Genomic DNA, 55,007 nt, shown 5'->3' with positions numbered 1-55,007 from the left:
TCGCGGTACGTCCACTCGGTCGTCCAGTCGTTGACGCGCACGACCCGCGTCTTGCCCGTCCAGTCGCCCTCGTTGAGGAACTTGACGATGGTGTGCCGCGCCTCGGGCTTGGCGAGCGGGGCGCACGCGTCCTCCAGGTCGAGGAAGACCTGGTCGGCCGGGAGGCCCTGGGCCTTCTCCAGGAAGCGCGGGTTCGAGCCCGGTACCGCCAGGCAGGAACGCCGGGGGCGAAGGCGGTTGACCGTGGTCATGCGGGGACCTCCAGAGGGTCGAGCTTGTTCGCTTTCCGGATCTCGTCGACGATGCGGCCGATGATTCCGGTGATGTCGAAGTCCTTCGGGGTGAAGACCGCGGCCACTCCGGCTGCCCTGAGCTGCTCGGCATCACCGTTCGGGATGATGCCACCGGCGATCACCGGTATATCTGTGGCGCCCGCCACACGGAGCCGTTCGAGGACGTCCGGCACCAGCTGGGCGTGTGATCCGGACAGGATGGACAGGCCCACCGCGTGCACGTCCTCGGCGAGGGCCGCGTCCACGATCTGCTCGGGCGTCAGCCGGATGCCCTGGTAGACCACCTCGAAGCCGGCGTCGCGCGCCCGCACGGCGATCTGCTCGGCGCCGTTGGAGTGCCCGTCCAGGCCCGGCTTGCCGACCAGGAAGCGCAGCTTGCCCACGTTCAGGTCCTTGGCCGTGAGGTCGACCTTGCGGCGGACCAGGGCGAGCGTGCTGCCCTCCTCGACGGGGACCGCCACCGGTGCCGAGGAGACGCCCGTGGGTGCCCGGAACTCGCCGAACACCTCGCGCAGGGCCCCGGCCCACTCGCCGGTCGTCGCCCCGGCGCGCGCGCACTCCAGGGTGGCCTCCATGAGGTTCTCGTCGCCGCGCGCGGCCTCCTTCAGCCGCTCCAGCGCCTTGCAGGGCCGCGGGTGGTTGAAGGGCGGCTGGTAGCGGCTGTCGCGCCACTGCTGGAGCGCGGCGATGACCCGGGCCTCGACCGCCGGGTCCACCGTCTGGATCGCGGTGTCCAGGTCGGCGGTCAGCGGGTTCGGTTCGGTGCCTTCGAAGGCGTTGACACCGATGATCTTCTCCTGGCCCGACTCGATCCGGCCCCGGCGCTCGGCGTGCGAGGCGACCAGCTGCGACTTGAGGTAGCCCGACTCGACGGCCGCCATCGCGCCGCCCATCTCCTGGATGCGGTCGATCTCGGCGAACGACGCCTCGACCAGCTGCTCCACCTTCGCCTCGATCACCTTCGAGCCCTCGAAGATGTCCTCGTACTCCAGCAGGTCGCTCTCGTACGCCAGCACCTGCTGGATGCGCAGCGACCACTGCTGGTCCCAGGGGCGGGGCAGGCCGAGGGCCTCGTTCCAGGCGGGCAGCTGCACGGCGCGCGCGCGTGCGTCCTTGGAGAGGGTGACGGCCAGCATCTCCAGCACGATCCGCTGGACGTTGTTCTCCGGCTGCGCCTCCGTCAGGCCCAGGGAGTTGACCTGGACGCCGTAGCGGAAGCGGCGCTGCTTGGGGTTCTCGATGCCGTACCGCTCACGGGTGATGCGGTCCCAGATGCGGCCGAACGCCCGCATCTTGCACATCTCCTCGACGAAGCGGACGCCCGCGTTGACGAAGAAGGAGATGCGGGCCACGACGTCGCCCATGCGCTCCTGCGGCACCTGGCCGGAGTCGCGCACGGCGTCGAGGACGGCGATCGCGGTGGACATCGCGTACGCGATCTCCTGGACCGGCGTGGCGCCCGCCTCCTGCAGGTGGTAGCTGCAGATGTTGATCGGGTTCCACTTCGGCATGTGGGAGACCGTGTACGCGATCATGTCCGTCGTCAGACGGAGTGAGGGTCCCGGCGGAAAGACGTGCGTGCCGCGGGACAGGTACTCCTTGACGATGTCGTTCTGGGTCGTGCCCTGGAGCTTGGTGATGTCGGCACCCTGCTCCTCGGCGACGACCTGGTAGAGCGCCAGCAGCCACATGGCGGTGGCGTTGATCGTCATCGAGGTGTTCATCTGCTCCAGGGGGATGTCCTGGAACAGCCGGCGCATGTCACCGACGTGCGCGATCGGCACGCCGACCCGGCCGACCTCGCCGCGGGCGAGGATGTGGTCGGAGTCGTAGCCGGTCTGCGTCGGCAGGTCGAACGCCACCGACAGACCCGTCTGGCCCTTGGCGAGGTTGCGCCGGTACAGCTCGTTGGACGCCTCGGCCGTGGAGTGACCGGCGTACGTGCGCATGAGCCACGGCCGGTCCTTCTCCCGCTTGCCTTCAGCGGGCTGACGCTCAGTCATCCAGCGCTCCTCAGATGTTCCGGAAGCGGTTGATGGCGTCGATGTGCTGGGCGCGCTTGGCCTCGTCGCGCACGCCCAGGCCCTCCTCGGGGGCCATGCACAGCACGCCGACCTTGCCCTGGTGCAGGTTGCGGTGCACGTCGAAGGCGGCCTGGCCGGTGTCCTCCAGGGAGTACACCTTGGACAGGGTCGGGTGGATCTTGCCCTTCGCGATGAGCCGGTTGGCCTCCCAGGCCTCGCGGTAGTTGGCGAAGTGCGAGCCGATGATCCGCTTCAGCGACATCCACAGGTAGCGGTTGTCGTACTCGTGCATGTAGCCCGAGGTCGAGGCGCAGGTGGTGATGGTGCCGCCCTTGCGGGTGACGAAGACGGACGCGCCGAAGGTCTCGCGGCCGGGGTGCTCGAAGACGATGTCGATGTCCTCGCCGCCGGTGAGCTCACGGATGCGCTTGCCGAAGCGCTTCCACTCCTTGGGGTCCTGGGTGTTCTCGTCCTTCCAGAACTTGTAGCCCTCGGCGTTGCGGTCGATGATCGCCTCGGCGCCCATCGAGCGGCAGATGTCCGCCTTCTGGTCGCTGGAGACGACACAGATCGGGTTGGCGCCGCCGGCCAGCGCGAACTGGGTGGCGTAGGAGCCGAGTCCGCCGCTCGCGCCCCAGATGAGGACGTTGTCGCCCTGCTTCATGCCGGCACCGTTGCGGGAGACCAGCTGCCGGTAGGCGGTGGAGTTGACCAGGCCGGGGGCGGCGGCCTCCTCCCACGACAGGTGGTCGGGCTTCGGCATCAGCTGGTTGGACTTGACCAGGGCGATCTCGGCGAGGCCGCCGAAGTTGGTCTCGAAGCCCCAGATGCGCTGCTCGGGGTCGAGCATCGTGTCGTTGTGGCCGTCCGAGGACTCCAGCTCGACGGACAGACAGTGCGCGACCACCTCGTCACCGGGGCGCCAGGCGTTGACGCCCGGGCCGGTGCGCAGGACGACGCCCGCGAGGTCGGAGCCGATGATGTGGTACGGCAGGTCGTGGCGCTTGGCCAGCTCGTTGGTGCGGCCGTAGCGCTCCAGGAAGCCGAACGTCGACAGCGGCTCGAAGATCGACGTCCACACCGAGTTGTAGTTGACCGACGAGGCCATGACGGCCACCAGCGCCTCGCCCGGGCCGAGCTCGGGCAGCGGCACCTCGTCGAGGTGGATCGACTTGCGGGGGTCCTTGTCGCGGGTCTCGAGGCCCGCGAACATCTCCGTCTCGTCCTTGTGCACGGTGATCGCGCGGTACGACTCGGGAAGCGGGAGGGCGGCGAAGTCCTCCGACGTGGAGTCGGGCGACTGGATCGCGGCCAGGATGTCCTTAACGGTCACGGTGTTGCCTCCGGCGGTGAGCGCCCTGAGGGAGGGGCGCCGATGGTTACGTCGGTGCTGCTGAGGGTTGAGGGGGTGCCGTCGGTTCGGCGGTGGTGCTGTTCGGCAGCGCTGGGTGGCGCGGGAGGTTGCCTGTGACGCAGGCGCCCGGGCGTGCAGGCGGGTTGGGCCTGCCGGGACGTCGTCCGGACTCCTTCAACGTATGACACCGCGTGTCACCCCGCAAGGCACTGAGTGCCAGAACTTGCTCTCAGATGAAATCTTTACGCAACATATGAGCGATGATCGATCGAACGGGGTCGGCGAGGGTCCGCGAAACGGCCCCTGACATGCCAAAACGGCCACCCCGAAGGGTGGCCGTCATCACAGTGCGGTGAGTCGCTCAGCGCTCCTTGAGCGCCTGCTCGATCGTCCGCATGACCTCGTCCAGCGGGGCGTCGGTGCGGGCGACGGTCACCAGCACCTCGCCCTGCGCCGACGCCGTGGCGGCGGCCGGCTGCGGTCCCGCGGAGCGCCCGGCCCCGATGCCCGACCCGAAGGTCTTGCGCACGATCGCGAAGGCGTGGTCCAGCTGTGCCTCCACGTCCCCCTGGCCGCCGGCCCGGAGCCAGCGCCGCAGGACGTGGTTGTGGGCGGTGACGACCGCGGACGCGGCGACCTCCGCCAGCAGCGGGTCGTCGTTGGCGTCGTCGGCGTGCGCCCGCTCGTCGAAGTGGCCGAGGAGATAGCGGGTGAAGAGGCGCTCGTAGCGGGCCACCGACGCGATCTCCGCCTCGCGCAGGGTGGGCACCTCGCGCGTCAGCTTGTAGCGGGCGACCGAGATCTCCGGCCGGGCCGCGTACATCCTCATGACTTCCTTGATCCCGCGGCACACCGTGTCGAGCGGATGCTCGTGCGCGGGCGCGGCGTTGAGCACCGCCTCGGCGCGGATCAGGGTGTCGTCGTGGTCGGGGAAGATCGCCTCTTCCTTGGAGCGGAAGTGACGGAAGAAGGTGCGGCGGGCGACCCCGGCCTGGGCCGCGATCTCGTCGACGGTGGTCGCCTCGTACCCCTTCGTCGCGAACAGCTCCATCGCGGCGGCCGCAAGTTCCCGGCGCATCTTGAGCCGCTGGGCGGCGGCGCGAGAACCGGCGGCACTCTCCGGCGCGTCGGTCGCGGCGGGTGTACGTGAGGACTTGGCGGGCTGGGGCATGCCCTGAACGTACTGCATGTGCGCAGCTCGGTGCGCATGACCTGGTTCTCCCCCGCCGCCGGAGGGCGGGGGAGGGGCGGCCCGGCCGGCCGGGTGGAACCGGTCCGGGCCGAGCAGGCCGCCCCACTCCGCGCCGGACCGGAACCAGTCACCGGGACGCTCAGCGCTTGGCATATTCGCGGAAGCCACGGCCGGTCTTGCGGCCGAGGCAGCCCGCGGCCACCAGGTGTTCCAGCAGCGGCGCCGGAGCGAGCCCCGGGTCACGGAACTCGCGGTGCAGGACCTTCTCGATGGCGAGCGAGACGTCCAGCCCGACGACGTCCAGCAGCTCGAAGGGGCCCATCGGGTAACCGCCGCCCAGCTTCATGGCCGCGTCGATGTCGTCGAGCGTCGCGTAGTGCTCCTGCACCATCTTGATCGCGTTGTTCAGGTACGGGAACAGCAGCGCGTTCACGATGAAGCCGGCCCGGTCACCGCAGTCGACCGGGTGCTTCCTGATCCGTGCGCAGACCTCGCGGACCGTCGCGTGCACGTCGTCGGCGGTCAGCACCGTCCGGACGACCTCGACCAGCTTCATGGCCGGCGCCGGGTTGAAGAAGTGCATCCCGATCACGTCCTGCGGGCGCGACGTGGCCCGGGCGCAGGCGACGACCGGCAGCGACGAGGTGGTGGTGGCCAGGATCGCGCCCGGCTTGCAGACCTTGTCCAGGGCCGCGAACAGCTGCCGCTTGACCTCCAGGTCCTCGGCGACCGCCTCCACGGCCAGGTCGACGTCGGCGAAGTCGTCGTACGTGCCGGTCGGCGTGACCCGCTCCAGGGTCTGCGCGGCCGCCTCGGCGGTCATCCGGCCCTTGTCGACCGAACGCGCCAGGGACTTGCCGATCCGGGCCTTCGCGGTCTGCGCCTTCTCCTCGCTGCGGGCGGCGATGACCACCTCGTACCCGGCCTTGGCGAAGACCTCGGCGATCCCGGAGGCCATGGTGCCCGAACCCGCGACACCGACCGAGCGGATCTCCCGGCCGGGAACCGGGTCGCCGCCCTCCAGCGGCGTCAGCGCGTCCCGCACGACGACCGGGCTGCCCGGCGCCTCGTACGTGTAGAAGCCCCGCCCCGCCTTGCGGCCGGTCAGGCCCGCCTCGCTCAGCTGCTTCAGGATCGGTGCCGGAGCGTGCAGCCGGTCGCGCGAGGCGGCGTACATGGCCTCCAGGACCGTCCGCGCGGTGTCGACGCCGATCAGGTCGAGCAGCGCCAGCGGGCCCATCGGCAGCCCGCAGCCCAGCCGCATCGCGGCGTCGATGTCCTCGCGGGAGGCGTACTTCGCCTCGTACATCGCGGCCGCCTGGTTGAGGTAGCCGAACAGCAGGCCGTCGGCGACGAATCCGGGCCGGTCGCCGACCGCGACGGGCTCCTTGCCCAGGTCGAGCGCGAGGTCGGTGACCGCCGTGACGGCGGCCGGCGCGGTCAGCACCGAGGAGACGACCTCCACCAGCTTCATGGCCGGGGCCGGGTTGAAGAAGTGCAGGCCCAGCACCCGCTCGGGGCGGGAGGAGTCGGCGGCCAGACGCGTCACGGACAGGGCGTTGGTGCCGGTCGCCAGGATCGTCTCGGGGCGCACGATCGTGTCCAGCTCCCGGAAGATCTGCTGCTTGACCTCGTAGGACTCCGGGGCCACCTCGATGACCAGGTCGGCGTCGGCCGCGGAGCGCAGGTCGGCGGAGGTGCGGACACGGCCGAGGATGTCGGCGCGCTCCTGCTCGGTCAGCCGCCCGCGCTCGACGCCGCGGGCGGTGGAGGCCTCCAGGGCGGCGACGCACTTCGCGGCCTGGGCCTCGCTGATGTCGATGCCGACGACCGTGCGGCCGGCCTTGGCGAGGACCTCGGCGATGCCGGTGCCCATCGTGCCGAGGCCGACGACGGCGACGGTCCGCAGCGAGGACTGGGACGGGTCGGAAAGGGGAGTGGCCATCGCGGGACTCCAGGATGAGGGTGACGACGGGGAGCGCTCCGGGTGCGCCGAAGACGGCCCGGCAGGGCCGGACCACGGGCGCACCGGGTGCGTGGGAAAGTGCGGGTGCTGGCCGGGCTGCGAAGCGCACACGCCCGGTGCCGCCACCGCGGGCGTGCACACGCCCGGGGGGAACGGCGGTTCCGACCGGCCCTGTCCCGGGGCCGAGCCGTACTGCGGTACCTGAGGCACCGAACCGACTGCTCTCACGACGGCCGCGTCACCAGACCGCCGCGAGGAAATGCGAGTGGGTAACCCGCTCGTCTGAGCTTAACCGGCGGGTAACGAGCGCGCCAGCCCCCGGGTTTGTGATGTACGTCCCGCGCGGCGCGCGACGCCCCTAACCTCTGAGTCATGGACGAAGAGTTGCGATCACTCACGGAGCGCTTACGGCAGGAGTCGGGGGCGCCGCCCGCGTTCGAGCGGCTCGTGGCGACCGACGACCTCGACGCCCTGGCGGCCGCGCTGACCGAACCCGGGCAGCACCTGTGGGCGAGGGAGCTGGCCGCGTTCCGGCTGGGGCTCGCGCGGGACCGGCGGGCCTTCGAGTCCTTGGTACTGCTGCTCAATCACCGTGACCCCCCGCGCTGTGCCTCCGCCGCCCACGCCCTCGCCCGGCTCGGCGACCCCCGTACCGCCCGCGCGGCTGCCGCCCTGGCCACCAACGAACTGCGGGTCGCCTACGCCCTGCACCCGGTGCGGCTCCTGGTCGAGCTGCGTGCCCCGGAGGCGGTACCCGCGCTGATCACCACGCTCCAGCGGCGCCTGCGCCCGCACGACCCGTACCGCCGCGTGGCCCTCGCCTGTGTGGACGGGCTCGGCACGCTGGGCGACGCCCGGGCCCGGCCCGTCCTGAACGAGGCCCTCGCGCATCCGGGGCTGGCCGAGGCGGCGGTGCGGGCGCTGGGGCGGATCCCGAAGCAGAGGTGACGTCAGCGGGGGAGCCTCTTGGCGTACCGCACCTCGGGAACGGCGACCCCGTCCACCTCGAAGGGCTCCTCGGCGCCGTCCGCCCGCAAGCCGGCCCGTTCGTAGAAGCGGCGGGCCCGGTCGTTTCCCTTGAGCACCCACAGCAGGAGACGGCCGTGGCCCGCGGCGGTGCAGCGCGCGACGCACTCGGTGAGCAGTGCCTGCCCGGTGCCTCGTCCCACCTGGTCGGGGTGGACGTAGATGGCGTACAACTCGGCGTCCGGGGTGAGGACTTCTCCCTCCCGGTAGGGCCCGTGGCAGGCCCAGCCGACGATCTCGCCGCCGCTGTCCTCGGCGACCAGGTTCACCACACTGCCGTCGCCCTGCGAGAGGTACGTACGACGGCGCTCGGCGTCCTCCTCGACGCTGAGCCCGTCCAGGTACGGCTGCGGGATCAGGCCCCGGTAGGCGCTCTGCCACCCGCGGATGCGGATCTCCGCGACGCGGTCGCAGTCGGCGAGTGTCATCTCCCTGATGTGAAGTCCTGTCACGGAGCCACCACCGCGAACGCCTCGACCTCCATCAGGAACTCCGGCCGGACCAGCGCGGTGACCTGTACCGCCGAAGCGGCCGGCAGGCGGTCGTCGGGTATGTGCTCGGCGCGGGCCGCGCGGAGGGCGGGCATGTGCGCCATGTCCGTGACGAAGTAGGTGAGTTTGACGACGTCGTCGAAGGTCGCGCCGGCGGCCGCCAGGCAGCGCCGGAGGTTCTGGAAGACCTGGCGTGCCTGCGCCGCCGGGTCGCCCTCACCGACCAGCCGACTCCGCTCGTCGAGCGGCAGCTGACCGGCGACCGACACGAAACGGCCCGTGCCGAGGACGACGTGGCTGTACTGGGCCGCGGCGGCGACGCCGTCGGGGGCGGGGATCCGCGTCAGCTCACTCATGGGTCCATGGTGGACCATGGGACTGACAGTGCCCGCCCCCGACGGATCGTCAGCGGCTCAGTGGCGGAACCCGAGCAGGCCGTGCAGCGCCGAACCGTTCGAGGAGGCCGACACCCCCCGTGCCGAAGGCGGAGCCGTGGCCGCCGCGGGCTTCGGGTCGGGCAGCGCCTCGCACACCGCGTCCGCCTCGCCGTAGCCGCGCGGCACGGTGCCGTCCGTCAGGTACGCCGCCAGGTGCTTGTCCAGGCAGGCGTTGCCGCTCAGCGTGATGCCGTGGTTGCCGCCGCCCTCCTCGACCACCAGGCTGGAGCGGGCCAGCAGCCGGTGCACGGTGACACCGCCCTCGTACGGGGTGGCCGCGTCCCCGGTCGCCTGGAACAGCAGCACCGGCGGCAGCGTGCCGTTGGCCACGTTCACCGGGCGCAGCGAGTCCGTCGGCCAGAACGCGCACGGCGCGTTGTACCAGGCGTTGTTCCAGGTCATGAACGGAGCCTTCTCGTACACCGCCCAGTTGTCCTTGCGCCACTGCCGCCAGTCGCGCGGCCAGGCGGCGTCCCGGCACTGCACCGAGGTGTAGACGCTGTAGCCGTTGTCGCCCGGGGCGTCGACCGCGCCGAAGCTCTCGTATGCCTCGACCAGCGGCTCGGGGTCCTTGTCGTTCACGTACGCGGCGAACGCCTCGGCCAGGCTCGGCCAGTAGCCGTTGTAGTAGCCGCCCGGGATGAAGGTGTCCTCCAGTTCGGAGGCGCCCACCGTGCCGCTCGCAGGCTTCTTGGCGAGGGCGGCGCGCATCGCGTACCACTTCGCCTCGATCTTCTCCGGGTCGGTGCCGAGCTTGTAGGTCGCGTCGTGGCGGGCGATCCAGGCGAGGAAGGCGCGGTGGCGGTCGTTGAAGGCCACGTCCTGGTTGAGGTTGGCCTCGTACCAGACGTCGGTCGGGTCGACGACCGAGTCCAGGACCAGCCGCCGGACCCGCTCGGGGAAGAACCGGGCGTAGACCGCGCCCAGGTAGGTGCCGTACGAGTAGCCGAAGTAGTTGATCTTCTTCGCGCCCAGGGCCTGCCGGATCGCGTCCAGGTCGCGCACGGCGCTGGTGGTGTTGATGTACGGCAGGAGATGCGCGTACTTCTTGCCGCAGGCGGCGGCGAAGGACCTGGCGCGGTCGAGGTTGGCCTTCTCGATCGCGGGCGTCGCCGGCAGGGAGTCCGGGCGGACCGGGTCGAAGTGGCCCGGCTTGCAGTCCAGCGCGGGCTTGCTCGCTCCCACGCCGCGCGGGTCGAAGCCGATGACGTCGTACTGGGCCGCGACCTTCGCGGGCAGCGAGGACGCGACGAACCCGGCGAGCGTCAGGCCGCTGCCGCCGGGGCCGCCGGGGTTGACCAGCAGCGGGCCCTGGTAGGTCCGTGCGGTGTGCGGGACGCGGGACAGGGCGAGGGTGATCTTCTCCCCGTGCGGCCTGCGGTGGTCGAGCGGCACTTTCAGGGACGCGCACTGGAGCGTCGGGTAGTCCTCGGTGGCGCAGCTCTTCCAGGTGAGCTTCGCGGTCTGCGGGGTGGTGTTCGCGGTGCCGGGTGCGCTCGCTTCGGCGGGAACGGCCGTGAAGGTCCCGGCCATGACGACGGCGGCGCCGCACAGTGCGGCTGCGCGTTTTCTCATGGAGTCCTCCCAGGACGGCGGGATGAAGGACCGCGAGGGTCACCGTCCTCGCCGCATCGTCCCGGAAACCGGTCCTGGAAGAACTCATTCCGTAAAGCTCATGACCCGATTGGATCTTCAGGTGCGCTCGAATGCCCGCAACGGGGCGCAGGTCTCGAATTCTCCTAGAGGAGCGAGAGTTGGGTCGGCCCCGCCACCGGGGGCTCCCCGGCCGGCTCGGTGGGCCGGATCCGCCGCGGCGTCCGCGCGCGCGTGGGCCCGATGCCGTACTCCTCGGCCAGCTCGTGCACCTGACGGGTGATCCGCCGCTGGTACCACTTGGGGGCGTAGGAGCCCTCCGCGTACAACCGTTCGTAACGGGCCACCAGGTGCGGATGGTGCTGCCCCAGCCAGGCCATGAACCACTCGCGGGCGCCGGGCCGCAGATGCAGCACCAGCGGTGTCACGGACGCGGCGCCGGAGGCCGCGATCGCCCGCACGGTGGCGCGGAGTTGGGCGGGCGTGTCGCTGAGGAACGGGATCACCGGTGCCATCAGCACGCCGCAGCCGATGCCGTGTTCGCCCAGGGTGCGCACCACCTCCAGGCGCCGTTCCGGTGCGGGCGTGCCCGGCTCGACGGTGCGCCACAGCTCCTGGTCGGTGAAGCCGACCGACACACAGATGCCGACGTCGGTCACCTGTGCCGCCTGCTTGATCAGCTCCAGGTCACGCAGGACGAGCGTGCCCTTGGTGAGGATCGAGAAGGGGTTCGCGTGGTCGCGCAGCGCCGCGATGATGCCCGGCATCAGCCGGTAACGGCCCTCGGCGCGCTGATAGCAGTCGACGTTCGTGCCCATGGCGATGTGCTCGCCCTGCCAGCGGCGCGAGCCGAGCTGCCGGCGCAGCAGCTCCGGTGCGTTGATCTTGACCACGATCTGGCTGTCGAAGCCGAGCCCCGTGTCGAGGTCCAGGTAGCTGTGCGTCTTGCGTGCGAAGCAGTACACGCACGCGTGCGAGCAGCCCCGGTAGGGGTTGACCGTCCACTGGAACGACATCCGTGACACCCCCGGCACCCGGTTGATGATCGAGCGTGCCCGGATCTCGTGGAACGTGATTCCGCGGAACTCCGGCGTGTCGAACGTACGGGTCGTGACCGCGTCCGCGCCGAACAGCGCGGCATCGGCCCGGCTGTGTTCGGAGTCCACTGTGAGGTTCTCCCAGCGCATGACGCCTCCTCGGTAGCACTGACCACAGAATAGAACACATGTTCCCTTGATCGTGCGAGGGTCTTTTCCGAACGCGTTCGACCGGGTTCTGCCACCCCGATTTGGGGGGCCGGGCAGCGGGGTGGTTGGCTTGCCCCGACCCCCGAGCAACCAGGTCCTGGAGGAAAGCGATGGCGCAGGTCGAGGCCACTACGGAGCGGATCGTCGCGGCGGACGCGGAGACGGTGTTCGACGCCCTCGCCGACTACAGCGGCACGCGCGCGAAGCTCCTGCCCGAGCAGTTCAGCGAGTACGAGGTCCGGGAGGGCGGCGACGGCGAGGGCACCCTCGTCCACTGGAAGCTCCAGGCCACCAGCAAGCGGGTGCGCGACTGCCTCCTGGAGGTCAGCGAGCCCACCGACGGCGAGCTGGTCGAGAAGGACCGCAACTCCTCCATGGTCACCACCTGGCGGGTCACCCCGGCCGGCGAGGGCAAGTCCCGGGTCGTCGTGACCACCACCTGGACCGGCGCCGGCGGCATCGGCGGCTTCTTCGAGAAGACCTTCGCGCCCAAGGGCCTCGGCCGGATCTACGACGCGATGCTCACCCGGCTCGCCGCCGAGGTCGAGAAGTAGTCCGCCTCAAAACGCAGACTCTCAGGGGGTGTTGCGCCCCCTCACCGGTTCGAGTGATCTCCGTGCGGCTCGCTCCTGTGCCGTAACTCGTCGCGCTTGCTCGTAGTTGTCGCTTTTACGCGGGAATTGTGCGGCAGCGCGACGAGGGGAGCGGTGAGTGGGCGGGATCACTCTGGCGCAGGACGAACCGGCGGTGGCGCCCCCCGACACCCCCGCACCACCGCCGGATCCGGACACCGGACCGAGCCCGCGCCGGGTGCGGCTGGTCTTCTTCGCCCTCATGCCGGCCCTGCTCCTGGCCGCCCTGGAGCAGATGATCGTCGCCACCGCGCTCCCGAAATCGTCGGTGAGCTGCACGGCCTGGACCGGATGTCCTGGGCGATCACCGCCTACCTGCTCACCGCCACCGTCGGGCTGCCGATCTACGGCAAGCTCGGCGATCTGCTGGGCCGCAAGGGCGTCTTCCAGTTCGCGATCGTCGTCTTCGTCGCCGGTTCCGCGCTCGCGGGCCGGGCGCAGTCCATGGATCAGCTGATCGCCTTCCGCGCGTTGCAGGGCGTCGGCGCGGGCGGCCTCATGATCGGCGTCCAGGCGATCATCGCCGACATCGTGCCGCCCCGCCGGCGCGGCCGCTACATGGGGCTGATCGGCGCCACCTTCGGCCTCGCCTCCGTGGCCGGACCACTGCTCGGCGGCTACTTCACGGACCACCTCTCCTGGCGCTGGTGCTTCTACATCAACGTCCCCTTCGGCCTGGTCACCCTCGCCGTCGTCACGATCGCCCTGAAGCTCCCCAAGCCGGCCGCCAGGGCCCGGCTGGACGTCCTCGGCGCGCTGCTGCTGACCGCCGCCTCCACCTGCCTGGTCCTGCTGACCAGTTGGGGCGGCACCGAACACGCCTGGGACTCGCGGATGATCCTCGGCCTCGCGGCCGGCGCGGCGGCGGCCACCGCCCTCTTCCTCGTCACCGAGCACTTCGCCGCCGAACCCCTCATGCCGCTGCGGCTCTTCAGGGACTCCGTCTTCAACGTCACCGGCCTGGTCGGCCTGGTGACCGGGGTGGGCCTCTTCGGCGCCGCCAGCTACCTGCCGACCTACCTGCAGATGGTCGACGGGGCCTCCGCCACCGAGTCGGGCCTGCTCATGCTGCCGATGATGGCCGGCATCGTCGGCGCCTCGATCATCGCCGGACAGCTCATCAGCCACACCGGCCGCTACAAGGCCTACCCGATCCTCGGCGGCGCCCTCTCCGCCGTCGGCATGTGGCTGCTGTCGCGCCTGGAGGTCGGCACGCCCCGGCTGCACTACAGCATCTGGATGGCCGTCCTCGGCGCCGGCATCGGCATGGTGATGCCGGTCCTGATCCTCGCCGTGCAGAACTCCGTGCGCCCCGCCGACCTCGGCACCGCCACCAGCACCAACAACTACTTCCGGCAGATCGGCGGCAGTGTCGGAGCCGCCGTCTTCGGCACCCTCTTCGCCGACCGGCTCGCCGACGCCCTCGCCCACCGCCTCCCCGCGCGCGCGGGCACCGGCCTCCCGGACCCCGAGTCCATCACCCCGCAGCTCGTGCACGCACTGCCCCCGGCGCTGCGCGACGGCTACATCCGGGCGTACGCCGACGCCATGCCGCGGATCTTCCTCTACCTGGTGCCGGTGCTGGTCCTCGGACTGGTCATCGCCCTCTTCCTCAAGGAGAAACCCCTGGTGTCCCACAACGCCTCCGTCACCGACCCGGACACGGCGCCGGGGAACGCCCCGATCCCGCAGACCAGGGCCGCGTACGCCGCCGGCGTCCCCGTGTGCGGCTCGGTGCAGCATCACGACGGGACCGTCGTGCCCCGCGCGGCGATCACGCTCATCGACGTCACCGGGCAACAGACCGGACGCGGCGCGAGCGGTGAGGACGGGCGCTACGCGCTGGCCACCCCGGGCCCCGGCTCGTACGTGCTGATCGCCGCGGCAGGCGGCCACCAGCCGCAGGCGGTGTCCGTGACCGTCGGCGAACGTCCCGTCGAACTCGACATCGTCCTCGGCGGCGCCGGAAACCTGATCGGCACCGTGGTGACCGCCGACGGCACGCCCGTCCGGGACGCCAGCGTCACGCTCACCAACGTGCACGGCGAGGTCGTGGCCACCACCCGCAGCGGCCGGGAGGGCGGCTACGTCATCACCGATCTGGTCGCCGGTGAGTACACCCTCGCCGCCAGTGCGCCCGCCTTCCGCCCGGCCGCGCTCCCGGTCACCGTCCAGGCCGCCCGCGAGACCCGGCGGGACATCGAACTGGCCGGCGGCGCCGTACTGCGCGGCACCGTCCGGGCGGGCGGCGGCCGGCCCGTGGAGGACGCGCGCGTGACGCTGCTCGACGTGGCGGGCAACGTCGTCGACACCCTCACCACCGGCGCCGACGGCATCTTCCGCTTCGTCGACCTGTCGTCCGGCGAGTACACCGTCATCGCCGCCGGATACCCGCCCGTCGCCACCGTGCTCCAGGTCGCCGGAGGAGGCCGTACCGAGCGGGATCTCCAACTGGGCCACGAGGACTGAACGGGCAGCGGCGCGCGGGGTCGCACGCCGGTGCGCACCCCGCGCGGGCAATTCGCGTATTGCCTCACATCGCCATCGGCCCGAGCCGTACGGTGGTGACGCCGGCACAGATCTTGCGTCCGTGGGGAGAGAGGGCCAGGGCCATGGACCGTGGCACCGACAGGGCTGGGCAGGGCACGGTGACGGAACCCGCCGAGCCCGGCCGCGTTCCCCTGGCCGTCGTCGTGGTCGACCGCGACGGTCTCGTGTCCCACTGGAGCCGAGGCGCGCGGCGCCTGTTCGGCGTCCCCAAGGACGAGGCGATCGGCCGCACGGCCCTCGACCTGCTGCCCGTCTCCGGCGCCCTGCCCGAGGAGCGGGACGCCACCCCGTACGCCGCCGACGACGGCCTCGGCCCCGACCTCGAATCCTCCCTCGACGGCGGACTGTCCTACCCGGCGGCCGGCCGCGCCCGGCTCACCGCGCCCGGGGACCACCGGGTCGACGTCCTGTGGTGGGCCTACCCGCTGGTGGGCCCAGGACCCGAGCGGCTGCTCGTGCTGGCCGCCGACGCCGAAGGGCTGCGCACGCAGGACGGGGCGGTCGAGCGGATCGCGCCCGGCTTCGCGCTGCACACCGACTTCCCCGGGGCGGAGGACCTCACCCGCCGGCTCCCCGAGATCCTGCCCAGCATGAGCGTCGGCGAGAGCGCCAGGATCGTCGCCCAGATCCTCGAACTCGGCTACCCGATCCTGGAGTTCAGCCAGAACGACCGGGTGCCCGTCACGCCCGACTGGGGCGTGGCCCGGCGCGCCGAACGCAAGGCGCGCCGCGAGCGGGCCGCGCGGGCCCTGGCCGCCGGCGAACCCGTGCCGGAGGAGTTGCGGGACGAGGGGGAGGACCTCGAGTACGCCGCCGTCCGTGAGCGTCTGGAGTTCCTCAACGAGGTCAGCGGCCGCATCGGCACCTCCCTCGACCTGTCCCGCACGATCGTCGAGGTCAGCAGGGCCGTCGTCCCCCGCTTCACGGACGTCGCCGGGACCTATCTGCGGGAACAGGTCGTCGCCGGTGAGGAGTTCGCCGACGGTGTGCCCGACACGACCACCCTGTGGCACCGGGTCGCCGTCGAGCACACCGACGAACCCGGCCGCTGGGACGACGTCGTCCCCGTCGGCGAGGCCATGCCCTTCCCGGCGCACACGCCGTTCTTCCAGTGCATGACCAGCGGCGAGCCCGTCCTCGTGCCGCGCATCAGCGAGGAGATGGGACACGCCATCGCCGCGCAGTTCGAGAAGCGCGACATCCGGCCGCTCATCACCGGCCGTTCGATGCTCGTCGTACCCCTGAAAGCACGCAACGTCGTCCTCGGATTCATGATCCTGCTGCGCCACCCCGAGCGGCCCGTCTTCAACGACATGGACCGCGTCACCGGAGCCGAACTCGCCGCCCGCGCGGGGCTCGTGCTGGACAACGCGCGCATGTACACCTTCCAGGAGAACGTCGCCGAGACGCTCCAGGACAGCATGCTGCCGCACATCCCGCCCCGTCTGTCCGGCTGCGACATCGCCACCCGCTATCTGCCCGGCACACAGCTCGGCAGGGTCGGCGGCGACTGGTTCGACGCGGTGAAACTGCACGGCGGGCGCACGGCGTTCGTCGTCGGCGACGTCATGGGTCACGGCCTCGACTCCGCGGCGAAGATGGGCCAGTTGCGCACGGCGGTACAGACCATGGCCGGGCTCGACCTGCCGCCCGCCCAGCTGCTGCGCAAGCTCGACGACCTCGCCCAGCGCCTCGGCGACACCTACCTCGCGACCTGCCTCTACGCCGTCTACGACCCGATCGCGAGCGAACTCCGTCTCGCCAACGCCGGTCACATCCCGCCCGTCCTGGTCCGGGCCGACGGCGGCCGCAGCGACCTGCTGGACCTGCCCACCGGCGCGCCCATCGGCGTCGGCGGGGTGCCCTTCGAGGCCGTCACCGTGCGCGTGGAGCCCGGGGACCGGCTGGTGATGTGCACCGACGGGCTGGTCGAGGTGCGCGGCGAGGACATCGGGGTGGGTCTCGCGACGCTCTGCGAGTCGGCCGCGCACCCGGCCGCGTCCATGGACGACGCCTGCGACACCATCATCCGGGCGCTCAACACGCTGGGTGGCCGCAAGGACGACGTGGCGCTGCTGATGGCCCGCCTCAACGGCATCGAGCCGGACGACGTGGCCGCATGGCGCCTCGCCCTCGACCCGGCCGAGGTGGCCCGCGCCCGCGCGGCGGTCCGCGAGCAACTGCACGAGTGGGGCCTGGCGAAACTCGCCGCTTCGGCGGAGCTGTTGGCCGGTGAGCTCGTCACCAACGCCGTACGGCACTCCCACGCCCGGCCGGTCGAACTGCGCCTGGTCCGCGGCGACACCCTGCTGTGCGAGGTGGACGACGACGAGCACGAGCTGCCGACGCTGATCGACGCGGGGCCGCTCGACGACTCCGGACGCGGACTGCGCGTCGTCAGCACCCTGTCCCGCGAGTGGGGGACCAGCCGGACCAGGACCGGCAAGACGGTCTGGTTCGAGCTGACGCTGCCACGCCGCTGAACAGCACCGCCCCGAAGGGGGCGTGAAGGTTACGTGCCGCGTTCTTGTGGCGGCGACCGGGGCGCGATACACCGTACTCGCCCGCCGTGTGGCGGGATTCGTTCGCACCCTGGGGAGTGGGCCATGAGCGTGACGAGTCGGTACCGGGAGGCCTGGGAGGGGTTCTGGCGTGAGGCGCCCGCCGAACCCGGGGCGGTGTTCTGGGACGCGGAACCCGTCCTGACCGTGGGCCCCCATCTCGCCCTGTTCGAACCGTACCTGGCCGATCCCGCCCTGCCGCTGGTGGACCTCGGCTGCGGCAACGGCACCCAGACCCGCTACCTCGCCGACCGTTTCCCGCACGTCCTGGGCGTCGACCTGTCCGCCGCGGCCCTCGACCACGCCCGGCGGGCCGACCCGGCGGGCCAGGCCGCCTACCGGCAGCTGGACGCCGCGGAGAAGGACGAGGCGCAGGCCCTGCACGCGGAACTCGGCGACACCAACATCTACATGCGGGGCGTCCTGCACCAGTGCGAGCCGGACGACCGGCAGTCGCTGATCGACGGCATCGCCACGCTGGTCGGCGACCGCGGTCGCGCCTGCCTGGTGGAGCTCTCGGGCGCCGCCAAGCAGGTGCTGACGGGCCTGGCGGGCGGCCCGGACGGCCCGCCGCCCAAGCTCGCGCCGGTCTTCCGGCACGGTCTCACCCCCGGCGAGGTCTCGGACGAGGCCGTGCCGGAGTATCTGCGCTCGGCCGGTCTCACCGTCCTGGCGAGCGGCCAACTGCCGCTGAAGAGCACCGAGTACCGCCCGGACGGCACACGCATCGAGCTGCCGTCCACCTGGCTGGTGGCGGGGCGTACGGCCTGAGCCGAGCGGTCAGGGCCCCGGACCCGGTGACGCGGTCTGGCGGGCGCCGATTTTGTCGGTGTACGGTCACTCGAACCCCGTCCGTGCACCCGCCTCGCCCCGCGGAGGACCGTCATGCCGATGCCCTGGTTACGGATGCTGGCCGCGTCAGCGGTGTCGACGGTGCTGATCGGCACAAGCGCCGTCACGACCGCCGCCGCGCCGGAGCCTCGAGGAGTACGGGACAGCGTGCACACCGCCGGGCGGGTCAAGGCCGCCGGGGACGTGCTCCAGTACAGCTGGCCCGGTGTCTATTTCGAGGGCCGGGTCCGGGGTACCGGCGTGGGCGTCGTGCTCGACGATCCGGCCGCCGACTACGACGTCCAGGTCGACGGCGCCACCGTCGCGACCCTCGTCACGCCGGGCAGGACGACGCACTGGGTCAGGGGCCTGCGCGACGGCGTGCACACCGTCCGGCTCGTCAAGCGCAACGACACCCCGTGGAGCACCAGCTCCTTCGGCGGCTTCGTCGCCGCGCCCGGCGGTGCGGTCCTGGCCCGGCCGGCCGCGCGCGGCCGCCAGATCGAGTTCATCGGCGACTCCCTCACGGCCGGCTACGGCAACCTCTCCACCTCCCGCGACTGCGACGGCGAGCAGCTCAAGCGCACCACCGACGCCGACGTGAGCTACGGCGCCCTCACCGCCCGGGGGCTGCGCGCCGACTACCAGATCAACGCCTATTCGGGCCAGGGCATGGTGCGCAACTACAACGGAAGCTCGCCGGAGGTGAACTACCGCACCTTCTACGACCGCGCGCTGCTGAACGTGCCGGGCGACGTCTGGCAGAACCCGGGCACCTGGCGGCCGCAGCTCGTCGTGGTCCACCTGGGCACCAACGACTTCTCCACGCCCGTCAACCCGGGCGAGCCGTGGACGGACGAGAGCCTCGCCGCCGCCTACCGCAGCGCCTACAGCGGCTTCCTCGAAAAGCTGCGGAAGCGCTACGGGGCCGCGACCACCATCCTGGCCGTGGGCACGGGTCCGTTCGCCGGTCACGTCGAGCACGTCGTCCGGGAACGCACCGGCGCGGGCGATCGCCGGGTCCGCTTCTGGTCCCTCGACACCACCGGCCTCGACTACGCCGGCTGCCACTGGCACTACTCGGCCCGCGACCACCGCCTCCTCGCCGACCGGCTCACCGCCCTCCTCGCCGACCTGCCGATCCGTTGGTGACCACCTCGTAGCCGGTTCCGCCCGCAGCGCGTAACGTGACGAACCATGAAGATCTCCGCCCTGGACGGCTCGTCATGAGAATCCTCATCAGCGCCGACATGGAGGGCGCCACCGGCGTCACCTGGCCCGACGACGTGATGCCGGGCGCGTCGCAGTGGGAGCGCTGCCGCTCGCTGTTCACCTCCGACGTCGACGCCGCCGTACGGGGCTTCCACGACGGCGGCGCGGACGAGGTGATCATCAACGAGGCGCACTCCACGATGCGCAACCTGCTGCTGGAGCGGCTCGACGACCGCGCCCAGCTGCTCACCGGCCGGCACAAGGCGCTGTCCATGGTCGAGGGCGTGCAGCACGGCGACGTCGACGGCATCGCGTTCGTCGGCTACCACGCGGGCGCCGGCATGGAGGGCGTCCTCGCGCACACCTACCTCGCCAACTCCATCACGGGCGTCTGGCTGAACGACGTCCGGGCGAGCGAGGGGCTGCTCAACGCCCACGTCGTCGCCGAGTACGGGGTTCCGGTCGTGCTGGTCACCGGGGACGACGTCGCCTGCGAGGACGCGCTGGGGTACGCGCCCGAGGCGCTGAAGGTCGCGGTGAAGGACCACGTGTCGCGCTACGCGGCGGTGTGCCGCACACCCGCCCGCACGGCGGCCGACATCCGGGCGGCGGCCAAGGAGGCGGCCGCGCTGGCGGTGCGTCACGAGCCCGTGCGCGGCGGCCCGTTCACCGTGGCCGTGGAGTTCGACGCGGAGCACCTGGCGATGGCCGCCACCGTCGTCCCCGGGGTGGACCGGATCGCGGAGCGGAAGGTGGCGTACACGAGCGAGACCATGTACGAGGGCATCCGCGCCTTCAAGGCGGTCACCACGATCGTCTCGGCCGCGGTGGAGGAGCAGTATGGCTGAGCAGGTCGACGGACCCGCGCTGGACGAGGTCGTGACGTTCACGTCCGACCTCATCCGGATCGACACCACCAACCGGGGCGGGGGCGACTGCCGGGAGCGGCCCGCCGCCGAGTACGCCGCCGCACGGCTCGCCGAGGCCGGCATCGAGCCGACCCTGCTGGAGCGCACCAAGGGGCGGACCAACGTCGTCGCCCGGATCGAGGGCACCGACCCCTCGGCCGGCGCCCTGCTGCTCCACGGCCATCTCGACGTCGTGCCCGCCGCGGCCGCCGACTGGAGCGTGCACCCGTTCTCCGGGGAGATCCGCGACGGGGTCGTCTGGGGACGCGGTGCCGTCGACATGAAGAACATGGACGCGATGATCCTGGCCGTCGTGCGCGGCTGGGCCCGGCAGGGCGTCCGGCCCCGCCGGGACATCGTCATCGCGTTCACCGCGGACGAGGAGGCCAGCGCGGCGGACGGCTCCGGCTTCCTCGCCGACGAGCACCCCGCGCTGTTCGAGGGCTGCACCGAAGGCGTCAGCGAGTCCGGCGCCTTCACCTTCCACGACGGCGACGGGCGGCAGATCTACCCGATCGCGGCCGGGGAACGCGGCACCGCCTGGCTGAAGCTCACCGCCCGCGGGCGCGCCGGGCACGGTTCCAAGGTGAACCGGGACAACGCCGTGACCCGCCTCGCGGGCGCGATCGCGCGGATCGGCGCGCACGAGTGGCCGCTCAGGCTCACCCCGACCGTGCGCGCCGCGCTCACCGAACTCGCCGCGCTCTACGGCATCGAGACCGATCTCACCGATGTGGACGCGCTGCTGGAGAAGCTCGGCCCGGCCGCGAAACTCGTCGAGCCGACCCTCCGCAACAGCGCCAACCCGACCATGCTGGACGCCGGTTACAAGATCAACGTCATTCCCGGCGTGGCCGTGGCCCACGTGGACGGCCGGTACATGCCCGGCGGCGAGGAGGAGTTCCGCAGCACCCTCGACCGGCTCACGGGGCCGGACGTGGACTGGGAGTTCCACCACCGGGAGGTCGCCCTGGAGTCGCCGGTGGACTCCGCGACCTTCGCGGGCATGCGGGCCGCCGTCGAGGAGTTCGCGCCCGAGGGTCACGTGGTGCCGTTCTGCATGTCCGGCGGCACCGACGCCAAGCAGTTCTCCCGCCTCGGCATCACCGGCTATGGCTTCACCCCGCTGAAACTGCCGGACGGCTACGACTACGCGGCCATGTTCCACGGGGTCGACGAGCGGGTACCGGTCGAGGCGCTGCACTTCGGTGTCCGCGTACTCGACCGGTTCCTGCGGACGGCCTAGGAGAGTGGGGGAGACGGTGCGGACGCTGGCCTACGGGGCGTGGCCCTCACCCATCGACGCGGCCCTGACCGCCGCCCACGACGGGCACCCGGAGTACGTGGGCTTCGTCGGCGACGAGGTGTGGTGGACCGAGCCGCGCCCCGCCGAGGGCGGCCGGCGCACCCTGGTGCGGCGGCACACCGACGGCCGGGAGGAGTCCCTGCTGCCCGCGCCGTGGAACGTGCGCAGCCGGGTCATCGAGTACGGCGGGCACCCCTGGGCCGCCCTCGCGGGTGACGCCGGGCCCCTGGTGCTGTTCGTGAACTTCGCCGACCAGCGGCTGTACCGCTGGGAGCCGGGAGACGAGCCGCGCCCGCTGACACCCGTCTCCCCGGTGGGCGGCGGCCTGCGCTGGGCCGAGCCGCTGCCGCTGCCCGAACGGGGCGAAGTGTGGTGCGTGCTGGAGGAGTTCATCGGCGAGGGGCCCACCGACGTGCGCCGCGTCCTGGCCGCCGTCCCGCTGGACGGCTCCGCGGCCCGGGACCGGCACGCCGTACGCGAACTCACCGACGCCCGGCACCGGTTCGTCACCGGGCCGAAGCTCTCGCCCGACGGGCGGCGGGCCGTCTGGCTCGCCTGGGACCATCCCCGCATGCCCTGGGACGGCACCGAACTGCTCCTCGCCGACGTCACCCCCGACAGCACCCTGCGCGACGCCCGGGCCGTGGCCGGCGGCCCCGGTGAATCGATCGCCCAGGCCGACTGGACCCATGACGGCCGCCTGCTGCACGCGAGCGACCGCACCGGCTGGTGGAACCTCTACCTGGACGGCGAGCCGCTGTGCCCGCGCGAGGAGGAGTTCGGCGGGGCGCTGTGGAAGCTGGGGTCGAGATGGTTCACGCCGCTGGAGAGCGGCCTGATCGCCGTCGTGCACGGCCGCGGCGCCACCGCCCTCGGCATCCTGGACCCCGAGACGAGCGAGGTCGTCGACGCGGCCGGGCCCTGGACCGAGTTCGCCCCCACCCTCGCCGCACACGGTGAACGGGTCGTCGCCGTCGGCGCCAGCCCGCGCAGCGCCTACGAGGTCGTCGAGCTGGACGCCCGCACGGGCCGGGCCCGGGTCGTCGGCGCCGAGCACGACGACGCCGTGGATCCCGCGTACTACCCCGAACCGCAGATCCGCACCTTCACCGGCCCCGACGGACGCGACATCCACGCCCACATCTACCCGCCGCACCATCCCGGTTGCGTCGCGCCCGGCGACGAACTGCCGCCCTACGTCGTCTGGGCGCACGGCGGGCCCACCGGCCGCGCGCCGCTCGTGCTCGACCTGGAGATCGCCTACTTCACCTCGCGAGGCATCGGCGTCGCCGAGGTCGACTACGGCGGCTCCACGGGATACGGGCGCCCGTACCGCGAGCGGCTGCGCGAGCAGTGGGGCGTGGTCGACGTCGAGGACTGCGCCGCCGTCGCCCTCGCCCTCGCCGACGAGGGCACCGCCGACCGCGCCCGGCTCGCCGTCCGGGGCGGCAGCGCGGGCGGCTGGACCGCGGCCGCCTCGCTCACCACCACCGACGTCTACGCCTGCGGCACGATCAAATACCCGATCCTGGACCTCGCCGGCTGGGGCACGGGGGAGACCCACGACTTCGAGTCGCGGTACCTGGAGAGCCTGATCGGGCCGCTCGCCGAGGTGCCCACCCGGTACGCGGAGCGCTCGCCCGCCACCCACGCCGACCACCTCACCGTGCCGTTCCTGCTGCTCCAGGGCCTGGACGACGTGATCTGCCCACCCGTCCAGTGCGAGCGGTTCCTGGCCCGGCTGGCGGGCCGGCAGGTGCCGCACGCGTATCTCGCCTTCGAGGGAGAGGGGCACGGGTTCCGGAAGGCGGAGACCATGGTGCGCGCCCTGGAGGCCGAACTCTCCCTGTACGCCCAGGTGTTCCGCCTGGCTCCGCCCGGCATCCCGACCCTGGAGCTCGCCAGGTGAACCCGTTGGTACGACCGCCCCGGCTCGCCCCCGGCGCCCGGGTCGCCGTCGTCGCGCCGAGCGGGCCCGTGCCCGAGGAGCGGCTGCAGGCCGGGCTCGACATCCTGCGCGGCTGGGACCTCGATCCGGTGGTGACACCCCATGTGCCGGCCCGTCACAGGGAGTTGGGCTATCTCGCCGGTACGGACGCGCAGCGGGCCGCCGACCTGCAGAACGCCTGGTGCGATCCGAGCGTCGCGGCCGTGCTGTGCGCCCGGGGCGGATACGGGGCGCAGCGCATGGTCGACCTGCTCGACTGGGAGGCGATGCGGGCGGCCGGTCCGAAGGTGCTCGCCGGGTTCAGCGACATCACCGTCCTGCACCAGGCCTTCGCCACCCGCCTGGGCCTGGTCACCCTGTACGGACCCGCGGCCGCCGGCGTGGACTTCCTCAAGAACGCCCGGGCCCAGGAGCATCTGCGGGCCACCCTCTTCGCGCCGGAGTCGGTGCGGACCGTCACGGCCACACCCCCGGGTGGTGCCGCTCTGGTCCCTGGCCGGGCGGGGGGCGTCACCCTGGGTGGCTGCCTGAGCCTGCTCGCGAGCGACCTCGGCACCCCGCACGCCTCTCCCGGGGCGCGGGGCGGGCTGCTGCTGATGGAGGACGTCGGCGAGAGCCCCTATCGCCTGGACCGGTATCTGACCCAACTCCTGCGCAGCGGCTGGCTCGACGGCGTCGCCGGGATCGCCCTCGGGTCCTGGGAGGGGTGCGGCCCGTACGAGGAGCTGCGCGCGGTCCTGGCCGACCGGCTCGGGGGGCTGGGCGTACCGGTCGTGGAGGAGTTCGGGTTCGGGCACGGACCGGGCGCGCTGACGATGCCCTTCGGGGTACGGGCCGAACTGGACGCCGGGGCCGCCACGTTGACGTTCGACGAGCCGGCCCTGAGCTGAGCGGTCCGCTCCTGAAGTCCTGTCAATCAACCCCGACCATCGCGGCGAGGTGGCCCGCGGCAGCCGCGGCTACACCAACTGGGCGATCCCCACGAGCCATTCGGAGAGCTCACTGGCCGGCCTCCTCGGACTGCGGGACTCGCCGCCGCGCGACGCCAAGGGCACCTACCTCGACTGGACGACCGCACCGCTGAAACGGCCCCTGGACGTCGTCGGGGCACCCCGGGCCACGCTGAAGGTCGTCTCACCGAAGGCCGAGCGCACCCAGAACTCCGCCGACGCGGCCGACAAACTGGTCCTGTTCGCCAAGCTCTACGACGTCGCCCCCGACGGCACCCGCACGCTGGTGCGCCGCCTGGTCGCACCGGTGCGCGTCCCGGACGTCACCGAGAGCTTCACCGGCACCCTGCCCGGCATCGTGCACCGGTACGAGAAGGGTCACCGGCTGCGCTTCGTGCTCGCGGCGAGCGACGACGCGTACTTCGGCAACCGGGGGATCGAACCGGTCACCGTGGTCAGCGGGCCGCGCGACACCGGGACGCTCCGGCTGCCGGTCGCCGGGTCGTGAAGGACCGCGGTGGCGCGGTTACTGTGGCAGGGTGCCGCACCACGCATCCCGCCACGTCGCCGAAGGCCCCCGGGTGGGCGTACGCCCCTTCACCTACGAGGACGGTGCCGAGTTCACCGCCCGCGCCCGGGAGAGCAAGGACCTGCACCACCCGTGGCTCTTCCCGCCCACCACCACACAGGCCTACACCGCCTACGCCGGCCGGCTGATCGAGGACCCGTCCAAAGCCGGGTTCCTGGTGTGCGAGAAGAGCGACGGCGCCATCGGCGGGTTCATCAACATCAACAACATCGTCGAGGGCGGTTTCCAGTCCGGGGCGCTGGGCTACGGCGCCTTCGCGCACGCCGCCGGGCGGGGGCTGATGCGCGAAGGGCTCGACCTCGTCGTGCGGTACGCGTTCGGCCCGATGCGGCTGCACCGGCTGGAGATCAACGTCCAGCCGGGCAACGCCGCGTCGATCGCCCTGGCCCGCCGCTGCGGGTTCCGCCTGGAGGGCTTCTCACCGAAGATGCTCTTCGTCGACGGGGCCTGGCGCGATCACCAACGCTGGGCGATCACCACCGAGATGATCACCCGGAAGGGGTCGCGTTGAGCCCCGGCGGCTTCTACGCCTGGCGGTCCACGTACTCGTAGACCGACCCGTCCGGATGCAGGGCGATCAGGTTGCGGCCCGCGGGCGAGGCGATCGGGCCCGCGACGATGTGGGCCCCCAGGCCGGTCAGCACCTTGTGGGTCTCCTCGACATCCGTGACGGCGATCGTCGCGGCGACCTTGCGCAGCACCTCCAGTTCGGCCGGGGGACCGCTCATCAGCAGGAAGCAGCCGATGGCCGCCACCTGGACACCGCCCCGCTCGAAGCGCTGGGCTCTGCCGCCCGCCAGCCGCTCGTAGAAGGGGATCGCGGTCTCGAGGTCGTCGACGCAGACGCGCAGTGTGGCACCCAGAATCTCCATGCCACTGAGCCTAGTTACGCGCAGGGGGGCGAGGGTACCCGGCCGGGCATGAAGCCGTTGGATCACCTGGAGCATCTGGACAAGCACCTGGTCGACGAGCTGGCACAGGTGGCGCGCGAGACCGTACGGGACGAACTGCGCGAGCAGACGCGCAAGCAGCGCCGCAAGGCAGCGCTGTACGCCGCGTCCGGCGCGCTCGCCCTGTACGCGGGCGCGGCCCTCGCACTCGCCGTGGGGCTGGCCCTCGCCCTCGGTCTGCCCGACTGGGCCGCCGCGCTGATCACCGCCGTGATCCTGGGTGCCCTGGCCTCTGTGCTGCGCGGCATGGCCCGGCCGTCCCGGCCGGGCCAGGAGCACGCAGCCGGCGTGGCGCCGGGCGGGGGCGACGCCCGCCGGACCGCCGCCGGGGCCGTCGGCGGCATGCCGTACCCGCCCGTGCCGCCGGCCCCGCCCGGTGGGACGGCCGCCCCGGGCACCGTGCCCCCGCGGCCCGCGGACGCCCCGGACGTACCCCACCGCGGGGTGTGATGCCGGGTGCGCGAGACGGGACCGTCGCACCAGCGTGGCCGGGTGGTCGTGGTGACCGGAGCCAGCGGCGGAGTCGGACGGGCCACGGTCCGGGCCTTCGCCGCCCGCGGCGACAAGGTCGCCCTGCTCGCCCGCGGGCGTGAGGGACTCGCCGCCGCGGCGGACGAGGTCGAGCGCGCCGGGGGCGAGGCGCTCGTCGTCGGCGTGGACGTCTGTGACGCCGAGGCCGTCGACGACGCCGCCCAGCGGGTCGTCGACGCGTACGGCCACATCGACGTCTGGGTCAACAACGCCTTCACCGGAGTGTTCGCGCCGGTCACGGAGGTCGCCCCGGACGAGTTCCGCCGCGTGACCGAAGTGACCTACCTGGGCTATGTGTTCGGCACCCGGGCCGCGCTGCGCCACATGCTGCCGCGCGACCGCGGCACGATCGTGCAGGTCGGCTCGGCGCTCGCCTACCGGGGCATCCCGCTGCAGTCCGCGTACTGCGGGGCCAAGCACGCGATCCAGGGATTCAACGAGTCCCTGCGCTGCGAACTGCTGCACGCGCGCAGCGCCGTGCGGACGACGATGGTGCAACTGCCGGGCCTGAACACCCCGCAGTTCGACTGGGTGCTGAACCGGATGCCGGGGCGGGCCCGGCCCGTCGCGCCCGTGTACCAGCCGGAGGTCGCCGCCCGCGCGATCGTGCACGCGTCGTCGCACGCGCGGCGCCGGGAGTACTGGGTGGGCGGCTCCACGGCCGCCACACTCCTCGCCAACGCCGTCGCCCCCGGGCTGCTGGACCGTTACCTGGCCCGCACCAACGTCGACGCTCAGCAGGAGAAGGGCCGCCCCGAAGGGCCGGCGAACCTCCGGTCACCGGCGGACGGGCCGCACGGGCGGGACTTCGGCGCGCACGGCCGCTTCGACGACGAATCCGCCGACGACAGCCCACAGCAGTGGCTGTCGCGCAACCGCGGCTGGATGGGCGCGGCCCTCACCGCGGGAGCCGGCGCCCTGGCGGCCCGCAAACTGACCGGGCTCGTCCGCCGCTGAGGGGTGTCCGCAAAGACCCGTCCGCCTCCGGGTGGACGGGTCTTTGCGGACACCCCTTAGGGCGTGCGCGCGGGCGTGCGGGCGCCGCGCGCAGCCGGGACGCCCGCCGCATGGACGTCACAGGACACCGGGGGCACCCCCATGTCCCGCTACGCGCTTTGCGTGCCGCCTGCCGCACCGGCCTCCGTGCCGTCGAGGAACCGCAGCAGTACGGCCGCCTCCGCCCGGAGCCGTTCAGCCCGGGCGGCATGCGCAGGCGCGGTCAACTGCGCGGCCGCTTCCAGCCGTTCGGCGGCCTCGGCACGTACGACGTCCACCGTCTCCCGCTCGCTGAGCTCCCGCCGGGCCGCCTCCGTGGCGCCCGCGCCGACCGGCGAGGCCTCCAGAGCGCCGGCGCGGGACGCGGTCTCGTCGATCGGCACCGCCTCGGCGTTGTCCAGTGCGGACAGCGTGCCGCGCAGGGCGCTCACGGCGGCCTTGTCCCGGGCCCGCATCGCTTCCGGCAGGGCCTCACGCATACGTAGGCGAACAGACATGCGGCGACTCTAGGCGACCCGGTACTCCTCCACCTCCTGATTTCGGAGGGTGCACGCATGGCCGACAACCCGGGCCGGGCGGACGTGTCCGGTGCGGACGCGCCCTCGTCAGACGGTCTGCTGGAGCTGCGGAAGCACCTTCGTGCGGTAGAAGTCGAAGAAGCCGCGCAGGTCGGGGCCGATCTGGTTCACGTAGACCCGGTCGAAGCCCGCGTCCGCGAACTGCTTCAGCTCCGCCACGTGCTCGTCCACGACGTCGCCGCACACCCGGTTCTCGCGCACCATGTCCTCGGTGACGAGCTGCTGCGCCTGCTCGAAGTGCTTGGGGGAGGGCAGCACCTGGCCGAGCTCGCCCGGCAGCTGCTCGTTCGCCCAGAGCCGGTGGACGGTCCGTACGGCCTCGTCCTTGTCGGTGCCGTAACAGACCTTGGTGCCGCCGCTGACCAGCTTTCCGCCGCCACCGCCCTTGCGGTACTGCTCCACCATCGTCTCGTCGGGCATCACCGTGATGTACCCGTCGCCGACGCGCGACGCGAGCTGGGTCGCCGCCGGGCCGAAGCCGGAGACGTCGATCGGGATCGGCTCGTCCGGGACCGTGTACAGGCGTGCGTTCTCCACCGTGTAGTGCGGGCCGTGGTGGTTGACCTCCTCGCCGGTGAACAGCCGGCGCATCACCTGGATGGCCTCCTCCAGCATCTCCAGACGGACGTGGGCCGGCGGCCAGTGGTCACCCAGGATGTGCTCGTTGAGCGCCTCGCCGGAGCCGACACCGAGCCGGAAGCGGTTGTTCGTCATCACCGCGCTGGTCGCCGCGGCCTGCGCCACCACCGCCGGGTGCATGCGCACGGTCGGGCAGGTCACGGCCGTCTCGATCGGCAGGGACACCGCTTCCGACAGCGCGCCGATCACCGACCACACGAACGGGCTCTGGCCCTGCTCGTCGTTCCACGGGTGGTAGTGGTCCGAGATCCACAGCGCCTGGAATCCGGCTTGTTCGGCCATCCGCGCCTGCTCGATCAGCTCGGCCGGTCCGTACTGCTCGCACGAGAGGAAATATCCGTACTCGGGCATGGGGAAGTGCCTCCGCGACATCGGCGGTCCGTATCCCGCACCGGGTACCCGGGCGCGGGGCCGGAAACCGGCGGCCTCGGGGCGAGCGGCTCCCGGCCGACGTTTGGGCGCCCAGGCCAGGGGGACGCGGAAAGTTCCCGAGCCACGCGACAGCGCCGGAGGCGAGCGACCGTGAGTCGACCCCGCATCCTGATCATCGGTGCCGGCTTCGCCGGATACCGCACGGCCCGCACCCTGTCCCGGCTCACCCGGGGCCGGGCCCACATCACCCTGCTGAACCCGACCGACTACTTCCTGTACCTGCCCCTGCTGCCCCAGGTCGCCGCCGGCATCCTGGAGCCGCGCCGGGTCACCGTCTCCCTCTCGGACTCGCTGCCGAACGTACGGCTCGTACTCGGCGAGGCCGATCGGATCGACCTCGACGACCGCACGCTGCACTACACGGGCCCCGAGGGCGACAGCGGCACCCTCTCCTACGACCGGCTGGTGCTCGCCGCGGGCAGCGTCAACAAACTGCTGCCCATCCCCGGTGTCGCCGAGCACGCGCACGGGTTCCGCGGGCTGCCCGAGGCGCTGTACCTGCGCGATCACGTGACCCGGCAGGTGGAGCTCGCGGCTTCCGCCGACGACCCCGGGACGTGCGCCGCGCGGTGCACCTTCGTCGTGGTGGGCGCGGGATACACCGGAACCGAGGTCGCGGCGCACGGGCAGATGTTCACCGACGCGCAGGTGCGCAAGCACCCGCTGCGGCAGGGCATGCGGCCGCGCTGGATGCTGCTGGACGTGGCGCCGCGGGTGCTGCCCGAGATGGACGAGAAGCTCTCGGCCACCGCCGACCGGGTCCTGCGGCAGCGAGGTGTGGACGTGCGGATGGGGACCTCCGTCAAGGAGGCCACGCACGAGGGGGTCGTGCTGACCGACGGCGAGTTCGTCGCGACCCGGACGCTGGTGTGGTGCGTGGGCGTGCGCCCCGACCCGCTGGTGGAGTCCCTCGGGCTGCCCATGGAGAAGGGACGGCTGCTCGTCGATCCGCACCTGCGGGTGCCGGGCCGGCCGGAGCTGTTCGCGTGCGGTGACGTCGCCGCGGTACCCGATCTGGAGAACCCGGGGAGCTATACGCCGATGACCGCGCAGCACGCCTGGCGGCACGGCAAGGTCGCGGCGGAGAACGTCGCCGCGTCGCTCGGACTGGGCGGGGCGCACAAGCCGTACCGCCACCGCGACCTGGGGTTCGTCGTCGACCTGGGCGGGGCGAAGGCCGCCGCCAACCCACTGGGTGTGGCCCTCTCCGGTGTGCCGGCGGGTGCGGTGACGCGGGGCTACCACCTCGCCGCGATGCCCGGGAACCGGGTCCGGGTCGCGGCGGACTGGCTGCTGGACGCCGTACTGCCGCGCCAGGCCGTGCAGTTGGGGCTCGTACGTTCCTGGTCGGTGCCGCTGGACACGTCGTCCCCGGAGGTGGCCCGGGTGCCGGGTGGCCCAGGCCGGCGGCAGGAGGCGAACGCCCGGTCGGGGCCGGGAGCGGCGCTCGCGGCCGACACGGACGACGGGGGCACCGGCGGGGGAGGGCCCGGCCGGGCCCGGCCCCAAAATGAGCCCGCGAAGGGGCAGCCCGGATCCGGGGCGACGCAGGTACGGCCCGGATCCGGGGCCGCGGAACCGCGCTCGGAGTCCGATACGCCCAAGGGCCGCCCGGCAGCGGACCGACCGCGCGGTGAGCCCGCCGAGAACCGGCCCGATGGTGAGCCCGCCGAGAGCCGGCCCGCCCCGGCACCCGCGCCCGGCCGGCCGCCCCCGGGCCACCCCGCCCCCGGCCCCGTCAAACGAACCGACCCCCCGGACGACTCCGCGAAAGGAGACTCATGAACACCGGTGAACTCACCGACCTCGGACAGCAGCTGCGGGTGGACAGCGTCCGCGCCGCCGCCGCGGCGGGATCCGGGCACCCGACGTCCTCGATGTCCGCCGCCGACCTGATGGCCGTCCTGTTCGCACACCACCTCCGCTACGACTTCGACCGCCCCGCCCACCCCGGCAACGACCGCTTCGTCCTGTCCAAGGGCCACGCCTCCCCGCTGCTCTACTCCGCCTACAAGGCGGCCGGCGCCATCGACGACGAGGAACTGCTCACCTTCCGCAAGCTGGGCAGCCGCCTCGAGGGGCACCCCACCCCGCAACGCCTGCCGTGGGTCGAGACGGCCACCGGGTCACTCGGGCAGGGCCTGCCCGTCGGAGTCGGCATCGCGCTGGCCGGCAAGCGGCTCGACCGCACCGGCTACCGCACCTGGGTGCTGTGCGGCGACAGCGAGCTGGCCGAGGGGTCCGTGTGGGAAGCCGCCGAGCACGCCGGGTACGAGCACCTGGACAACCTCACCGTGATCGTCGACGTCAACCGCCTCGGCCAGCGCGGCCCCACCCGGCACGGCCACGACCTGGACGCCTACGCCCGCCGGTTCCAGGCCTTCGACTGGCACACCATCGAGGTCGACGGCCACGACGTGGACGCCGTCGACCGCGCCTACGGCGAGGCCGCGTCCACCAAGGGCCAGCCCACCGCGATCCTCGCCCGCACGCTCAAGGGCAAGGGCGTCGAAGCCGTCCAGGACCGTGAGGGCCTGCACGGCAAGCCGCTGCCGGAGGCCGAGGAGGCGATCACCGAACTCGGCGGCCCGCGCGACCTCCGCGTCCGGGTGCAGGAGCCGCCCGCCGCCCGCATGCTGCACTCCGTCCACACCGGCGACTTCGAGCTCCCGAGGTGGGACAAGGGCGAGGAGGTCGCCACCCGCAACGCCTTCGGCGAGGCACTCGCCGCCCTCGGCACCGGCCGCGGCGACATCGTCGCCCTGGACGGCGAGGTCGGCGACTCCACCCGCGCGGAGTTCTTCGCCAAGGAGCACCCCGACCGCTACTTCGAGTGCTACATCGCCGAGCAGCAGCTGGTCGCCTCGGCGGTCGGCCTCGCGTCCCGCGGCTGGGTGCCGTACGCCACCACGTTCGCGGCGTTCCTGACCCGCGCCTACGACTTCATCCGGATGGCGTCCGTCAGCGGCTCCGGCATCAATCTCGTCGGCTCGCACGCGGGCGTCGCCATCGGCCAGGACGGGCCCAGCCAGATGGGCCTGGAGGACCTGGCGATGATGCGGGCGGTGCACGGCTCGACCGTGCTGTACCCGTGCGACGCCAACCAGACCGCACGGCTCGTCGGCGCGATGGCCGGCCTGGAGGGCGTCCGCTACCTGCGCACCTCGCGCGGCGAGAGCCCCGTGATCTACGGCCCCGACGAGGACTTCCCGGTCGGCGGCAGCAAGGTGCTGCGCTCCTCCGGCCAGGACCGGCTGACCCTCGTCGCGGCGGGCGTCACCGTGCACGAGTCCCTGGCCGCCGCCGAGGCGCTTCAGCAGGAGGGCATCGCGGTGCGGGTGATCGACCTGTACTCCGTGAAGCCCGTCGACCGGGCCACCCTGCGGCGGGCCGCCGAGGAGACCGGCTGCCTGGTGACCGTGGAGGACCACCACCCCGAGGGCGGCATCGGGGACGCGGTCCTCGACGCCTTCACCGACGGGCGCCCCGTACCGCGCCTGGTGCGGCTCGGCGTACGCACGATGCCGGGCTCGGCGTCCCCGGAGGAGCAGCTGCGCGCGTCGGGCATCGACGCGGAGTCCATCGCGGCGGCCGGACGGCTGCTGGTGGAGGAGGCGGTCGTGCGGTGAGCGGCGGCGACGGTACGCGCAGGGTGCGGGCGGGCCGCCGCACGGTGGAGGTGCACCGGCCGGACAAGGTGCTCTTCCCCGGCGGCGGGGACGCCAAGGAGTACACCAAGGGCGACCTGGTGGACTACCACCGGGCCGTCGCGCCCTTCATGCTGCCGCATCTGCGCGGCCGTCCGCTGATGCTGGAACGGCATCCGGACGGTATCGACGGACCGACGTTCATGCAGAAGAACACCCCGGAGCACTACCCGGAGTGGATCCCCCGCGCGGAGGTGACCAAGGAGGGCGGCACCGTCCGCCACACCGTCTGTGACGACACGGCCACCCTCGTCTACCTGGCCGACCAGGCGAGCATCAGCCTGCACCGCTGGCTGTCCCGCGCCGGCAGCGTCGACCACCCCGACCGGCTGGTCTTCGACCTCGACCCTCCCCCGCTGCCTGAAGGGCCTGGGGGGACCCCCAGGGACGACTTCGAGGCCGTGCGCGAGGCCGCCCGGCTGCTCGGGGAGCTGCTCGACGAGCTGGAGCTGCCCTCGGCGCTGATGACCACCGGCTCGCGCGGGCTGCACGTGATCGTTCCCCTGAACGGCCGGCACGACTTCGACGACGTGCGCGGCTTCGCCCGGGACGTCGCCGACCTGCTCGCCGCCGCCCACCCCGACCGGCTCACCACCGCCGCACGCAAGAAGGAACGCGGCGAGCGGCTCTACCTCGACATCCAGCGCAACGCCTACGCCCAGACCGCCGTCGCGCCCTACACGGTCCGGCCCCGCCCGGGCGCGCCGGTGGCCACCCCCATCACCTGGGACCGGCTCGACGACCCGGAGCTGCACGCCCGCCGCTGGACCATCGCCGACGCCGTCGAGCAGGCCCGCACCCATCCCTGGTCAGGCCTGCTGGACCGCGGCCGGGCGCTGGGGCCGGCCCGACGGCGGCTGGACGCCCTGCGCGGCTGAACCGCCGCCTCCGTCAGCCCGACAAGTGGCAGATGCATGCGTCCTCAGAGGTTTGGCGAACACGCTTGCGGCCACACGGAGGGGGAGGTGGCCATGTCGAACACAAACAACACGCAAGAGTCACAGAGTTCACAGAAGTCACAGGACTCTCAGAATTCGAGCAAAACGAACGACAACCGGACGGCCCGGAAGCGGCCGAGCCCGATGGAGGTGCTGCGCCAGGCGCGCGGCCAGCTCGCGGAACTCACCGGCATGGAAGCCGAGTCCGTGTCGTCCTTCGAGCAGACGGAGGAGGGCTGGGCGCTGGAGGTCGAGGTCCTCGAACTCGAGCGCGTGCCCGACACGATGAGTCTCATGGCGAGCTACCAGGTCGAGCTCGACCCCGACGGGCAGCTCACGGGATACCGGCGCGTCCGCCGCTATGAACGCGGTCGGTCCGACGCGCGCAGGGGCGGCCGCTAGGCCCCCTGACCGGACCTGCACCCACACACGAGGAGGAACACCCGGCATGACAGTCGTACCGGCACAGCAGTCCGGCGGCGGAGGCGGCAGCAGCGGTCTTTACGACGTGCTTGAGCTCGTCCTGGACAGGGGGCTCGTCATCGACGCATTCGTGCGTGTCTCCCTGGTCGGCATCGAGATCCTCAAGATCGACGTGCGCGTCGTCGTCGCCAGCGTCGACACCTATCTGCGCTTCGCCGAGGCGTGCAACCGGCTCGACCTGGAGGCCGGGCCGCGCAAGGACCCGGGCCTGCCCGACCTCGTCGGCGAGATGACCGAGTCCGGCGCCCGCGGCAAGTCGAAGGGGGCGCTGTCCGGCGCCGCCGAGACCATCTCCGACGCCTTCAAGCAGGGGCGGAGCCAGGACTCCGAGCGTGAGACCGAGTCGCGTCCGCGCGCCCGCAAGAGCACGTCGTCGCGCCGTAAGGAGGAGCAGGAGTGAGCACGTACGTCTACGGCATCGCCGCCGGTTCGCACCCCGGGCTGCCCGAGGGCATGAGTGGCGTCGGCGACCCGCCCCGCCCGGTGCGCATCCTGCGCGAAGGTGACCTCGCGGCGATCGTCAGTGAGGCGCCCGACGGGTTGCGGCCCAAGAGGAAGGAACTGCTCGCCCACCAGAACGTGCTCAGCGAGGCCGGTGCGGCCGGCTGTGTGCTGCCCATGCGGTTCGGCAGTGTCGCCCCGGACGACAACTCGATCACCGGGGTGCTCGCCGAGCGGGCCGAGCACTACAGGGAGCGGCTGCGGGCGCTGGACAACCGGGTCGAGTACAACGTCAAGGCCAACCACGTCGAAGAGGCCGTCCTGCATCAGGTGATGGCCGAGAGCCCGGACATCCGCGCGCTCGCGGAGGCCAATCGGCAGGCCGGCGGCGGCAGTTACGACGACAAGATCCGGCTCGGCGAGATGGTCGCCGCCGCGGTCAAGGCCAAGGAGGCCGGCGACGGCGCCGCGGTGCAGCGCGCCCTGGAAGGGGCCGCCGACGACACGAGCGTGGGCCCCGAGTCCACGGGCTGGCTGGCCAACGTGTCGTTCCTGGTGGACCGGGAGTCGGCCGAGTCCTTCCTGGCCGCGGTCGAGCAGGTCCGCAAGGACATGCCGCACCTGGAGGTGCGGGTCAACGGTCCGCTCCCGCCGTACAGCTTCGTCGAGCCCGGCCCGGCCGAGCCCGCGGGCACCGTGGCGAGCGGCACGGACACCGGAGCGGGGTGACGACGTGGGCTTGATCTCCGAGGTGCTGCTGCTGCCGTTCGCACCGGTACGCGGCAGCGCCTGGGCCATCAAACAAGTAGTCCAGGAGGCCGAGCGGATCTACTACGACCCCGCCACCATACGGGCCGAACTGGCTCGCCTCGAGGAACAGATGGAGGCCGGAGAGATCACCGAGGAGGAGTTCGACCGTCTTGAGGACGACCTCCTCGACCGGTTGGAGACCGCTTCGCGCGGGAGCGCGGGAACAGGCAACGGGACAACACCATGAACCGAGTGGGACTGGGTCTCGCCGTGGGGGCCGGATACCTCCTGGGACGGACCAAGAAACTGAAGATGGCGGTGGCCGTCGGTGGTCTGGTCGCCGGAAAGAAGCTGAATCTGAGCCCCCGCATGGTCGGGGACCTGCTTCAGCAGCAACTGCGGAACAACCCGCAGTTCAAGGAGATCGGGGACCAGCTGCGCGAGGACCTGCGCGGTGTCGGCAAAGCGGCCTCCGGTGCCATGGTGGAGCGGCAGATCGACGCCCTCGCCGACCGGCTGCACGGCCGTACCGCCCAGGTGCGCGACCAGCTGACGGGCGTGGTGCCCGGCAGCGGCCGGGACGACGAGGAGGACGACGCCGAGGGCGAGGACGAGGAGCCCGAGGGCGAGGCGACCGAGGACGAGGAGCCCGAGGACGAGGAGCCCGAGGCGGCCGAGGACGAGGAAGCCGAGGACGAGGAACCCGAGGCGGCCGAGGACGAGGAAGCCGAGGACGAGGAACCCGAGGAGGACGACGAGCCCGAGGAAGACGACTCCGCGTCCCAGGAGGACGAGGAGTCCGAGCCGGCGGCGAAGAAGGCCCCGGCCAAGAGGGCCCCCGCCAAGAAGGCGGCCAAGCAGGCCCCCGCCAAGAAGGCCGCCAAGAAGGCCCCCGCGAAGAAGTCCGCGGCCGGACGCAAGACGGCGGCGAAGAAGACCACGGCCGCCAAGAAGGCGACCTCCGGGAGCAGAGGCGGCAGCGCACGCTCCCGGCTGCCGAAGGGAGGCGGTGAGGGATGACCGACACTCTGGGTTCGGCGAAGTCCGCCGCCAACGGAGCGGCGAAGAACCCGCTCACCGACCTGGCCCACAGTGAGGCCGCAGACCGGCTCAAGGCCGAGGTGCAGGAGTACCTCGCCGCTCAGGCCACGCGCATGCTGACCGGCGTCGGCCGCAAGCTCGGCGAGACCACCGGCAAGCTGAACGACATCGCCGAGGGCAACAGCCCCGGTTTCGCCAAGCTCGCCCTCGACGGCGGCCGCAAGATCGCAGAGGGCAAGGGCCCGTTGCGTTCCGCGATGGAGCTCGGCGGCTCCCGCCTCAAGGACAAGGTCACAGGTGCCTTCAAGGGCCTGGGCGGCAAGGGCAAGGGGAAGGGCAAGGGCCGTTCCGGCAACAAGCCCACCGTCATCATGGAGCACATCGACGTCGGTGTGCCGCTGCGCACCGCGTACGACCAGTGGACCAAGTACCAGGACTTCAGCACCTTCGCGAAGGGTGTCAAGAGCGCGAGCCGCGACGACGACACCCACTCCGACTGGCAGGCGAAGATCTGGTGGTCCAACCGCAGCTGGAAGGCGAAGACGACCGAGCAGGTCCCCGACGACCGCATCGCCTGGACCTCCGAGGGTGCCAAGGGCACCACGAAGGGCGTCGTCTCCTTCCACCGGCTCACCGACAACCTCACCCGGGTGCTCCTCGTCATCGAGTACTACCCCTCCGGACTCTTCGAGAAGACCGGCAACATCTGGCGCGCCCAGGGCCGCCGCGCCCGGCTCGACCTCAAGAACTTCGTCCGCTTCATCACGATCAAGGGCGAGGCGGAGGACGGCTGGCGCGGTGAGATCCGCGACGGCGAGGTGGTCCAGAGCCACGAGGACGCGCTGGCCGAGGAGGAGTCCGAGGAGTCCGAAGAGTCCGAGGAGGAGCCCGAGGAGGAACGCCCCGAGGGCGAGGAGGCCGAGGACGAGTACGACGACGAGGAGGAGCCGGAAGAGGAGGGCGAAGGGGAGCCCGAGGGCGAGTACGAGGACGACTCCGAGGCCGAGTACGACGAGGAGGCCGAGGACGAGGAGCAGCCCGAGGACGAGGCGCCCTCGGACGAGGAGCAGCCCGAGGAGGAGGAAGAACCCGAGGGCGAGTACGAGGAGGACGAGGACGAGGATGAGGAAGTCGAGGCAGGGAGCCGGCGATGACGACGCCCAGCAGGATGCCCGAGCCCTACGGTCAGGGAAGCGGTGCCAACCTCGCCGACATCCTTGAACGCGTGCTGGACAAGGGCATCGTCATCGCGGGCGACATCCGGATCAACCTGCTCGACATCGAACTCCTCACGATCAAACTGCGGTTGATCGTCGCCTCGGTGGACAAGGCGAAGGAGATGGGCATCGACTGGTGGGAGACCGACCCGGCCTTGAGCTCACGGGCCCGCCGTGACGAACTGACCCGTGAGAACGCCGAGTTGCGCGAGAGGCTGGCCCGCCTGGAGGAACTGGAGCCCGGCCGCGCGGAGAAGAAGGAGGCACCGTGACCGGACTGCGGTACGTCTACGCCGTCTGCCGCCCCTTCGGCACCCCGCTCCAGGCCCAGTTGACAGGGGTGGCGGGCGATCCGCCCAGAGCACTGACTCACCACGGCCTCGTGGCCGTGGTGAGCCACGTGCCGGAGCGGGACTTCGCCGAGGAACCGCTCCGCGCCCATCTGGAGGACCTGGACTGGCTCACCGAGACCGCCCGTGCGCACCAGGGCGTCATCGACGCCCTCACCACGGTCACGACCCCGCTGCCGCTGCGGCTCGGCACCGTGTTCCGCGACGACAGCGGCGTCCGCATGATGATGGAGGCGCGCGAGGAGGACTTCCTGCGCACCCTCGACCGGCTGGAGGGCCGGGTCGAGTGGGGCGTGAAGGTGTACGCCGAGTCCGAAACACAGGAGAGCGCCCGGCCCCCGCAGAAGGCCACCTCGGGCCGGGACTATCTGCGACAGCGGCGTATGCAGACCAGGTCCCACGAGGAGATGTGGCAAAAAGCCGAAGCCTACTCGACACGGCTGCACGAAGAACTCTCCGCATTCGCGGAGGATTCCCGGCTGCACCCCCCGCAGAACCCCGCGCTTTCCAAGGCGACCGGGCGGAACGTGCTGAATGCCGCCTATCTCGTTCCGCGTGCGCATTCCGAGGAGTTCGTGGAACTGGTGGACCGCACGAAGGGTGAGGCGCCCGGAATGCGCATCGAACTCACCGGTCCCTGGGCTGCCTATTCGTTCGCCGGGGAGACCACATGAACGACGGAGTGAAGACGTGACCGTAGTGGAACGCCGTGAGGTCGCCCTCGTGGACCTGCTCGACCGGCTGCTGGCCGGCGGCGTCGTGATCACGGGGGACATCACACTGCGCATCGCCGACGTCGACCTCGTCCGTATCGACCTCAACGCGCTCATCAGCTCGGTGAACGCCCAGGTGCCCTCACCGTTCGAGGAGTTGCTGTGACCACGCCCGACCACCCCCGGCCGCGCTCCAACCACATGGACCTGGAGCCCGACACCGTCGAGCGTGACCTGGTCAAACTCGTGCTGACGGTGGTGGAGCTGCTGCGTCAGCTCATGGAGCGCCAGGCGTTGCGGCGGTTCGACGTGGGGGATCTGAGCGAGGAGCAGGAGGAGCGGATCGGGCTCACGCTCATGCTGCTCGACGAGCGGATGACGGAGCTGCGCGACCGCTACGGACTGCGGCCCGAGGACCTCAATCTGGACCTCGGGCCGCTCGGACCGCTGCTTCCGCGGGAGTGACGCACACGCGCTTCCCCGGCCCTGAGCGAGTCAGGACCGGGGAAGCGCGTGTGCATTCACCACCGGTACCAACGACCCCTGCCGCCGGATGCCGACGTGCCGCGGACGAAGAATCCCAGCAGCCACAGGACGAGAACCGCGAGTGCGATCCACCAGAGAATCTTTACTGCAAATCCGGCGCCGAAAAGAATCAAAGCCAGAAGCAGCACCAGCAGGATGGGAACCATAATTCGAACCTCCTGCTTGCAGAGTGTCCCTGAAACGGCGTTTCAGGCTTGCTTGCGGCAGACAATTTCTCCGTGCAGGACGCTGAACCAGCCGTCCTCCCGGGCGCCCCACTCCCGCCAGGCCGCGGCCACGGCCCTCAGTCCCGCCGCGTCGGTGTGTCCGCCCTCGACGGCCCGGTCGGCGTAGGCCGACGCCAGGGTGCGGTCGGCCCACAGTCCGCTCCACCACGCCCGCTCCTGCGGCGTGGCGTAGGTCCAGGTGCCGGAGCTCGCCGTGATGTCCGTGAGCCCGGCCCGCAGGGCCCAGGCCTTCAGCCGGCGTCCGGCGTCCGGTTCGCCGCCGTTGGCCCGGGCGACCCGCCGGTAGAGGTCCAGCCACATGTCGAGTCCCTCGGACGCCGGATACCAGGTCATGGCCTCGTAGTCCGCGTCCCGCACGGCGATGAGGCCGCCCGGCTTGACGACCCGCCGCATCTCGCGCAGCGCGCGCACCGGATCACCCACGTGCTGGAGCACCTGATGTGCGTGGACCACGCAGAACGTGTCGTCCGGGTAGTCCAGGGCGTGCACGTCGGCGACCGCGAAGTCGATGTTGGCCAGCCCCCGCCCGGCCGCCGTGGCACGCGCCTGCTCCAGGATCTCCGGCGCCCGGTCGACCCCCGTGACCTGTCCGTCGGGCACGAGCTCGGCCAGGTCGGCGGTGATCGTGCCCGGGCCGCAGCCGATGTCCAGGATCTTCATGTGGGGCTTGAGCGAAGGCAGCAGGTACGCGGCCGAGTTGGCGGCGGTCCGCCAGGTGTGCGAGCGCAGCACGGACTCGTGGTGCCCGTGGGTGTAGACGGCGGTCTCCCTGGGTTCCGGCATGGCGGATCCCACCCCTTCCGGTCGGGTCGGTCTGAGATCACCGTACGCAGGAATGCCGCATAGTGAGACCCGCATCCTGATATATGGACTGACGATGCGTCAGTGAGGTGTCAGTACCCTGCGATCGGCCGGTACACGGTCAGCGCCTCGGGGAGCTTCTCCAGCGTCACGCGGCCTTCCACCTCGGTCACCTCGCCGTCGTAGGCGAGGAGCGTGCCGGGCGCCACGTGGTCCAGGCGCAGCCGTCCCACCTGGACGGCCGCGTGGGCGGGGGAGCGGGTCAGGGGGCCCGCGAGGGCGGCGGCGAGCAGCCGCGCGGCGGGCCGGCGGCCGCCGTGCACCACGCGCACGTCGAGCTGCCCGTCCGCGAGGTCCCGCCGACGCCCGGACGCGAGCCCCACGCGGTGGTAGGTGCCGTTCCCGGCGAACAGCAGCCACAGCGGGCGCGTCCGGCCCTGGAACTCCGCCTCCAGCGGGTGCCGGCCGGTCCGCAGGACACGCAGCGCCGCGAGCACACCGGCCGGCCACCCTCCGATCCGGTGCGACCAGCGTTCCCGCTCACGCACCAGCTCCGGATAGACACCGACGCTGCAGGTGTTGAGGAACACGCCCTGCCGGTCGCCGCAGGAGTACCGGCCCACGTCCACGCGCACGGCGTCGCCCTGGCGCAGCGCCCGGGCCAGGTCGCGCACGTCCTCCACGCCCAGGTCGTGGGCGAAGTGGTTGAGGGTGCCCCCCGGCAGCACCGCCAGGGGCAGACCGGCGCGCATCGCGACGCGGGCGGCGCTGTTCACGGTGCCGTCGCCGCCGCACACGCCGAGCACCCGGGCGCGGCCGGCCGCCCTCTCCAAGGCGTCGGGCACGTCCTCGGGCGCGCACTCGACGACCTCGGCCCCCGGGAGGGCGTCGCGCAGGGCCCGGGCCCGGTCGGCGGTTCCGGAGGCGGTGTTGGCGACGAGGACGAGTCCCTCGCCCCGCAGCAGGGCCGGTACGTCGGCCTGCGGGCGGGCCGGGGGGACGACCTGGCCCCGGGTCGGCACCAGGGCCCGGACGGTGAACGCCGCCCCCGCGCCCAGGGCCGCGCCCGCCACGACGTCGCTCGGGAAGTGGACGCCGGTGTACACGCGGGACAGGGCGACCGAGGCGGCCACCGGGGCGACGGCCGCACCCCACGCCGGGGACTCCAGGGCGACACCGGTGGCGAACGCGGCGGCCGACGCGGCGTGCCCGGAGGGGAACGACGTGGTGATCGGCTGCCGCTTCAGCCGCCGGACCAGCGGGACCGCGTCCAGGACCGGGCGGGGGCGGCGGACCGAGCGCTTGCCGAGGGTGTTGATGCTGAGGGAGGCGAGGCCCAGGGAGGCCAGGCCGCGCGCCGCCGCCCGCCGGGCACGGGGCGTGCGGCTCGCGGCGACGGCGGCCGCGGCCGCGAACCAGAGCGCGCCGTGGTTCGCGCCGCGGCTCAGCCGGGGAAGGACGGGATCCGCCCCCGGCCAGTGCCGGGCCGCCGCGACTTCGAAGAGCCGGCGGTCCAGCGTGAGGGCTCGGTCGCGCAGGGGGCGGTGCCCGGGCTTCGCAACGGTGAGGTCCAGGTCGGGGAGCGTCATGCGGTGCGGGTACCCGGCGGGGGGTGGACACACCGGCGGTCCCGGGGCAGGCTCGTGGCTGATCAACATCAGCGAAGCAGGGGGAACCTACGGATGAGCGCGCACGTGACGGCGGTCAGCAGCAACGGGGAGTACTCGTTCACCAAGCCGAACCGGGACAGCATCACGCTGCTGGCCGGGCTCGGGGTGGAGGGGGACGTGCACGCCGGGGTGACGGTCAAACACCGTTCGCGCGTCGCGCAGGACCCCACCCAGCCGAATCTGCGCCAGGTCCACCTCATGCACGAGGAACTCTTCGCCGAGGTGGGGGAGGACGGGTTCGAGGTGGCTCCCGGCCAGCTCGGGGAGAACATCACCACGCGGGGCATCGACCTGCTGGCACTGCCCACCGGCACCCTGCTGCGCATCAGCGACGGCGCGGTCCTGGAGGTCACCGGGCTGCGCAACCCCTGCGTGCAGATCGACCACTTCCAGGACGGGCTGCTCAAGCGGGTCGTCGGACGGGACGAGGCGGGGAACGTCGTGCGCAAGGCCGGGATCATGACCGTCGTGCGGGAGGGAGGCGTGGTGCGGCCCGGCGACAGGATCGAGGCGGAGCTTCCCAGCGGACCGCACCGGCCGCTGGAAAAGGTCTGACCGGCACCCCACCGGCCCGAAACCCGTTTGCCCCGGGCCCCCGCGCCCCCACAGAATCGGCCCCATGGGTCACCTCGAAGCCGCGCATCTGGAGTACTACCTGCCTGACGGAAGGGCGCTGCTCGGTGACGTCTCGTTCCGGGTGGGCGACGGGGCCGTCGTAGCCCTCGTGGGGCCCAACGGCGCCGGGAAGACCACCCTGCTGCGGATGCTCGCCGGCGAGCTCAAGCCGCACGGCGGGTCCGTGGTCGTCGGTGGCGGGCTCGGGGTCATGCGGCAGTTCGTGGGATCCGTACGCGACGAGACGACCGTGCGGGACCTGCTGGTGTCCGTGGCGACGCCCCGCATCCGCGAGGCGGCCCGCGCCGTGGACGCCGCCGAGCACGCCATCATGACCGTCGACGACGAGGCCGCCCAGCTGAAGTACGCGCAGGCCCTCGCCGACTGGGCGGAGGCCCGCGGCTACGAGGCCGAGACGCTGTGGGACATGTGCACGACGGCCGCGCTGGGGGTGCCGTACGACAAGGCGCAGTTCCGGGAGGTCCGCACCCTGTCCGGCGGCGAGCAGAAGCGGCTCGTCCTGGAGGCGCTGCTGCGCGGCACCGACGAGGTGCTCCTCCTCGACGAGCCCGACAACTACCTCGACGTCCCCGGCAAACGGTGGCTGGAGGAACGGCTGAAGGAGACCCGCAAGACGGTCCTGTTCGTCTCCCACGACCGCGAACTCCTCGCCCGCGCCGCCGAGAAGATCATCTCCTTGGAGCCCGGGCCCGCGGGTGCCGACGCCTGGGTGCACGGCGGCGGCTTCGCCACCTTCCACGACGCTCGGCGGGAACGCTTCGCCCGCTTCGAGGAGTTGCGCAGGCGCTGGGACGAGAAGCACGCCCAGCTGAAGAAGCTGGTGCTGACGCTGCGTCAGGCCGCCGCGGTCAGCCATGAGATGGCCTCCCGCTACGCGGCCGCGCAGACGCGCCTGCGCAAGTTCGAGGAGGCCGGACCGCCCCCGGAGCCGCCGCGCGAGCAGGACATCAGGATGCGGATCAAGGGCGGCCGCACCGGCGTCCGGGCGGTCACCTGCGCGAACCTGGAACTCACCGGCCTGATGAAGCCCTTCGACCTGGAGGTCTTCTACGGCGAGCGCGTCGCCGTGCTCGGCTCCAACGGCTCCGGCAAGTCGCACTTCCTGCGCCTGCTCGCCGGCGACGACGTGGCGCACACGGGGGAGTGGAAACTGGGCGCGCGGGTCGTGCCCGGGCACTTCGCGCAGACGCACGCGCATCCGGAGCTGGAGGGCCGCACGCTCCTCGACATCCTGTGGAAGGAGCACGCACAGGACCGCGGCGCCGCCATGTCCCGGCTGCGCCGCTACGAGCTCACCCAACAGGCGGAGCAGACGTTCGAACGCCTCTCCGGAGGCCAGCAGGCCCGCTTCCAGATCCTCCTGCTGGAGCTCCAGGGCGTGACGGCGCTGCTGCTGGACGAGCCGACCGACAACCTGGACCTGGAGTCCGCCGAGGCGCTCCAGGAGGGCCTGGAGGCCTTCGACGGGACGGTCCTCGCGGTCACCCACGACCGCTGGTTCGCCCGCTCCTTCGACCGCTTCCTGGTCTTCGGCAGCGACGGCCGGGTCCGGGAGACCCCGGACCCGGTGTGGGACGAACGCAGGGTGGAACGGGCCCGTTAGCCGGGTCCGCTCCGGTTCACTTCCAGCGCAGCAGCGCCCCCAGGCCGCCCACGGGGACCTCCCGCTCCGACACCGACAGGGCGGGCGCGTCCGTGGCCACCGCGGAACGGATCAGCGCATCGTCGGCCCGGGCCGGCCACGAGTGCTGCTCGCCGAGGATCTTCAGGTCCGTCCGGCGCACCGCGAGCTGGTCGGGATCCTCCCCGATCCACACCTCGCGGTGCGCGTCCGGGCCGTCGACCCTGACCAGCAGCTCGTCGATACGGTGCTCGCGGGCCGCCTCGACCAACGCGGGCACACCCTCGACGGCCCCGGCCCGGCCCTCGTCGTCCGGGGTGCGGGCGGCGCGGAAGCGCTCCAGCTCCGCCTCCGCCTGCCGCCCCACGTGCTCGGCCCGGGCCCGCTCCACGTCCTCGTCGAGCAGCCGGCTGCCGCTGCCGTGCGGCGCCTCGACCACCAGGTCGTGCAGCCGCTTGGGCAGCCGCTCGTGCACGGACCGCCGCTCCCGGTCGTCACCGACGAGAATCAGCAGGTCGGCCTTGGTCTCCTCCTGGCACACGGCCAGTGCGTCGGCGATCTCCGCCGCGTTGTGCTCCCAGGTGTTCTCCACCCGCAGCTGGAAATGCCGCTCGGACCAGTCCAGGGAGCTCGTCGTCCGGTGCACCGGCCACTGCCGCCCGGTGACGCTCCCGGCGTCCTCCCGGCCCAGCGCGCTGCGCAGCTCGAAGTCCGCGCCCTTGCGGTCGACGTACGCCACCACGCACACCGGGTCCTCGCCGGCCAGCTCCAGCAGGGGCGCGACCCGGGGCAGCGGCGCCCATTCGGCCCAATCGCCGCCCCGCGGGGGATGCACCAGCGGCGGGTCGAGAACGACCTCACCGGCACGGGCGAACAGGGCCCTGCCGTGCGGTTCGGAGGAATGCCGCAGATCCTCGATCGCGCTCCGCACGGCCCGGCAGGTCGCCTCGTCCGCCCCCTGCGCGGCCAGCTCCCGGGACATCGCCTGGGCCGTCAGCTCCCGCTCGTGGGGAGTGCCCTCCGTGTGACGTGAGGTGTCGACGTACACGGAGGCCCAAGGCCCGGGGTGTTCGTACAGTGGGTGCAGAAAGGCGAGATCCATGGTTCCTCCCGGATGCCGCTCGGGGGCAGTGCTCACTTGCTCCGGGGGCGGGTACCCGGACCGCATGAACGAACACGACGAGCGGGGCGACACGATGACCGGAGTGGACCCTGACCGGCTGGACGACCAGCAGCTCATGAAAGAGCTGGAGACCATCCACCGCACGCGCCACGACACACTGCTGTACGGCTCGAACGACGCGCTGCGCGCCCACAACGAGCGCATGGCGCAGCTCGAGGGCGAGTACCTGCGTCGCAACCCGCGCCGCCCGGTGGCCGCGGGCCGCACACGCGAAGGGGCCCGGGAGCGGGGGAGCGGGGAGTCGACGACCCCCACGACCCCCGGCACCTGAGCCCCTCGAAGGACCCGGCCGGAACGGAACCGGCACGAGAACACCTGGCCGCCCGGCCAGGCGCCGGTCACGACGCCCGTACCGGCGGACCGGCCCCGCGCGCCGCCGCTGCTTCCGGACCGGGGTGACGATCAGGCGGCTTGCTGCGCGAAGACGTCGAGGAAGGTCTCGCAGAACGCCTTCAGATCGTCCGGCTTGCGGCTGGTGACCAGCTTGTTCGCCCCGTGGTCACAGACCGTGACCTGCTGGTCGACCCAGGTGCCGCCCGCGTTGCGGATGTCCGTCCGCAGGCTAGGCCACGACGTGAGCTCCCGGCCGCGTACGACGTCCGCCTCGACCAGCGTCCACGGCGCGTGGCAGATCGCTGCCACGGGACGGCCCTGCTCGAAGAAGTCCCGGACGAACGCGACGGCCTTGTCGTCCATCCGCAGGAAGTCCGGGTTGGCGACGCCGCCCGGCAGCACGAGCGCACCGAAGGAGTCCGGCGAGGTGTCGCCGACGACCTCGTCCACGGGGAACGTGTCCGCCTTGTCGAGGTGGTTGAAGGCCTGGATCTCGCCCTGCTGCGTCGACACCAGCACGGGCTCGTGCCCCGCGTCCTTCACGGCCTGCCACGGATCGGTCAGCTCGACCTGCTCGACGCCCTCGGGTGCGACCAGAAACGCGATACGCATGATGTTCGGTGTTCCTTTCCGGGAGTGTGCGGCGCTCCGGCGCGCCGCGTCGCTCCCGCGTCGTTGTCGTCCTTCTGCTTCTCGTTCTTCCCGCGCGTGCTCACGCACCGCCCCGGGCGTCCGGTTCGGCCCGGCTGATGTCGGCGAGCGCCGACGCGGGATCCTCCACCTCGGCCACGTCGCCCAGGCTCACGACCCCGACCGGCAGCCCGTTCTCCACCACCGGCAGCCGGCGCACCGCGTGCTCGCGCATCAGTGCCACGGCGGTCGCCACCCGGTCCTCCGGCGTCACCGTCACCGGGTTCCTCGTGCACACGGCCTGCGCGCTGACTGTCATCGGATCGGCGCCGTCGGCGACGGCCCGCACCGTGATGTCACGGTCGGTGAGCACGCCGATCACGTCCTGCCCTTCGGCCACCACCACGTCGCCGATGTTCTGCGTGCGCATCAACTGCGCCGCCTCGACGAGCGAGGCGTCCGGGCGCACGGCGACCACACCCGCTGACTCGGCCATCACTCGGGCCTCCCCTCCGTTCCCAGGCCGGCGGGGGCACCGCGGCACACCGCGATGCCCCCGGCACGTCCTTACGCGTACTCCCGGGGCCCGGTCTCACGGGCCCGGATCAGGGCCTGGGCCAGCTCCTGGACATTGCCGTAGCGCTCCTGGCGCGGCAGCCCCTCCAGGGCCTCTACCAAGGCGTCGGGCGCCTGGTGGCCGCGCAACGCGCGGGCCAGCTCGCGCGGGCTCGCGGGAAACGCCCTGCGGCCCAGGATCCGGGCCAGCTCCAGTCGCACCGACTCGAGGGACGTCGGCGCACGGCTCGGCGTCACCGGCCCGTGGGCGACCTCGGGGTCGTCCTCGGCGGCCGGTTCCGGGTCGTGCCACTCCTCGCTGCGCGTGGGATGTCCGGACCTGAGCAGACCCTGGAGTTCGTGTTTCATCTCGTCGTCCCGGTGGACGCTCAGCCGGTCGCTGCCTCGCTGCATGTCTCCCTCCAGACGTTCGGGGGCCCGCACCGCGTACCCGAACACCGGGAGCCGACACAGGGTCCACGGCTCCGATCGACGCCGCCCGCTGGTTTGCGCCAAGCCCTGCGGGAGACCCGGATCGCACCCCCCACACCTCTCTGGGGAAGGACACGTCATGGCGATGCTCGCTGTGCTCATCCCGCTGCTCATGCTCGGAGTGGTGCTGGTGCTGGGGCGTTACGAGGAGCTGCTGCTGCCGCAGGAGGACGCCCGCCGGCGCGAACCGGCCGGCGTGCCCCCCGCCGCCGCGGCCGCTACCGCTTCTCCCGCCCCGGCAGGAACTCCTGCACCTTCGCCCTGAAGCCCCGCTTGACCATCGATCCCCGGTCCGCGTCGCCCTTCAGGATCGACGCGGCGGTCGCCTCCATCTGGTCCCAGGTGGCGTGCGGCGGGATCGGTGGGACAGCCGGATCCGTCAGGAACTCCAGCACCGCGGGACCGTCCGCCTCCAGCGCGGTCCGCCACGCCGCCTCCACGTCCTCCGGCTTCTCCACCCGGATGCCGGTCAGCCCCAGGGACCGGGCGAAAGCGGCGTACTGCACGTCCGGAAGCTCCTGCGAGGGCAGGAACGACGGAGCGCCCTCCATGGCCCGCATCTCCCAGGTGACCTGATTCAGATCGTGGTTGTTGAACACCGCGATCACCAGCCGCGGGTCCTCCCACAGGTGCCGGTACTTGGCCGCCGTGATCAGCTCGGCCATCCCGTTCATCTGCATCGCGCCGTCCCCGACCAGCGCGATCGCCGGCCGGTCCGGGTGCGCGAACTTGGCGCCGATCACATACGGCACCCCGCAGCCCATCGTCGCCAGCGTGCCGGAGAGCGAGCCGCGCATGCCCGGCTTCATGGTCACGTGCCGCGCGTACCAGTTGGCCGTGGAACCCGAGTCGGACGTGACGATCGCGTTGTCCGGCAGCAGCTGGTCCAGCGCGCGGACCACGTACTCCGGGTTGACCGGATCGGCGTCGAGTCCCGCCCGGCGCTCCATCACGTCACGCCAGCGCGCGACGTTGTCGCACACGGTGTCGTACCACTCGCGCCCGCGCCCCTCCTCGATCAGCGGGATCAGCCGCTCCAGGGTGGCCCTGGCGTCACCGACCAGGTTCACCTCGTACGGGTAGCGCATCCCGACCATGTGCGGATCGATGTCGATCTGCACGCCCCGCGCCTTGCCGAACTCCGGCAGGAACTGGGTGTACGGGAACGACGACCCGATGGTCAGCAGCGTGTCGCAGTCCCGCATCAGCTCGTACGACGGCCGGGTGCCCAGCAGACCGATCGAGCCGGTGACGTACGGCAGTTCGTCGCTGAGGACGTCCTTGCCGAGCAGCGCCTTGGCGACCCCCGCGCCGAGCTGCTCGGCCAGTCGCTCCACCTCGGCCCGCGCTCCGGCCGCGCCCTGGCCGACCAGGATCGCCACCTTGTCACCGGAGTTGAGGATCTCGGCGGCCCGCCGCACCGAGTCGTCGGACGGCACGGCCGTCCACGCACTGCGGTCCAGGCTGGAGGGCACCATCCTGAACTCGTGCGTCGGCGGCGCGTAGTCGAGCTCCTGCACATCGCCGGGGATGATGACCGCGGTCGGGCAGCGGCGCGCGTACGCGGTGCGGATCGCCCGGTCCAGCACGTTCGGCAGTTGCTCGGGCACCGTCACCGTCTCCACGAACTCCGAGGCGACGTCCTTGTACAGCGTGTGCAGATCGACTTCCTGCTGGTAGGAGCCGCCCATCGCGGTGCGGTGCGTCTGGCCGACGATCGCCAGCACCGGCACATGGTCCAGTTTGGCGTCGTACAGGCCGTTCAGCAGATGGATCGCGCCCGGCCCCGAGGTCGCGGCGCACACCCCGAGACGGCCGCTGAACTTGGCGTAGCCGACCGCCTGGAACGCGGACATCTCCTCGTGCCGCGACTGCACGAAACGCGGCTCGTTCTCGGCCCTGCCCCACGCGGCGAGCAGGCCGTTGATGCCGTCGCCGGGATAGCCGAAGACCTGCTCCACTCCCCACTCGCGCAGCCTCTGCAGGACATGGTCGGCGACCTTGGTGCTCATGTACGACCTCCCGGACGTAGGGGGACAGAGCCGACAGTACGAGTCACCCTGCGCGACGTCGGAAAACCCCGCGGGTTTGGGTGTGGTGGCCGGGGGCAGGCGCAGCTCAGTGCTTCGGACAGGAGGCACGCCCGTGGGAGCGGCGTCGCGCGCCGCACCGAGGCCCCGTCCGACAGCGGATGCGCTTCCACGGTGACCGTCCGACCCAGAGCACTTTCTAGGGAATGCGACGTCATGCCGACCCGAATCAGCGCGAAGCAGCACCCCCACCACGACGCCCCCGACACCGCCGAGGCCTTCCGCAGGCTCGCCTCGATACCCGCCGGCCCGCAGCGCGACGCGCTCCGCGACGAGATCGTCGAGGCCTGGCTGCCCATGGCGGACCGCCTCGCCGGGCGCTTCCGCAGCCGCGGCGAGAGCTCCGAGGACCTGCGCCAGGTCGCGGCCCTCGGCCTGGTCAAGGCCGTCGACCGGTTCGACCCCGAGCGCGGCCACGCCTTCGAGAGCTACGCCGTGCCGACCATCACGGGCGAGATCAAGCGGCACTTCCGGGACCACATGTGGACCCTGCACGTACCCCGCCGCGTCCAGGACCTGCGCAACCGCGTGCGTGTCGCCGGCCAGGACCTGTCCCAGACCATCTCGGGCCGCCGCCCCACCGTGGCCGAGATCGCCGAGCACGCGAACCTGAGCGAGGAGGACGTCCGGGCCGGTCAGGAAGCGCTGGAGAGCTTCACGGCACTGTCCCTGGACGCGGAGCTGTCCGGCAGCGAGGACGGGTACTCCCTGGGCGACGCGCTGGGGTCCTCCGACCCCGCGCTGGACACCGTCGTCGACCGAGAGTCCGTGAAGGCCCGGCTGGCGGCGCTGCCGGAGCGGGAGCGGGCGATCCTGTACATGCGGTTCTTCGACGACATGACGCAGAGCCGGATCGCCGAGGAGCTGGGGATCTCGCAGATGCACGTGTCCCGGCTGATCAGCCGGTGCTGCGGCCGGGTGCGGGAGCAGGTCATGCGGGACGACGTGGCCTGACGCCGGGCTTCGCCACTTTCACCCGGTCGAGTGGCGCTGTCCCGCCAATGGGGCCTCGCCGCGCGCGACCGCCCGACGGCCTGGCTGTCATGGCAGAGGGGTATGACTACCGAAGGAGTCCCCTCGATGCGCCGCAGCCTGCACGCCCTGTCCGTCGCCGTCCTGGCCGGTTCGGCCCTGGTGGGCTTCGCGCCGGCGGTCTTCGCCGAACCGGCCGCCGAGGTCAGTCCCGCCACCGTCCAGCCCGGGGGCACGCTCACCGTCTCGGTCAGCTGTGATCCGACCGGCGGGCCGCCGCCCGACACCATCGACGCCACCTCGCAGGCCTTCGACGAGGGCATGGTGCCGCTGCGCCGGGTCACCGGCAACGACGACGAGGTGTCCGGCCCGGCCTACCGGGGCACGGCCCGCATCGCCTCCGCCGAGAACTTCGAGGGCGATCCGGACGCCGAGGGCGAGGACTCCGCCTGGACCGTCGACGGCACCTGCCCGGCCCCTCCCGGCGGCGAGGGCGAGCCGTGGAGCGCGACGTTCACCGTGGCGCACGGCTCGGGGCCCCACGAGCCGTCGCACAAACCCACGCACCACCCCACCCGCGAGCCCTGCCCCGAGCCCACCCATCACCGCGCACCGCACGCCACCGAGTGCGGCGCGGCGGTGATCGAACACGGGGTGCGGGCCGGGGACGGCGGTGCCTTCACCGACTCCGTGCCGGCCCTGGTCGCGGGCGGGGTGCTGATCGCGGGTGCGCTCGGAGCCGCCGTGCACCGGCTGCGCCACCGGGAGCACGATCCCTGTCGCTGACCCGCCCGGCCCGTCCCACAGCCTCGAAAGGACCCGGATTCCCCGGCCCGGGCCCGCTCATGCTGTGACCGTCACGACCCCGCCGGGCGCCCATGGGGCGGCGGCACCCTGGGTACTCGGTGGCCGAGGGCACGAGCCGCACCGTGCGGAGCACCGGGCAGCGGACGGGGCACGCGCCGAAGGCGACACGACACGGCGGTACCAGGCACTGCGGAGGTACGGATGCGGCGGACGGCCCCGGAAGGTCACGGCCCCGTCCGGTTCGGGCCGCCCCTCCCCGAGGACGGACTGCCCGTCCTGCCCGAGCTGTCCGCGGTGCTCGCCGCAGCGGCGTCCCGGGGCGACCCCGAGCCGGTCGGCGGCGGCCCGGCCCTGCGGGAAGCCGCCTGCGGCTACTGGGACCGGCGCGGACTGCACTGCCGCCCGGACCGGGTGGCCGCCGCCCCGGGCTCGCACGGGCTGCTGCTCGCACTGACCGCCGCCCTCGGTGGCGACGTCCTCGTACCGAGACCCTGCGCCGCCTGGTGGGCGCCGTACGCCCGCCTGCTGGGCCGCCCCGCCTTCCAGGTGCCGACCCCGCCGGAGAGCGGCGGCGTTCCCGACCCGTACGCGCTGCTGGAGACCGTGCGCCGGGTCCGCGCCGAGGGCGGCGACCCGCGGCTGCTCGTGCTGTCCGTCGCCGACGACCCCACGGCTACCGTCGCCCCGCCCGAACTGCTCCACGAGACCGTCGAGGCCGCCCAGGGGGCCGGCCTGCACCTGGTCAGCGACGAGACCTGGCGCGACACCCTGCACGACCCGCAGGACACCGTGCTGCTCAGCCCCGCCGAGATGGTGCCCGACCGGGTCACCGTCCTCACCGACCTGGCCGGCGCCCTGCTCCCGCCCGGCTGGCCGGCCGCCGTGGCCCGCTTCCCGGCCGGCGAGGACGGTGACGGCCTGCACGCGCGCGTGCTGGACGTCCTCACCGCCCTCGACGCCCGCGTCGCCGCGCCCGTCGCCGCGGCGGCCGCGTACGCCCTCGGCGAACCGGAACCGGTCAGCGCGCGCGTGGCGCGCACCGCGCGCCTGCACGCGCTCCTGGCCGCCGAGGCGCACTCCGCCGTGGTCGCCGCGGGCGCCCTCGCCCGGCCCCCGCGCTCCGGCCGCCACCTGTACGTGGACCTGGCCCCGCTGCGGCCCGCGCTGAGCGCGCACGGCGTCGGCGACGCGCAGGAACTGGAGGACTTCCTCACCGCGCGCCTCGGTATGCCCGCCCCGGGCGGGCACCGCTTCGGCGACGACCTCGAAGCCCCGCGCGTGCGGCTTTCCACCGGCGCACTGGTGGCCGGTTCCGACACGGAACGCGCGGCATGCCTCACCTCACCCACGCCGTTGGAACTGCCGCACGTGCACCGCGCGTTGATCCAACTGAAGTCGGTCTTCGACGATCTCCGCGACGACGCTCAGCGATGGGAGCCTCCTCGATGACGCAGCAGTCCGAGTCGACCACCAGCACGACCACCCAGGAGGCCGACGAACCCGCGCTCCCGTCGCCCCTCGCGCCCCCCTGCCCGCCCCTGGCCGAACCCCGGCCGCTGGCCGAGCGGCGGGTGTGGCCGCGCACCTTCCACGACCGGCTGACCGCGCCGCTCCCGGGCCTGAAGGCCATGGCCCGCTTCGCCCGCGAGGGCGCGGTGAGACCGGGCCCGGAGGGCCTCGCCGACATCCCCCGGCTGCCCTACGCCCCGGCCCCGCTGCCCCGCGTCGACGCCCGCACCGTCGCCGTCACCTGGGCGGGGCACGCCAGTTGGGTGCTGCGCATCGGCGGACTGACCGTCCTCACCGACCCCGTGTGGTCCCGCCGCATCCTCGGCACCCCGGCCCGGATCACCCCCGTGGGCGTCCCCTGGGAGGATCTGCCGCGCGTCGACGCCGTCGTCATCAGCCACAACCACTACGACCACCTGGACGCCCCGACCCTGCGCCGCCTCCCGCGCGACACCCCGGTGTTCGTCCCGGCCGGGCTCGCCCGCTGGTTCCACCGCCGCCGCTTCACACGCGTGACGGAGCTCGACTGGTGGGAGGCGGCCGAACTGGACGGTGTCCGCTTCGACTTCGTCCCCTCCCACCACTGGTCCAAGCGCAGCCTCACCGACACCTGCCACAGCCTGTGGGGCGGCTGGGTCCTCACCGACCGGGACGGCCGACGCGTCTACTTCGCGGGCGACACGGGCTACGGGCACTGGTTCTCCCGCATCGGCCGCCGCTACCCCGGCATCGACCTGGCGCTGCTGCCCATCGGCGCCTACGACCCCCGCTGGTGGCTCAGGGACGTCCACTGCGACCCGGAGGAGGCGGTCCGCGCGGCCCAGGACCTGGGCGCGAGCCGGATGGCCCCCATGCACTGGGCGACGTTCGTGCTGTCGGCGGAGCCGGTGATGGAGCCCCTGACGCGTGTGCGAGCGGCCTGGGAGAAGGCGGGGCTGCCCCGGGAGAACCTGTGGGACATGCCCGTGGGCGCCTCCCGCGTGCTGTCCGGGGACTGACCCTCAGGAGCGCGGGGAGCTGCGCACCCGCCGCACCACCGTCGGCACCACGCTGATCAGCACGGTCAGCGCGATCGCCGCCACCACGCCCTGCCACGGCTCGGCGAACAGCGACCCGCCGAGAATCCCGATGAGCTGATACGTCACGGCCCAGGCCAGGCACGCCGGCAGATTCCCCCGGGAGAACCTCCGTATCGGCCACTCCGCCAGCAGACAGGCCAGCATCACCGGGATGCGTCCCGCCGGCACCAGCCGCGACAGCACCAGTACGGCGACACCGTGCGCGGCGAGCTTCTCCTGCGCCTGTTCGAGCCGGTCCTCCGGCGCCCGCGACCGGAGCGCCTCCAGCCACCGCGACCCGTTCTTCGACTTCAGGCCGCGCCGCCCCAGCCAGTACAGCGCCGCATCGCCCAGGAACGCCGCCAGCGACGCCGTCACGAACACCATCGCCAGGGAGAACGGCGCCGTCCGGTGCACGGCGACCACCGCCGCCGAACTCACCAGCGCCCCCGTCGGAATCACCGGCACCAGCGCCCCGGCCAGCACCAGCAGGAAGAGCGTCGGATACCCGATCGCCTGCTGCGTGGACTCCGATACCAGGGACGCCGGTGTGACGGCCGACGCCGCGAGCGCCCAGGGCGCGGACCAGCTCACCGCGCGCCCTCCAGGCGCACGCTCTCCCCGTGCCCGAGCCGGTGCACCGCCACGTCCGGCGCGTGCCGGGCCGCCAGCCGGACGAACTCGTCCCCCGGCGCGTGGAACTCGTGGGGGCGCACGGCGTCCATGCCGATCGGCCAGTACGTGCCGTAGTGCACCGGCACCGCACTGCGCGGCGCCAGCCGTTCCAGCGCCTGCGCCGCCCGGCCCGCGTCCAGGTGCCCCTCGCCGAGGTACGGCCCCCAGCCGCCCACCGGCAGCAGCGCCACCTCGACCGGCCCGACCTCCTTGGCCATTTCCTCGAACAGGCCGGTGTCCCCCGCGAAGTACGTCCGGGCCTCGCCGGATATGACGTAGCCGAGGGCGGGGGAGCGGTGCGGCCCGAACGGCAGCCGCCGCCCGTC

55 protein-coding genes and 2 pseudogenes (2 of these 57 running past the window's edge) are annotated in these 55,007 nt (G+C 72.3%); 35 read left to right on the top strand and 22 right to left on the bottom strand.

From position 1 onward, the window contains the following. The 5 genes from ACFY9E_RS03820 to ACFY9E_RS03800 all read right to left on the bottom strand — a co-directional run. Positions 1–251, bottom strand: the 5' end (the start) of a protein-coding gene (locus ACFY9E_RS03820; RefSeq protein ID WP_390979036.1) for an aldolase/citrate lyase family protein. 712 nt of this gene lie to the left of the window's left edge; the window shows 251 of its 963 coding nt (coding positions 1–251); the start codon lies at positions 249–251; its stop codon lies beyond the left edge, outside the window. Next, a complete protein-coding gene (locus ACFY9E_RS03815; protein ID WP_390979033.1) occupies positions 248–2,296 on the bottom strand; it encodes a methylmalonyl-CoA mutase family protein in 2,049 nt (682 codons plus the stop codon). Before ACFY9E_RS03815 ends, ACFY9E_RS03820 begins: the two co-directional genes overlap by 4 nt. A gap of 10 nt (positions 2,297–2,306) precedes the next feature. Next, positions 2,307–3,650 (bottom strand): crotonyl-CoA carboxylase/reductase, encoded by a 1,344-nt coding sequence (gene ccrA, locus ACFY9E_RS03810; protein ID WP_390979031.1) that lies wholly within the window; start codon positions 3,648–3,650, stop codon positions 2,307–2,309. 382 nt (positions 3,651–4,032) lie between these two features. Continuing rightward, the gene (locus ACFY9E_RS03805) at positions 4,033–4,860 is read right to left on the bottom strand and encodes a TetR family transcriptional regulator (protein ID WP_390979029.1); all 828 of its coding nucleotides are present in this window, start codon (positions 4,858–4,860) and stop codon (positions 4,033–4,035) included. Positions 4,861–5,002: 142 nt separating this feature from the next. Next, positions 5,003–6,808, bottom strand: coding sequence for a 3-hydroxybutyryl-CoA dehydrogenase (locus ACFY9E_RS03800; protein ID WP_390979026.1), 1,806 nt, complete (start codon positions 6,806–6,808; stop codon positions 5,003–5,005). A 393-nt stretch (positions 6,809–7,201) separates the two neighbouring features. On the opposite strand from ACFY9E_RS03800, the gene ACFY9E_RS03795 reads away from it, so the two are divergent. Then, a complete protein-coding gene (locus ACFY9E_RS03795) occupies positions 7,202–7,777 on the top strand; it encodes an adenylosuccinate lyase (RefSeq protein ID WP_390979024.1) in 576 nt (191 codons plus the stop codon). A gap of 2 nt (positions 7,778–7,779) precedes the next feature. Here the strand turns inward: ACFY9E_RS03795 and ACFY9E_RS03790 are convergent, their stop codons facing one another. From ACFY9E_RS03790 to ACFY9E_RS03775, 4 genes are all read right to left on the bottom strand, one after another. Next, entirely contained in the window at positions 7,780–8,283 is a 504-nt protein-coding gene (locus tag ACFY9E_RS03790) for a GNAT family N-acetyltransferase (RefSeq protein WP_390980289.1), read from the bottom strand. 20 nt (positions 8,284–8,303) lie between these two features. Continuing rightward, positions 8,304–8,702, bottom strand: coding sequence for a Rid family hydrolase (locus ACFY9E_RS03785; protein ID WP_390979022.1), 399 nt, complete (start codon positions 8,700–8,702; stop codon positions 8,304–8,306). Positions 8,703–8,759: 57 nt separating this feature from the next. Further along, entirely contained in the window at positions 8,760–10,358 is a 1,599-nt protein-coding gene (locus tag ACFY9E_RS03780) for an alpha/beta fold hydrolase (protein WP_390979020.1), read from the bottom strand. A 164-nt stretch (positions 10,359–10,522) separates the two neighbouring features. Beyond that, positions 10,523–11,563: an Rv2578c family radical SAM protein gene (locus ACFY9E_RS03775; RefSeq protein ID WP_390979018.1), complete on the bottom strand. Its 1,041-nt coding sequence runs from the start codon at positions 11,561–11,563 to the stop codon at positions 10,523–10,525. 170 nt (positions 11,564–11,733) lie between these two features. Here ACFY9E_RS03775 and ACFY9E_RS03770 point away from each other — a divergent pair, with 170 nt between their 5' ends. From ACFY9E_RS03770 to ACFY9E_RS03720, 11 genes and pseudogenes are all read left to right on the top strand, one after another. Beyond that, positions 11,734–12,177 (top strand): SRPBCC family protein, encoded by a 444-nt coding sequence (locus ACFY9E_RS03770; protein WP_184907765.1) that lies wholly within the window; start codon positions 11,734–11,736, stop codon positions 12,175–12,177. A 157-nt stretch (positions 12,178–12,334) separates the two neighbouring features. Further along, positions 12,335–14,724: pseudogene (locus ACFY9E_RS03765) on the top strand (MFS transporter). Positions 14,725–14,867: 143 nt separating this feature from the next. Continuing rightward, positions 14,868–17,288 (top strand): SpoIIE family protein phosphatase, encoded by a 2,421-nt coding sequence (locus ACFY9E_RS03760; protein WP_390979016.1) that lies wholly within the window; start codon positions 14,868–14,870, stop codon positions 17,286–17,288. Between the two features lie 123 nt (positions 17,289–17,411). Next, positions 17,412–18,137 (top strand): methyltransferase, encoded by a 726-nt coding sequence (locus tag ACFY9E_RS03755; RefSeq protein WP_390979014.1) that lies wholly within the window; start codon positions 17,412–17,414, stop codon positions 18,135–18,137. Positions 18,138–18,257: 120 nt separating this feature from the next. Beyond that, positions 18,258–19,349: a GDSL-type esterase/lipase family protein gene (locus tag ACFY9E_RS03750; RefSeq protein WP_390979012.1), complete on the top strand. Its 1,092-nt coding sequence runs from the start codon at positions 18,258–18,260 to the stop codon at positions 19,347–19,349. A 74-nt stretch (positions 19,350–19,423) separates the two neighbouring features. Next, complete coding sequence (locus tag ACFY9E_RS03745) at positions 19,424–20,257, top strand: M55 family metallopeptidase (protein WP_390979010.1); 834 nt, start codon at positions 19,424–19,426, stop codon at positions 20,255–20,257. Next, a complete protein-coding gene (locus ACFY9E_RS03740; RefSeq protein ID WP_390979009.1) occupies positions 20,250–21,563 on the top strand; it encodes a M20/M25/M40 family metallo-hydrolase in 1,314 nt (437 codons plus the stop codon). Before ACFY9E_RS03745 ends, ACFY9E_RS03740 begins: the two co-directional genes overlap by 8 nt. Before the next feature lie 4 nt (positions 21,564–21,567). Then, positions 21,568–23,532 (top strand): prolyl oligopeptidase family serine peptidase, encoded by a 1,965-nt coding sequence (locus tag ACFY9E_RS03735; protein ID WP_390979007.1) that lies wholly within the window; start codon positions 21,568–21,570, stop codon positions 23,530–23,532. Continuing rightward, positions 23,529–24,461, top strand: a complete 933-nt coding sequence (locus ACFY9E_RS03730; protein WP_390979005.1) for an LD-carboxypeptidase — start codon at positions 23,529–23,531, stop codon at positions 24,459–24,461. Before ACFY9E_RS03735 ends, ACFY9E_RS03730 begins: the two co-directional genes overlap by 4 nt. Positions 24,462–24,495: 34 nt before the next feature. Next, positions 24,496–25,029 (top strand): annotated as a pseudogene (locus tag ACFY9E_RS03725) (CocE/NonD family hydrolase C-terminal non-catalytic domain-containing protein); the annotation flags it as partial. 31 nt (positions 25,030–25,060) lie between these two features. Next, positions 25,061–25,621: a GNAT family N-acetyltransferase gene (locus tag ACFY9E_RS03720; protein WP_390979003.1), complete on the top strand. Its 561-nt coding sequence runs from the start codon at positions 25,061–25,063 to the stop codon at positions 25,619–25,621. Positions 25,622–25,634: 13 nt separating this feature from the next. On the opposite strand, the gene ACFY9E_RS03715 is transcribed toward ACFY9E_RS03720, so the two are convergent. After that, positions 25,635–25,982: a VOC family protein gene (locus ACFY9E_RS03715; protein ID WP_107453794.1), complete on the bottom strand. Its 348-nt coding sequence runs from the start codon at positions 25,980–25,982 to the stop codon at positions 25,635–25,637. A 48-nt stretch (positions 25,983–26,030) separates the two neighbouring features. Here ACFY9E_RS03715 and ACFY9E_RS03710 point away from each other — a divergent pair, with 48 nt between their 5' ends. Next, positions 26,031–26,510: a phage holin family protein gene (locus tag ACFY9E_RS03710; protein ID WP_390979001.1), complete on the top strand. Its 480-nt coding sequence runs from the start codon at positions 26,031–26,033 to the stop codon at positions 26,508–26,510. A gap of 6 nt (positions 26,511–26,516) precedes the next feature. Further along, positions 26,517–27,548: an SDR family oxidoreductase gene (locus ACFY9E_RS03705; RefSeq protein ID WP_390978999.1), complete on the top strand. Its 1,032-nt coding sequence runs from the start codon at positions 26,517–26,519 to the stop codon at positions 27,546–27,548. A gap of 149 nt (positions 27,549–27,697) precedes the next feature. On the opposite strand, the gene ACFY9E_RS03700 is transcribed toward ACFY9E_RS03705, so the two are convergent. Continuing rightward, positions 27,698–28,042 (bottom strand): hypothetical protein, encoded by a 345-nt coding sequence (locus ACFY9E_RS03700; RefSeq protein ID WP_390980287.1) that lies wholly within the window; start codon positions 28,040–28,042, stop codon positions 27,698–27,700. A gap of 150 nt (positions 28,043–28,192) precedes the next feature. After that, positions 28,193–29,155, bottom strand: a complete 963-nt coding sequence (locus ACFY9E_RS03695; RefSeq protein WP_390978997.1) for a TIGR03557 family F420-dependent LLM class oxidoreductase — start codon at positions 29,153–29,155, stop codon at positions 28,193–28,195. Between the two features lie 171 nt (positions 29,156–29,326). Between ACFY9E_RS03695 and ACFY9E_RS03690 the strand changes: the two genes are divergently transcribed. The 13 genes from ACFY9E_RS03690 (at position 29,327) to ACFY9E_RS03630 (ending at position 39,341) form a co-directional block, all read left to right on the top strand. Continuing rightward, positions 29,327–31,021, top strand: coding sequence for an FAD-dependent oxidoreductase (locus ACFY9E_RS03690; RefSeq protein WP_390978995.1), 1,695 nt, complete (start codon positions 29,327–29,329; stop codon positions 31,019–31,021). Next, positions 31,018–32,865 carry a transketolase gene (locus ACFY9E_RS03685; protein ID WP_390978993.1) on the top strand — a complete coding sequence of 616 codons (1,848 nt, stop codon included), beginning with the start codon at positions 31,018–31,020 and terminating at the stop codon, positions 32,863–32,865. The genes ACFY9E_RS03690 and ACFY9E_RS03685 overlap by 4 nt, the downstream gene beginning before the upstream one ends. Further along, positions 32,862–33,821: a non-homologous end-joining DNA ligase gene (gene ligD / locus ACFY9E_RS03680; RefSeq protein WP_390978991.1), complete on the top strand. Its 960-nt coding sequence runs from the start codon at positions 32,862–32,864 to the stop codon at positions 33,819–33,821. The genes ACFY9E_RS03685 and ligD overlap by 4 nt, the downstream gene beginning before the upstream one ends. Before the next feature lie 93 nt (positions 33,822–33,914). Beyond that, positions 33,915–34,283: a gas vesicle protein GvpO gene (locus tag ACFY9E_RS03675; RefSeq protein WP_390980285.1), complete on the top strand. Its 369-nt coding sequence runs from the start codon at positions 33,915–33,917 to the stop codon at positions 34,281–34,283. A 46-nt stretch (positions 34,284–34,329) separates the two neighbouring features. Then, positions 34,330–34,764, top strand: a complete 435-nt coding sequence (locus ACFY9E_RS03670) for a gas vesicle protein GvpJ (RefSeq protein ID WP_390978989.1) — start codon at positions 34,330–34,332, stop codon at positions 34,762–34,764. Continuing rightward, a complete protein-coding gene (locus ACFY9E_RS03665) occupies positions 34,761–35,534 on the top strand; it encodes a GvpL/GvpF family gas vesicle protein (RefSeq protein WP_390978987.1) in 774 nt (257 codons plus the stop codon). Before ACFY9E_RS03670 ends, ACFY9E_RS03665 begins: the two co-directional genes overlap by 4 nt. A 4-nt stretch (positions 35,535–35,538) precedes the next feature. Further along, positions 35,539–35,802 (top strand): gas vesicle protein GvpG, encoded by a 264-nt coding sequence (locus tag ACFY9E_RS03660; protein WP_390978985.1) that lies wholly within the window; start codon positions 35,539–35,541, stop codon positions 35,800–35,802. Beyond that, positions 35,799–36,575: a DNA primase gene (locus ACFY9E_RS03655; RefSeq protein WP_390978983.1), complete on the top strand. Its 777-nt coding sequence runs from the start codon at positions 35,799–35,801 to the stop codon at positions 36,573–36,575. The genes ACFY9E_RS03660 and ACFY9E_RS03655 overlap by 4 nt, the downstream gene beginning before the upstream one ends. After that, entirely contained in the window at positions 36,572–37,750 is a 1,179-nt protein-coding gene (locus ACFY9E_RS03650; RefSeq protein WP_390978981.1) for an SRPBCC family protein, read from the top strand. The genes ACFY9E_RS03655 and ACFY9E_RS03650 overlap by 4 nt, the downstream gene beginning before the upstream one ends. After that, entirely contained in the window at positions 37,747–38,085 is a 339-nt protein-coding gene (locus tag ACFY9E_RS03645) for a gas vesicle protein (RefSeq protein WP_031108661.1), read from the top strand. Before ACFY9E_RS03650 ends, ACFY9E_RS03645 begins: the two co-directional genes overlap by 4 nt. Further along, a complete protein-coding gene (locus ACFY9E_RS03640; RefSeq protein WP_390978979.1) occupies positions 38,082–38,837 on the top strand; it encodes a GvpL/GvpF family gas vesicle protein in 756 nt (251 codons plus the stop codon). The genes ACFY9E_RS03645 and ACFY9E_RS03640 overlap by 4 nt, the downstream gene beginning before the upstream one ends. Positions 38,838–38,853: 16 nt before the next feature. After that, the gene (locus ACFY9E_RS03635) at positions 38,854–39,042 is read left to right on the top strand and encodes a gas vesicle protein (protein WP_003994122.1); all 189 of its coding nucleotides are present in this window, start codon (positions 38,854–38,856) and stop codon (positions 39,040–39,042) included. A 35-nt stretch (positions 39,043–39,077) separates the two neighbouring features. After that, positions 39,078–39,341, top strand: coding sequence for a gas vesicle protein K (locus ACFY9E_RS03630; protein WP_358606917.1), 264 nt, complete (start codon positions 39,078–39,080; stop codon positions 39,339–39,341). A gap of 56 nt (positions 39,342–39,397) precedes the next feature. On the opposite strand, the gene ACFY9E_RS03625 is transcribed toward ACFY9E_RS03630, so the two are convergent. From ACFY9E_RS03625 to ACFY9E_RS03615, 3 genes are all read right to left on the bottom strand, one after another. Beyond that, positions 39,398–39,568 (bottom strand): hydrophobic protein, encoded by a 171-nt coding sequence (locus ACFY9E_RS03625; RefSeq protein ID WP_390978977.1) that lies wholly within the window; start codon positions 39,566–39,568, stop codon positions 39,398–39,400. Between the two features lie 42 nt (positions 39,569–39,610). Further along, positions 39,611–40,432 (bottom strand): methyltransferase domain-containing protein, encoded by an 822-nt coding sequence (locus ACFY9E_RS03620; RefSeq protein WP_390978975.1) that lies wholly within the window; start codon positions 40,430–40,432, stop codon positions 39,611–39,613. Between the two features lie 110 nt (positions 40,433–40,542). Continuing rightward, positions 40,543–42,039 carry a phosphatase PAP2 family protein gene (locus tag ACFY9E_RS03615; protein ID WP_390978973.1) on the bottom strand — a complete coding sequence of 499 codons (1,497 nt, stop codon included), beginning with the start codon at positions 42,037–42,039 and terminating at the stop codon, positions 40,543–40,545. Positions 42,040–42,132: 93 nt separating this feature from the next. On the opposite strand from ACFY9E_RS03615, the gene ACFY9E_RS03610 reads away from it, so the two are divergent. Both ACFY9E_RS03610 and ACFY9E_RS03605 read left to right on the top strand, forming a co-directional pair. Continuing rightward, on the top strand, positions 42,133–42,675 hold the full coding sequence (locus ACFY9E_RS03610; protein ID WP_390978971.1) for an MOSC domain-containing protein: 543 nt from the start codon (positions 42,133–42,135) through the stop codon (positions 42,673–42,675). Positions 42,676–42,739: 64 nt separating this feature from the next. Then, on the top strand, positions 42,740–44,359 hold the full coding sequence (locus ACFY9E_RS03605) for an ATP-binding cassette domain-containing protein (RefSeq protein ID WP_390978969.1): 1,620 nt from the start codon (positions 42,740–42,742) through the stop codon (positions 44,357–44,359). A gap of 16 nt (positions 44,360–44,375) precedes the next feature. Here the strand turns inward: ACFY9E_RS03605 and ACFY9E_RS03600 are convergent, their stop codons facing one another. Next, a complete protein-coding gene (locus ACFY9E_RS03600; protein ID WP_390978967.1) occupies positions 44,376–45,479 on the bottom strand; it encodes a Vms1/Ankzf1 family peptidyl-tRNA hydrolase in 1,104 nt (367 codons plus the stop codon). Positions 45,480–45,543: 64 nt separating this feature from the next. Between ACFY9E_RS03600 and ACFY9E_RS03595 the strand changes: the two genes are divergently transcribed. Continuing rightward, positions 45,544–45,831, top strand: a complete 288-nt coding sequence (locus ACFY9E_RS03595) for a DUF6158 family protein (RefSeq protein WP_190050202.1) — start codon at positions 45,544–45,546, stop codon at positions 45,829–45,831. A gap of 131 nt (positions 45,832–45,962) precedes the next feature. Here the strand turns inward: ACFY9E_RS03595 and ACFY9E_RS03590 are convergent, their stop codons facing one another. The 3 genes from ACFY9E_RS03590 to ACFY9E_RS03580 all read right to left on the bottom strand — a co-directional run bounded on the left by ACFY9E_RS03590 (position 45,963) and on the right by ACFY9E_RS03580 (position 47,492). Beyond that, the gene (locus tag ACFY9E_RS03590) at positions 45,963–46,505 is read right to left on the bottom strand and encodes a DJ-1/PfpI/YhbO family deglycase/protease (protein ID WP_390978965.1); all 543 of its coding nucleotides are present in this window, start codon (positions 46,503–46,505) and stop codon (positions 45,963–45,965) included. 100 nt (positions 46,506–46,605) lie between these two features. Next, positions 46,606–47,019 carry a CBS domain-containing protein gene (locus ACFY9E_RS03585; protein WP_390978963.1) on the bottom strand — a complete coding sequence of 138 codons (414 nt, stop codon included), beginning with the start codon at positions 47,017–47,019 and terminating at the stop codon, positions 46,606–46,608. Positions 47,020–47,090: 71 nt separating this feature from the next. Continuing rightward, on the bottom strand, positions 47,091–47,492 hold the full coding sequence (locus ACFY9E_RS03580) for a DUF2795 domain-containing protein (RefSeq protein ID WP_352117383.1): 402 nt from the start codon (positions 47,490–47,492) through the stop codon (positions 47,091–47,093). Positions 47,493–47,649: 157 nt separating this feature from the next. Here ACFY9E_RS03580 and ACFY9E_RS03575 point away from each other — a divergent pair, with 157 nt between their 5' ends. Then, a complete protein-coding gene (locus ACFY9E_RS03575; protein ID WP_390978961.1) occupies positions 47,650–47,835 on the top strand; it encodes a hypothetical protein in 186 nt (61 codons plus the stop codon). Here the strand turns inward: ACFY9E_RS03575 and ACFY9E_RS03570 are convergent. Beyond that, positions 47,789–49,582, bottom strand: a complete 1,794-nt coding sequence (locus ACFY9E_RS03570; protein ID WP_390978959.1) for a thiamine pyrophosphate-requiring protein — start codon at positions 49,580–49,582, stop codon at positions 47,789–47,791. The genes ACFY9E_RS03575 and ACFY9E_RS03570 overlap by 47 nt on opposite strands. A 234-nt stretch (positions 49,583–49,816) precedes the next feature. On the opposite strand from ACFY9E_RS03570, the gene ACFY9E_RS03565 reads away from it, so the two are divergent. From ACFY9E_RS03565 to ACFY9E_RS03550, 4 genes are all read left to right on the top strand, one after another. Next, positions 49,817–50,614: a SigB/SigF/SigG family RNA polymerase sigma factor gene (locus ACFY9E_RS03565; protein ID WP_390978957.1), complete on the top strand. Its 798-nt coding sequence runs from the start codon at positions 49,817–49,819 to the stop codon at positions 50,612–50,614. Positions 50,615–50,740: 126 nt separating this feature from the next. Then, positions 50,741–51,418: a hypothetical protein gene (locus ACFY9E_RS03560; RefSeq protein WP_390978955.1), complete on the top strand. Its 678-nt coding sequence runs from the start codon at positions 50,741–50,743 to the stop codon at positions 51,416–51,418. 222 nt (positions 51,419–51,640) lie between these two features. Next, positions 51,641–52,888 carry an aminotransferase class I/II-fold pyridoxal phosphate-dependent enzyme gene (locus tag ACFY9E_RS03555; protein ID WP_390978953.1) on the top strand — a complete coding sequence of 416 codons (1,248 nt, stop codon included), beginning with the start codon at positions 51,641–51,643 and terminating at the stop codon, positions 52,886–52,888. Next, on the top strand, positions 52,885–53,946 hold the full coding sequence (locus ACFY9E_RS03550; RefSeq protein ID WP_390978951.1) for an MBL fold metallo-hydrolase: 1,062 nt from the start codon (positions 52,885–52,887) through the stop codon (positions 53,944–53,946). Before ACFY9E_RS03555 ends, ACFY9E_RS03550 begins: the two co-directional genes overlap by 4 nt. Positions 53,947–53,949: 3 nt before the next feature. On the opposite strand, the gene ACFY9E_RS03545 is transcribed toward ACFY9E_RS03550, so the two are convergent. Next, entirely contained in the window at positions 53,950–54,600 is a 651-nt protein-coding gene (locus ACFY9E_RS03545; RefSeq protein ID WP_390978949.1) for a VTT domain-containing protein, read from the bottom strand. Further along, a protein-coding gene (locus ACFY9E_RS03540; protein ID WP_390978947.1) for an MBL fold metallo-hydrolase crosses the window boundary here: on the bottom strand, positions 54,597–55,007 show its 3' portion. 363 nt of this gene lie beyond the right edge of the window; only the last 411 of its 774 coding nucleotides appear in the window; the start codon falls outside the window, past its right edge — the gene reads right to left on this strand; the stop codon is at positions 54,597–54,599. Before ACFY9E_RS03540 ends, ACFY9E_RS03545 begins: the two co-directional genes overlap by 4 nt.

This window comes from Streptomyces sp. NPDC012466, from assembly GCF_042955215.1.
Classification (GTDB): Bacteria; Actinomycetota; Actinomycetes; order Streptomycetales; family Streptomycetaceae; genus Streptomyces.
Note: the sequence above shows the minus strand (reverse complement) of the source record. Positions and strands in the feature narration are given on the sequence as shown.

Excerpts from the sequence above, each read along its gene's own strand:
- ACFY9E_RS03805 (WP_390979029.1), bottom strand. The coding sequence starts at position 4,860 with ATGCAGTACGTTCAGGGCATGCCCCAGCCCGCCAAGTCCTCACGTACA.
- ACFY9E_RS03755 (WP_390979014.1), top strand. The coding sequence starts at position 17,412 with ATGAGCGTGACGAGTCGGTACCGGGAGGCCTGGGAGGGGTTCTGGCGT.
- ACFY9E_RS03760 (WP_390979016.1), top strand. The coding sequence starts at position 14,868 with ATGGACCGTGGCACCGACAGGGCTGGGCAGGGCACGGTGACGGAACCC.
- ACFY9E_RS03800 (WP_390979026.1), bottom strand. The coding sequence starts at position 6,808 with ATGGCCACTCCCCTTTCCGACCCGTCCCAGTCCTCGCTGCGGACCGTC.
- ACFY9E_RS03815 (WP_390979033.1), bottom strand. The coding sequence starts at position 2,296 with ATGACTGAGCGTCAGCCCGCTGAAGGCAAGCGGGAGAAGGACCGGCCG.
- ACFY9E_RS03710 (WP_390979001.1), top strand. The coding sequence starts at position 26,031 with ATGAAGCCGTTGGATCACCTGGAGCATCTGGACAAGCACCTGGTCGAC.
- ACFY9E_RS03610 (WP_390978971.1), top strand. The coding sequence starts at position 42,133 with ATGAGCGCGCACGTGACGGCGGTCAGCAGCAACGGGGAGTACTCGTTC.
- ACFY9E_RS03785 (WP_390979022.1), bottom strand. The coding sequence starts at position 8,702 with ATGAGTGAGCTGACGCGGATCCCCGCCCCCGACGGCGTCGCCGCCGCG.
- ACFY9E_RS03780 (WP_390979020.1), bottom strand. The coding sequence starts at position 10,358 with ATGAGAAAACGCGCAGCCGCACTGTGCGGCGCCGCCGTCGTCATGGCC.
- ACFY9E_RS03715 (WP_107453794.1), bottom strand. The coding sequence starts at position 25,982 with ATGGAGATTCTGGGTGCCACACTGCGCGTCTGCGTCGACGACCTCGAG.
- ACFY9E_RS03740 (WP_390979009.1), top strand. The coding sequence starts at position 20,250 with ATGGCTGAGCAGGTCGACGGACCCGCGCTGGACGAGGTCGTGACGTTC.
- ACFY9E_RS03585 (WP_390978963.1), bottom strand. The coding sequence starts at position 47,019 with ATGGCCGAGTCAGCGGGTGTGGTCGCCGTGCGCCCGGACGCCTCGCTC.
- ACFY9E_RS03580 (WP_352117383.1), bottom strand. The coding sequence starts at position 47,492 with ATGCAGCGAGGCAGCGACCGGCTGAGCGTCCACCGGGACGACGAGATG.
- ACFY9E_RS03630 (WP_358606917.1), top strand. The coding sequence starts at position 39,078 with ATGGACCTGGAGCCCGACACCGTCGAGCGTGACCTGGTCAAACTCGTG.
- ACFY9E_RS03565 (WP_390978957.1), top strand. The coding sequence starts at position 49,817 with ATGCCGACCCGAATCAGCGCGAAGCAGCACCCCCACCACGACGCCCCC.
- ACFY9E_RS03620 (WP_390978975.1), bottom strand. The coding sequence starts at position 40,432 with ATGCCGGAACCCAGGGAGACCGCCGTCTACACCCACGGGCACCACGAG.
- ACFY9E_RS03600 (WP_390978967.1), bottom strand. The coding sequence starts at position 45,479 with ATGGATCTCGCCTTTCTGCACCCACTGTACGAACACCCCGGGCCTTGG.
- ACFY9E_RS03625 (WP_390978977.1), bottom strand. The coding sequence starts at position 39,568 with ATGGTTCCCATCCTGCTGGTGCTGCTTCTGGCTTTGATTCTTTTCGGC.
- ACFY9E_RS03590 (WP_390978965.1), bottom strand. The coding sequence starts at position 46,505 with ATGCGTATCGCGTTTCTGGTCGCACCCGAGGGCGTCGAGCAGGTCGAG.
- ACFY9E_RS03595 (WP_190050202.1), top strand. The coding sequence starts at position 45,544 with ATGAACGAACACGACGAGCGGGGCGACACGATGACCGGAGTGGACCCT.
- ACFY9E_RS03745 (WP_390979010.1), top strand. The coding sequence starts at position 19,424 with ATGAGAATCCTCATCAGCGCCGACATGGAGGGCGCCACCGGCGTCACC.
- ACFY9E_RS03775 (WP_390979018.1), bottom strand. The coding sequence starts at position 11,563 with ATGCGCTGGGAGAACCTCACAGTGGACTCCGAACACAGCCGGGCCGAT.
- ACFY9E_RS03645 (WP_031108661.1), top strand. The coding sequence starts at position 37,747 with ATGACGACGCCCAGCAGGATGCCCGAGCCCTACGGTCAGGGAAGCGGT.
- ACFY9E_RS03605 (WP_390978969.1), top strand. The coding sequence starts at position 42,740 with ATGGGTCACCTCGAAGCCGCGCATCTGGAGTACTACCTGCCTGACGGA.
- ACFY9E_RS03555 (WP_390978953.1), top strand. The coding sequence starts at position 51,641 with ATGCGGCGGACGGCCCCGGAAGGTCACGGCCCCGTCCGGTTCGGGCCG.
- ACFY9E_RS03575 (WP_390978961.1), top strand. The coding sequence starts at position 47,650 with ATGGCGATGCTCGCTGTGCTCATCCCGCTGCTCATGCTCGGAGTGGTG.
- ACFY9E_RS03615 (WP_390978973.1), bottom strand. The coding sequence starts at position 42,039 with ATGACGCTCCCCGACCTGGACCTCACCGTTGCGAAGCCCGGGCACCGC.
- ACFY9E_RS03790 (WP_390980289.1), bottom strand. The coding sequence starts at position 8,283 with ATGACACTCGCCGACTGCGACCGCGTCGCGGAGATCCGCATCCGCGGG.
- ACFY9E_RS03570 (WP_390978959.1), bottom strand. The coding sequence starts at position 49,582 with ATGAGCACCAAGGTCGCCGACCATGTCCTGCAGAGGCTGCGCGAGTGG.
- ACFY9E_RS03670 (WP_390978989.1), top strand. The coding sequence starts at position 34,330 with ATGACAGTCGTACCGGCACAGCAGTCCGGCGGCGGAGGCGGCAGCAGC.
- ACFY9E_RS03550 (WP_390978951.1), top strand. The coding sequence starts at position 52,885 with ATGACGCAGCAGTCCGAGTCGACCACCAGCACGACCACCCAGGAGGCC.
- ACFY9E_RS03700 (WP_390980287.1), bottom strand. The coding sequence starts at position 28,042 with ATGCGGGCCCGGGACAAGGCCGCCGTGAGCGCCCTGCGCGGCACGCTG.
- ACFY9E_RS03685 (WP_390978993.1), top strand. The coding sequence starts at position 31,018 with ATGAACACCGGTGAACTCACCGACCTCGGACAGCAGCTGCGGGTGGAC.
- ACFY9E_RS03655 (WP_390978983.1), top strand. The coding sequence starts at position 35,799 with ATGAACCGAGTGGGACTGGGTCTCGCCGTGGGGGCCGGATACCTCCTG.
- ACFY9E_RS03750 (WP_390979012.1), top strand. The coding sequence starts at position 18,258 with ATGCCCTGGTTACGGATGCTGGCCGCGTCAGCGGTGTCGACGGTGCTG.
- ACFY9E_RS03795 (WP_390979024.1), top strand. The coding sequence starts at position 7,202 with ATGGACGAAGAGTTGCGATCACTCACGGAGCGCTTACGGCAGGAGTCG.
- ACFY9E_RS03560 (WP_390978955.1), top strand. The coding sequence starts at position 50,741 with ATGCGCCGCAGCCTGCACGCCCTGTCCGTCGCCGTCCTGGCCGGTTCG.
- ACFY9E_RS03675 (WP_390980285.1), top strand. The coding sequence starts at position 33,915 with ATGTCGAACACAAACAACACGCAAGAGTCACAGAGTTCACAGAAGTCA.
- ACFY9E_RS03770 (WP_184907765.1), top strand. The coding sequence starts at position 11,734 with ATGGCGCAGGTCGAGGCCACTACGGAGCGGATCGTCGCGGCGGACGCG.
- ACFY9E_RS03695 (WP_390978997.1), bottom strand. The coding sequence starts at position 29,155 with ATGCCCGAGTACGGATATTTCCTCTCGTGCGAGCAGTACGGACCGGCC.
- ACFY9E_RS03650 (WP_390978981.1), top strand. The coding sequence starts at position 36,572 with ATGACCGACACTCTGGGTTCGGCGAAGTCCGCCGCCAACGGAGCGGCG.